A 56809-nucleotide genomic window follows, 5' to 3' on the forward strand; every position below is an offset into this window, starting at 1 on the left:
GGGCCCTGTGGGGGCCGGCTGGTTTATTGGCGCACTTGGCCGGGGGCCCCCGCTCCCCCTGCCGGCCCCGCTGGGGGGGCCCGGCTTTCGGGGGCCCCCCGCCCCGGGGTGCCCCCTTTTTTCCGCCCCACCACGGATCCGTCGTTCCGTCGGACGGCGTCAGCGGGTGCCGACCGCCGCGCGGACCGCCTTGCGAGCCATCTGACAGTCGTCGTGCAGCCGCCTCAGCAGCAGCCGCTGCTCCTCACCGGAGGGCGCGGCACCGGCGGGTGCCGGGGTCGCCGGGGCCGTGTCGTTCATCGAACGCTGCACGGCCGTCTCATAGGTCCTGATCTCACGTGTCAGCACCAGCATCAGATTCACCAGGAACGCGTCACGCGACGCAGGACCCGCGGACTGCGCCAGCTGACTGATCTGCCGCCGCGCCATCGGGGCGTCACCGAGCACGGCCCACAGCGTCGCCAGGTCGTATCCCGGCAGATACCAGCCCGCGTGCTCCCAGTCGACCAGGACGGGACCGGCGGGCGAGAGCAGCATGTTCGCGAGAAGCGCGTCGCCGTGACAGAACTGGAGCCGTACGCCCTGCCGGCCCGACGACTGCGCCACACTGTGCAGCAGCTTCTGAAGGTCGCCGAGGTCGCGGTCGGTGAGCAGCCCCAACTCGTGGTAGCGCGACATCCGGGACACATAGTCCAGCGGCCTGCCGAACGTGCCCTCGGGCGGCTGCCACTGGTTGAGCCGGCAGATCGCGGCGAGCGCCGTACGGACGTCGGCACGCGGCGGGGCCTCCACCGGATGCCGCTGCAACGCGGCGACACGGCCCGGCATCCGCTCGATCACCAGCGTGCAGTTGTCCGGATCCGCGGCGATCAGCCGCGGCACCCGCACCGGCGGGCGGTGCCGGACGAACGAGCGGTACGTGGCTATTTCGTGCCTGCTGTGCTCCGCCCACACAGGCGAGTGGTCCAGTAAACACTTCGCGACGGCGGTGCTGCGCCCGGTCGTTCCGACGAGCAGCACGGAGCGTCCGCTGCGTCGCAGCACCTGTACCGGGTTGAACTCCGGACAGATCCGGTGCACCGACGCGAGCGCCGTACGCAACTGCGCGCCCTGGGGGCCGGACAAGTCGATTCTCCCGCTGAGCGGTTGGGCGCCGGGCCCCGCCAGGCGGCGCGACCGCCCTGTGCCGAGCGCGGAACGCGCGGGGTCGAGATAGGGGCCGGTGCCGGGGGGCGGGGCCACCTCGCGCGTCCTGGCCGGGGTGCGCGGAACGGTGGTGTGCTGGGGCCGGGGAGGAGCGGACACGGAGGACGATGCTGCGTACATGGGCGAAACAGATCCCTTCGTGTGCCGGCAGATTGCAGTGCGCCTCCCCGCCCGGCCGCCTTCGGCGCACCCTGGGGAGTGTCCTACGGCCGCCGGGTCGGGGTGGCGCTTTCCTACCTGACACCCGATGCCGACTGGCCCACCATCTGGCGCACCCTGGCGAACCCTGGCGAATAGTCGCGCAGCAACTGCCGCCCCTGTTCACGGGTCTAGTGTCGAACCAGCCGAGAACCTGGGGGCTTGACGTGAGCGGACAACCCAACACCCGCCTTTCCGACCTGTTCGGTCTGACCGGATGGTCGAAGGGCGAACTCGCGAGAATGGTCAACCGGCAGGCGACGGCCATGGGCCACCCCCAGCTGGCGACGGACACCTCGCGGGTGCGGCGTTGGGTCGACACGGGAGAGATCCCGCGCGACCCGGTACCGCGGGTGCTGGCGGCGCTGTTCACCGAGCGACTCGGCCGTGTCGTGACCATCGAGGATCTCGGTCTGGTCCGGCACGGGCGTCCGGGAAAGCGGCGCGGCGGCGGGAGCGTGGAGCATCCCGACGGCGTGCCGTGGGCGCCCGAGCGGACTGCTGCGGTCCTCACCGAATTCACGGGAATGGACCTCATGCTCAACCGACGCGGCTTGGTGGGCGCGGGTGCGGCGCTTGCCGCCGGCTCCGCACTCAGCAGCGCCATGCACGACTGGCTGCACACCGATCCGGCCCTCATGGCCGACGCTCCCCGTACCGGGGATCCCCTGCACGCCGACCCCGCCGGGTTCGACCGCTACGAGGCCGCCCCCATCGGGTCGCAGGAGATCGAGGAACTGGAGCGCTCGGTCGAGGTGTTCCGGGCCTGGGACGCGGCCCGCGGCGGCGGACTGCAACGCAAGGCGGTGGTGGGCCAGCTCAATGAAGTGGGCGGCATGCTCGCCTACCGGCACCCCGACCATCTCCAGCGGCGCCTGTGGGGCGTCGCCGCCAATCTCGCCGTCCTCGCGGGCTGGATGTCCCACGACGTCGGCCTCGAACCCACGGCCCAGAAGTACTTCGTCATCGCCGCGCACGCGGCCCGCGAGGGCGGCGACCGGCCGCGCGCCGGGGAGGCCCTGTCCCGGGCCGCCCGCCAGATGGTGCATCTGGGCCGTCCTGACGACGCACTCGACCTGATGAAACTCGCCACGTCCGGCTCCGGCGAGGAGACGCTGCCGCGCACCCGGGCGATGCTCTACACCATCGAGGCGTGGGCGCAGGCGTCGATGGGCCGCGGCCAGGCCATGCGCCGCACCCTCGGGCACGCGGAGGACCTCTTCGTGTCCGACAAGGGCGATGTGCCGCCGCCGAGTTGGATGCAGATGTTCGACGAGGCGGATCTGCACGGGATGCAGGCCCTGGCCTACCGCACGCTCGCCGAGCACGAACCGGCGGCGGCGAACACCGCGCAGCACCATGCGAAGGAGGCCCTGGAACTGCGGGCGGGTGGCCGGCAGCGGTCACAGATCTTCGACTACATCTCGCTGGCCTCGGCCTGTTTCATCGCGGACGATCCCGAACAGGCCGATCGGTACGCGCGTCTGGCCCTGGTGTCGATGGGGGACAACTCCTCGCACCGCACCTGGGACCGGCTGCGCGAGATGTACCGGCTGACCGGCCAGTTCGCGGACTACCCGAAGATCGAGAACCTGCGCGAGGAGATCGAGTTCGCGCTGCCGAAGATCGTGGGCAAATCCAGGGGAGGCCGGGCACAGGCGTAACGGCGGCGGGTTTTTTCCGTCGGTTGACGGTTCGTTCGGGTGCCGCTCAGTCGGTGACCCGTGCGATCAGGACGCAGGCGTCGTCCTCCCGCTCGGTCTCGCCGAACTCCTCGACCACCGTGTCCACGCATTCCTGGACGGTGTCGGCCTCGGCGAACCGGGGTGCCAGGGCGAGGAGCCGGAGCTGTGCGGCGATGCCGGCGCGCCGGGGGACCAGTCCGTCGGTGTGGAGCAGCAGGAGATCGCCGGGTTCCAGGGTCTCTTCGGCCTGCGCGTAGACGGCGCCGGTGGTGGCTCCGAGGAGTACGCCGGGCGGCGGTGGCAGGGCGCACCCCGTTCCGTTGCGGAAGAGCAGCGGGGCGGGGTGTCCTGCCTGTGCCCAGACGAGGGTGCGGGTCTCGGGACGGTAGCGACAGCAGACGGCGCTGCCCAGGGACGGCTGGACCGACGCGTCGAGCAACTGGTTGAGCCAGCCCATGAGTTCATCGGGCCTGGCCCCGGCGACCGCCATGCCGCGCAGCGCGCCGAGCAGCATCGCCATGCCCGAGGTGACGGTCACTCCGTGCCCGGTGAGGTCACCGACGCTCAACAGGATCTCGCCGTCGGGGAGTTCCAGGGCGTCGTACCAGTCGCCGCCGATCAGGGCACTCGTCGACGAGGGCAGATAGCGGGCCGCGAGGTCGAGTGTGCCGGGGCCGCCGTGCGGGAAGCGGAGGGGTCCGCGCCAGGGCGGCAGCACGGCCTCCTGGAGTTCCACCGCGAGCCGGTGCTCGGTCTGCGCGATGTGCTGCTGACGCCGGAGCGAGTCATGGGTCTCGCTCACCGCGTGCCGGCTGCGGCGCAGTTCGCTGACGTCCCGCAGTACGGCCCACATCGAGGCGGTGCTGCCGTCGGCGTCGAGTACCGGTTCGCCCATCATGTGCACGGTCCGCAGACCGCTGTCGGCGCGCGCGACGCGGAACTCGCCGTCGATCGGCTTTCCGTCGATGAGGCAGTCCGTGACCATCGTGGTGAGCATGCGCTGGTCGTCGGCGTGGACGAGGGACGGCAGTTCGTCCAGGGTGAGCGGGGGAGCGGTGGGGTCCCGGCCGAGGATCTCGAACAGCTCACCGGACCACGTGGCCTCGTCCGTCAGGAGGTTCCACTCGGCGCTGCCGACCCGGCTGAGGAGGGAGCCGCGTGCGGGCTCGGGAACGGCGGCGCGCGGCGCCGGGAGGCCGGGCAGCGCGGGCCGCACGGGCGGTGGGCCGTCGCGGAGTTGGGCGAGGTGCTCGTCCAGGTCGTTGAGCTGATGCATCGCCAGGTCGCACAACGCGCGCTGCCAGCGGCCCTGTTCACCGTCCTGCGGGGACGTCTCGCGGCGCACCGCGTCGACATCTCCGCGCAGTCGGCGGGTCTGCGTGATCAGCGAGTCGACCGTGCCGCGCGGGGACGGCTGGTCCGCTGAGGGGTCCGCAGAGACATGGGACGGCATGACCTACTCCGGGGGAGGAACGGTACGACCACGAGCGGGGGGAGGACCGGTTACGACTGTCGCACAGCCCGGCACGTGCTGTAAGGGATTTGGCAACACACGATGCGGTGGTGCTTCTGGCATATGCCTGCGGCTTCCGGTGGGGGGTGCGTGAGCCATGTCGGCCGGTCGGCGCACGCGACAATCGCTGTGACGCAGGTCACAATAATTGATGGCAGACTTCGCGTAATACAAGGAACCCGCGGGGGTCGTACGGACGTAGGAAGTGAACCAGAAACGGAAGCAAGAAGTGATGTCCGTGTCCTTGCACCAGCCGACCAGAGCCCGCCTGATCACGCCCGAACGGCAGGAGCGTGACCTCATGGTGACGCTGCGCTATGACGCCGATGATCCGCTGGCCGTGCATGTGGTGTTCCCCGTTGAGGTGTCCCGGGACGGTACCGAGGTCGTCTGGACGTTCGGCCGTGAACTCCTGGAGACGGGTCTGCGTATCCCGACGGGCTGCGGCGATGTGCACATCTGGCCGTGCGGGCGGGCCCGGACCGTCCTGGAGGTGCACGCCCCCGACGGCATGGCCCTGGTGCAGTTCGACGAGGCCGCCCTGCGCCGCTTCCTGGTGCGCACGTACGCCCTCGTGCCCGCCGGCCAGGAGGATCTCGGCCCGGCCGTCGAGCGCGGCCTGTCCGCACTGTTCGCGTAGCGCGCCGGCCGCCGCGCGAATCCCACCCGGACCCGGCCCGCGCCTAGCTGGGAGTGGCCGCCCCCCGATGCCGTCCGATGGCCGCCCGATCTCACCCAATGCCGCCCGAATGCGGGCATGACGCGGCGGCGCCCCCTCTGAGATGATCGGCCGGGGGGTGCGTCCATGCGACCGTCGGGCCAGCCGCAACAGCCGCAACAGCCGCAACAACCAGTCGTCGTACCGGTGTTGGAGTCACGCATCGCGCTGGAGTGGGGCTGTGTCCTGCTCGTCGTCGGGGTGCTGATGGCCCCCGCGCTCGCGCTGCCGCTCGGACTCCTCGATGAACCGCTGCTGTTCTGTCTGACCCCCGTGGCCGTCGGCATCCTGCTCCACTTCGGGCTGCGGGGCCGTTTCGTCGTCCGCGTCGACGACTCCGGCGTCACCGTCGTCCGGCCGTGGAAGAGCCGCCATGTGCCCTGGAGCCAGATACGCGGCCTGTGCGTGCAGCGGCACCACACCGGATCCGTCACGGACAGTGACTGGTGGAAGATCCGCCTCGTCGCCGAGCGGCCGGGCGCGGGCGCCGTGCACGGACCCGTCATCGTCGCCCTCGACGCGCCGCAGAGCGCCCTCGACCGGCCCACTCCCGCCGAGCACGCCCGGCTGGCACGCCACGGTCGCGTCTTCGCCCAGTTCGCCGCCCGTGACCTGGGTCTGACCGGACATCCCGCGCCGTGCGACGACGAGGTGGCGTACATGGAACGGGCGCTCGCCCTGTGCGCGGGCCGCGGCGAGGGAGCGCTCGACCGCTGACCAGGGGCGCGTAACGCGTTCGGCGCGAGACTGGGCTGTCACGCGACAGGGCCGGCGCGAAACGGACCCGACCGGGCTCGGCCCGTGCGGCGCGTCTGCTCCGTTCAGGCGACCCCGTCGCCGTCGCGCGTCGCCGGTGCGGCCCACCGGGCAGACATGGCCTCGACCCCCGTACGCCCGCGCCGGCCCACCCGAGGCCGCGGCACCAGCCCCCGGGAGACGAGAACCGATGACATCCCGACCCAGGACCAGCGAGTCCGGCGGCCCCCAGCCCAGCGGCCCCCAGGCCGGTATGACTCCGCCCAGCAGCCCTCCGCACAGCAGCACCCCGCCCGACAGCGGCCCTCCCGCCGACGCACGGCCCGCCGTCCACGTCTGGCCGCTGGACGACCTGCCAGCCCTGGAGTTCGACCCGCTGCTGTACGAGGTACTGCACGGCGAGCGGATCGCCCGGATCAGGCTGCCGTACGCCGATCAGCACGAGGCATGGCTCGTCACCCGCTACCAGGACGTCAAGGACGTCACCTCCGACCCCCGGTTCAGCCGCACCGAGCTGGTCGAGCGGACCGTGACCGGCATGTCCGGGCACCGCGTCGCCTCGACGGTCGGGCTCAACTACGCCGATCCGCCGTACCACACCCACCTCCGCAAGATCGTGCAGAAGGCGTTCACGGGACAGCAGATGAAGCGGCTGCGGCCCCTGGCGCAGGAGACCTGCGACAGCTTCCTCGACACGATGGAACGGCAGGGCTCACCGGCGGACCTGATGGAGTATCTGCACGCGCCGATGCCGCTCGCCGTGGTCTGCGATCTGCTCGGAGTTCCGCGCGCCGAGCGGGACGGGCTGCTCGGCTGGGGCGACATCATCCTCTCCATGACCACGCCCGAGGCGGGGAACGCGGCCAAGGCGCACGTCCGCGAGTTCATCGTGACGCTGCTGCGCAGCCGCCGCGGAGCGGAGTCGGACGATCTCGGCGGGGTGCTCGCCGAGGCGATCGACGCCGGTGACATCAGCGAGGACGAGGCGGTGTCCCTGGCCACCGCGATCCTCGTCAGCGGCGCCCACGCGGTGCGCTACAACAGCGCCAACATGGTCTACATGCTGCTGACGCGGCCCGACCTCATGGCCCGCCTGCGCGCCCACCCCGACACGCTGCCGCAGGCCGTGGACGAACTCATCCGGCACATCCCGCACCGCAACGGCGTCGGACTGCCCCGTATCGCCACCGAGGACGTCGAGGTCGGCGGTGTGGTGATCCGCGCGGGTGAGGCCGTCTACGCCTCCTACCTCGCCGCCAACCGCGATCCCGAGGTCTTCGAGGACCCGGACAGCGTCGACTTCGGCCGACAGGGCGTCGCCCATCTGTCGTTCGGCCACGGACCCCACCACTGCATGGGGGCGATGCTGGCCCGGATGGAGTCCGAGGTGATGGTCGGCAGCCTCCTCGCGCGCTTCCCCGACCTGCGGCTCGCGGGACCGGTGGCCGACACACGGTTCCAGAGCAAGGGGTTCATCCGGGGGCCGCAGACCCTCGTCGTCGCCTGGTGAGTCAGTAGTCAGTAGTCACTACTCAGCAGTCAGTCAGGAGGTCAGGAGCCAGCGGGTCGGCTCAGGTGCCCTTCGTGCCGGGCGGCTCCGTCGTGCCCGGCGGCTCGGACGGGTCACGTGGATTTTCGGTCGGGTCGGTCGGATCGGAAGCGCTGAGGAGATCGAAGGCTTTACGCAGATCGGAGGCGCTGAGCGGACCGGAGGCGTCGGCCGGATCGGGCGGGCCGGCGGGATCGGGCGCGATCGGGGGAGCCGCCGGGATCGACGGGACCGACGGGGCCTGCCGGTCGGACGCCGGGCGCTGGTCGGGCTGCGCGTCCGACGCGGGCAGGGGCGTCGGTGCCGCCCGCTCAAGGAAGCGGAGCAGTTCGACCGGGAAGGGCAGCACCAGTGTCGAGTTCTTCTCGGCGGCGACCGCGACGACGGTCTGGAGGAGCCGGAGTTGGAGTGCCGCGGGCTGTTCGGACATCTGGGCGGCGGCCTCGGCGAGTTTCTTGGACGCCTGGAGTTCGGCGTCGGCGTTGATGACCCGGGCCCGGCGCTCACGGTCGGCCTCGGCCTGCCGGGCCATCGACCGCTTCATGGTCTCGGGCAGGGACACGTCCTTGATCTCGACGCGGTCGATCTGGACACCCCAGCCGATGGCCGGGCTGTCGATCATCAACTCCAGCCCCTGGTTGAGCTTTTCCCGGTTGGACAGCAGATCGTCGAGGTCGCTCTTGCCGATGATCGACCGCAAGGAGGTCTGCGCCATCTGCGAGACCGCGAAACGGTAGTCCTCGACCTCGACGAGGGCGTTCGTCGCGTCGACCACCTTGAAGTACACGACGGCGTCGACCCGTACCGTCACGTTGTCCCGGGTGATGCCCTCCTGCGCGGGCACGGGCATCGTCACGATCTGCATGTTGACCTTGTGCAGCCGGTCCACGATCGGAACCACCATCGTGAAGCCGGGGCCGCGTACCCCGCCGCCATGCAGCTGCCCGAGGCGGAAGACCACGCCCCGCTCGAACTGCTTGACCACGCGTGCGGCGCTCGCGGCATAGACACCCGCCACGGATACGAGCGCGATGCCCGTTGTGATCAGCTCCTGGACCATGAGGGCCCCCTGACGTCGAGCCGTCCTGCCTCCAGGATATGCCTCGAATGTCCGGTCGGAACGGGGTCGCGGTCCCTATTCGGCGGGTGGCGAGAGCGGGCGGCGGCCCTTACGCGCAGAGGGCCGCCGCGGTCGGCAGGAGCGCCATCATCGCGCGGGCGGCGGGGCTCGTCGCGTCCTCGTGCGGCAGCACCGCCACCGTTCGGTACCGGGCCCCCGCCGGGTCGTCCAAGGGGTGCGCGACCAGCCCCGCGGCCTCGGGTTTACGGGTGAAATGGCGCGGGACCACCGCGATGCCGAGCCCTTCACGGACCAGCTCCAGGAGGCTGTGCACGTCGTTGACCTCCAGTGTCACCGTCCGTCGCACCCCCGCCGCGTCGAACGCCGCGTCCGTGGTCCTGCGCGGGCCCCAGTCCTCGTGGAAGTCGACGAACGCCTCGTCGGCGAGGTCACCCGGAGCGACGACCCGGGCGAGCGGAGTGTCCAGGGCGACCGAGGTGTCCGGTACGTGGGACCCGTCCGGCGCGACCGACGCACCCGGCACCTGCGGTACGGAACGCCCCGGCACGGAACGCCCCGGGTGCCCCAGTCGGTGCGCGGGATGGCACAGCACCGCCATCGGTTCCTCGGTCAGCGGCACCATCCGCACCGGCCCCACCGTGCCACCCGCCGCGACGGCGAACGCGAGGTCGAGACGCCCTGCCGCGACCTCCTCGACCAGCAGCCCGGACCCCGCCTGCCGCAGCCGGATCTCCACCTCCGGATGGCGGGCCCGGAACGCGGCGAGGAGCTTCGCCACGGGCACCCCCGCGATGCACTGCTCGGTCCCCAGGGCGAGCCTGCCCCGCACTACCCCCTGCACCGCGGCCACGGCCGCCTCCGCGGCCCGTACCCCCGCGAGCACCCGTTCGGCCTCGCCCAGCAGGGCGCGCCCGGCCTCAGTGAGTGTCACCTGTCGCGTGGTGCGGACGAACAGCGGCGCGCGCAGCTCCCGTTCGAGCGCGCGGATCGACGCCGACAGACCCGACTGGGACACCATCAGCCGCTCGGCGGCGCGGGTGAAGTGCTGGTCCTCGGCGACGGCCACGAAGTGCTGGAGATGGCGCAGTTCCATGTGCGCAGCGTAGTCACGGCCCGCGCGGACTCAGAAGCCGGAGTGCTGAATGGGATCCGATTCTCCTGTTGGACCACTCACGGCCCGAAGGGAAGACTGGTCCCGACGATCACCCTTCACGTCCACCCTTCACGTCACCCGTCGCGTCCCACCCCTCGCGTCCCACGGGACCGTCCGAGCCACCCCGAATTCCCGGAGCACACCGTGTACATCGCCCAGCCCGACCGCTACGCAGACATGCCCTACCGGCGCACCGGCCGCAGCGGTCTCCAGCTGCCCGCCCTCTCCCTGGGCATGTGGCACAACTTCGGCCCGGACCGGCCCGCCGAGGCACAGCGGGCGATCCTGCGGCGCGCGTTCGACCTGGGGATCACGCATGTCGACCTCGCCAACAACTACGGGCCGCCGCCCGGCGCCGCCGAGTCGGCCTTCGGCGACGCCCTGCGCGCGGACCTGCGGCCGTACCGTGACGAGTTGATCGTGTCGACCAAGGCCGGCTACCTCATGTGGCCGGGCCCGTACGGCGAATGGGGCTCGCGGAAGTATCTGCTGTCCTCGCTCGACCAGAGCCTCGGCCGCCTCGGGCTCGATTACGTCGACATCTTCTACTCGCACCGCTTCGACCCCGAGACGCCCCTGGAAGAGACCATGGGCGCGCTGCACTCGGCGGTCCAGCAGGGCAAGGCGCTGTATGTGGGCGTCTCCAACTACTCGCCCGAGCAGACCCGCGAAGCGGCCCGTATCCTCGGCGAGTTGGGCACCCCGCTGCTCATCCACCAGCCCCGGTACTCGCTTCTCGACCGGAAGATCGAGGACGGCCTCCTCGACACGCTCGCCGACCTCCAGGTGGGCTCGATCGCCTACTCGCCGCTGGAGCAGGGCCTGCTCACGGGCCGCTACCTCAAGGGCATTCCGGCCGGTTCACGCGCGGCCGGGGGCAGCCCGTTCCTCACCGCGGACGAGGTCACCGACGACCTCGTCCGCAGGCTGCGCGCGCTGGACGTGCTGGCGAAGGACCGGGGCCAGACGCTGGCGCAGCTGGCGCTCGCCTGGGTGCTGCGCAACGTCACCTCGGCCGTCATCGGCGCGAGCAGCACCGAACAACTCCAGGACAGTGTCGCCGCCGTGCGGAACCTGGAGTTCGAGCCGGCCGAGCTGGAGCGGATCGACGCCCTGGTGAACGGACCGCTGCCGTCCTGACCGCGTGGTGACCCGCGTGCGGGCCGTGTCCTGACCGGGCCCCGCGGGTTCGCGGGCGGCCGGCGGGTTTGCGGAACAAGGGCGCGGGTGGACGATGGAAGGGCGCGCGAGGCTCGCGTGGCGCACCCGGCCCGTCCGCCCGCCCCGGCCCCGCCAGGAGGTTGCGCATGGACAGCGAGAACGCCCGAGGAGACGACGTCTACCAGCCCGACGGCTCCGAGGTGCAGGACGACGAGGGTCTTCTCGACGACGCGGACACCCTGCTGGGAGACGGCACGGGCGACCCGCTCGACGAGGGCTGGTCGCCGCCCGAGAGGCCGCGCGGTGTGGAGAGCGTCGGCGTCACCGCGTCCGAACAGGGCCGCGGTGAAACCCTCGACGAGCGTCTCGCCGAAGAACTCCCGGACGTGACCGTCCCCGAAGGCGACGGCATCGGGGACACCTGGGACACGGACGGCGAAGCGCGTGACGAGGAAGTGGGCGACCGCCGCGCGGGCCGTCTCGTCGCCCCGGACGAAGGGGCCCATGAGAACCCTGTGGGGGACCTGGTGGCGTACGACGTCGGAATCGACGGCGCGGCTGCGTCGGCGGAAGAGGCGGCCGTACATCTGGTGGACGCCGAAGGCGACATCCCGTGAGATCCCGCCCCGAACGTCCACAACGCCCCCAGCGCACGCCCGGCGTAAAGGGTCCGCCGTAGGTGAATACAAATTCACCCGCTATGGTGAATGGGAATTCACCTAGCGCCCTTGACGGGGGGATCTCATGGCGCCCGCGCCGATATCCGATGAACCGGTCGAATCGGCTGAATCCGCCGCGTCCCATGTGTCCACCGCGCCCCCTGCCTCCCCTGTCTCCCCCGCGCCCCCTGCGGCCTCTGTGTCCGCCGAAGTCACCGGATCCGTCGGACGGCGCGCCCTGCGGGACCGTCTGACCGTTCCCGTCCTCGCCTTCGGCGGCACCCTCATGGCCGTCATGCAGACCGTGGTCGTACCGCTGCTGCCCGATCTGCCTCGGCTCACGGGCGCTTCGGCCGGCGCCGTCTCCTGGTTGGTCACCGCGACCCTGCTCACGGGCGCCGTCCTGACACCGGTACTCGGACGCGCGGGTGACATGTACGGCAAGCGCCGGGTGCTGCTGGTCGCGCTCGCCCTGATGACGTTCGGTTCGGTGCTGTGCGCGCTGACCTCGGACATCCGGCTGCTGATCGCGGCGCGGGCCCTCCAGGGCGCGGCGGCGGCGGTCGTGCCGCTGTCCATCAGCATCCTGCGCGACGAACTGCCGCCCGAGCGGACCGGTTCGGCGGTCGCCCTGATGAGTTCCACGGTCGGTATCGGTGCCGCCCTCGGCCTGCCGCTCACCGCGCTGATCGTGCAGTACGCGAACTGGCACGCCATGTTCTGGGTCACCAGCGCGCTCGGCGCCCTCGGTCTGGCGCTCGCCTGGTGGGCGGTGCGCGAATCCCCCGTACGGGAACCGGGGCGCTTCGACACGCTCGGCGCCATCGGGCTCGCCGCCGGCCTGGTGACCTTGCTCCTCGCGGTGTCCCAGGGCGGCCAGTGGGGCTGGGGCAGCCCGCGGATCATCGGTCTGTTCGTCGCCTGCGTGCTTGTCCTGGCCCTGTGGTGGCGCCGGCAGCTCCGGACCGAACGGCCCCTGGTCGACGTGCGGCTCGCGGCCCGCCGTACCGTGGCGCTGCCGCATCTCGCCGCCCTGTTCGCCGGTTTCGCCTTCTACGCCAACTCGCTGGTGACCGCCCAACTCGTGCAGGCACCCCTCGCCACCGGTTACGGACTCGGTCTGTCGATCGTCGCGACCGGTCTGTGCCTGCTGCCCAACGGCGTCATCATGCTGGTTCTCTCGCCCGTCTCCGCGCGGATCTCGGCGGCGCGTGGCGCCCGGGTGACCCTCGCGATCGGCGCCCTGGCGATCGCCGCCGGATATGTCGTACGGATCGCCGACAGCCGCGACCTGTGGGTGATCGTGCTCGGCGGGGCGATCGTGTCCATCGGCACGACCTTCGCGTACTCGGCGCTGCCCACCCTGATCCTGCGGGCCGTTCCGGCCGGGCAGACCGCCTCCGCGAGCGGTGTCAACGTGCTGATGCGCACCATCGGCCAGGCCGTGTGCAGCGCCGCCGTCGCCGCCGTCCTCGTCCGGCACACGAGCCTGGTCGACGGCTCCCCGGTGCCCACCCTGCACGGATATCTGCTGGCGTTCGCGATCGCGGGTACGGTCGCACTGATCACATGTGCCGTGGCGCTCGCCATACCCGCGGACCCGAGGCAGGGCGGTACGGGAAGGGCGCGCGGGGGCGCCGTGCGGGAGAAGGCTCTGGAAGGAGCATGAACGTCATGACGACCTCGACCCCCGGCCCGGCGTCGCCCGCGCCCGCCCCGGGACCGGTGCGCCGTGACGCCGAGGCGACGAAGGCGGCCATCCTCCGGGCGGTCCGCTATCTGCTGGCGCGCCACGCCTACGCCGACATCACGCTCAAGGCCGTCGCCGAACGCGCCGGTGTCAGCGCGCCGTTGATCCTGAAGTACTTCGGCAACAAGGACGCCCTCTTCGAGCGGGTGCTGTCCTTCGAGGCCGACGCCGACGCGCTGCTCGACGCCCCCCTCGAATCGCTCGGCCGGCACATGGTCCGGCATGTCCTGGTGAGCCAGTCGCAGCAGCGCGGCGACCCACTGCTGCGCATCGTGTTCGCCCCGCTCCAGGGCGAGCGGGGCGACATCCTGCGCGACAACTTCCGTAGGCAGGTCACCGACCGGCTCGCCGACCGCCTTGAGGGACCCGACGCGGGACTGCGCGCGGAACTCGCCGTGAGCACCCTGCTCGGACTCGGTGCGATGAACGGCATCGTGCGCGGACCCCATCTGCGCGCCACCTCGGAGGCTGACATCGTCGACCGCTACGCACCCGCGGTACAGGCCCACCTCACCCCGTGAGCCGCCCGCCGCGAGGTCAGCCAGCGCCGCTTCGTCGCCGTCCCGGGGCGAGCACCCTTGCGATGACGGACACGCCCTCCGCGATCTCGTCCGGTGTGCGTGCCGCGTACCCGAGGACGAGTCCGGGCGGACCGGGGCGCTGTCGGTACCACGACAGCGGATGCACCTTGACGCCGTCGGCCAGGCAGGCGGCGGCGAGGTCGGTGTCCACGAGCCGCCCCCGCCCCGAGCCGGCGCCGTCGAAGGTGACCGTCACATGAAGCCCGGCCGCGGCGCCGTGCACCACGGCCCCGGGCAGTTCGCGCCCGATCGCGGCGACCATCGCGTCCCTGCGCCGTCGGTGGCGCACGCCCACCGCTCGGACATGACGTTCCAGGGCACCCGACTCCATGAGCCGCGCCAGGACGAGTTGGGGCAGGGCGGCATTGCCGAGATCGGCGAAACGCTTGGCGGCGACCAGGGCGTCCCGGTACCGGGCGGGCGCGAGGACCCAGCCCACGCGCAGGGCGGGCGCCAGGAGTTTGGACGCGCTGCCCGCGTACCAGACGTGATCGGTGAGCAGCGAACGCAGGGCGGGCACCGGCGGCCGGTCGTAGCGGTGCTCGGCGTCGTAGTCGTCCTCGATGATCAGGCCGCCCTCCCGCGCCCACGTGCCGAGTTGCCGTCTGCGTTCGCCGCTCAGCACGACACCCGTGGGGAACTGGTGCGCGGGCGTCAGGAACACCGCACGCGCCCCCTGAGCGCGCAGCGCGTCCACCCGGACGCCCTCGGCGTCGACCGGCACCGGTGGCGTCGACAGCGGTCCCTGGGCGAGATGCTGCCGGGCGCCCAGCGACCCCGGGTCCTCGATCGCGATCTGCCGGACACCGTCGGCGTGCAGCACGCGCGCGAGGAGGGTCAGCGCCTGGGCGGTACCCGCGACGATCAGTACCTCGCCGGGGTCCGTCCGGATGCCCCGGTTACGGGCCAGCCAATGGGCGACGGCGGCGCGCAGGGCAGGGGTTCCGCGCGGATCGCCGTACCCGAGTTCGGTGGCCGACAGGCCGGACAGCACGGCCCGTTCGGCACGGAGCCATGCCGCGCGCGGGAAGGCCGCCAGATCCGGCGGACCGGGGACGAAGTCGATACGGGCCGGGGCGTCCCGGAGCGCGTCGAAGACGTCGGCGCCCGGAGCCGCCGTGAAGGACGGCGGTGGCGGTGGCGGTCGCCGCGCCCGATGCGGCACGGTGACCCTGTCCGGCGCGGGCGCGGCGACGACCACCGTCCCGTTCCTGCCCCGCCCCTCGACCAGGCCGTCGTCCGTCAGCCGCCGGTACGCCTCCGTGACGACGCCCCGTGAGACCCCCAGCTCGGCCGCGAGGACCCGACCGGCGGGCAATCCGCTCCCGACCGGCAGCCTGCCGTCCGCGAGGGCGTCCCGCAGCCGGTCGGCCAGCCATCCGGCCATGCCACCGGTGGGAGCGTCCGCGACATCGAGGTGCAGAAAGTCCGTACCGGCGCCTTCGGACCTGTCGACCTGCTCGCCTTTGGACCTGTTCACCGGTCCATTGTCCGTACAGGCTCGTCCCATGACCACCACCGGATATGTCCACGGGTACTCGCGTCACGAGACCCGCCGCCTTGGGGACCAGGCGGACACGCTGGCCCGACTGCTGCACGCCGACACGGTGTTCGCGCCCGGCAGCCGGGTCCTGGAGGTCGGCTGCGGGGTGGGTGCGCAGACCGTCCACCTCGTCACGGGCAGCCCGGGCGCCCAGGTGGTCGCCGTCGACGTGTCCGCGAACTCCCTCGCGCGGGCGCGGGCACGCGTGGCCGCCCAGGCACCGTGGGCCCGGGTGGACTGGATACGGGCCGACCTGTTCGACCTGCCTTTCGCCGACGCCGAGTTCGACCACGTCTTCGTCTGCTTCGTGCTGGAACACCTCCAGGACCCCGAAGCGGCTCTCGCGGCGCTGACGCGCGTTCTGCGGCCCGGTGGAACCGTCACCGTCGTCGAGGGGGACCACGCCTCCGCGTTCTTCCATCCGGACAGCGCCCGCGCGCGTGCCGTCGTCGCCCATCAGATCCGGCTCCAGGCCGACGCCGGAGGAGACGCCCTCGTGGGCCGCCGGCTCCAGCCGCTGCTCACGGCCGCCGGTTACCGGGACGTCGTCGTGTCGCCCCGCACGGTCTACGCCGACAGGACCCGGCCCGAGCTGGTGGAGGGCTTCACCCGGGCCACGTTCATCGCCATGGTCGCGTCCGTCGGCGACGAGGCGGTGGCGGCCGGACTCACCACGCGCGCGGAGTGGGACCGCGGCATCGAGGACCTCAACCGGTCGGCGGAGGACGGCGGCACCTTCCACTACACGTTCTTCAAGGCCCGCGCGGTCCGACCGGCGGCCCCTCACACGCGGGGTGCCCGGTCCACGTAGTCCTTCGTCGCCGCGTCGAGTCCCACGTCGTGCCGCGCCTGCTCCGACATGTACCAGCGGTGCTCAAGGAGTTCGTGGAAGAGCTGCGCCGGGTCCAGGGTGCGCCGGATGCCCTCCGGTACCGCCCGGACGGTGGGCCGGAACACCTCGCGGACCCAGCGGTGCGCGAGGACCTCGGTGCGGGCGCCCAGTGGGTCGCCCGGGGCGTAGTCGTCCTGGGTCGCCATCCAGTGCTCCAGGTCGTTCAGGAGCCGCCTCGCCTGGTTCTCCTCGGTGTCGAGGCCGGTGAGCCGCAGCAGTTGCCGCTGATGGTGGCCCGCGTCCACGACCTTCGGCACGAAGGTCACCGTATCGCCGTGGTCGTTGTGCCGGATCTGCATTTCGGCCACGTCGAAACCGAGGTCGTTGAGCCGCCGGATCCGGCGGTCCATGTCGCGCCGCTGGTCGACCGGGTACACCGACTCGCGGGTCAGTTCCGTCCACAAATCGGTGTAGCGCTCGCAGATCGTCGTACCGAACAGGATCGGGTCGACGGACGGGTGCAGCGCGCCGGACGCTTCGAGGTCCATGAGTTCGCCCGCGATGTTCACCCGGGCCAGGTCCACGTCGTAGTCGCGCTGTCCATTGCTGAGCCGCTCGTGCAGCTCCCCGGTCTCGGCGTCCACGAGATACGCGGCGAAGGCGCCCGCGTCCCGGCGGAACAGGGTGTTCGACAGCGAGCAGTCGCCCCACGCGAACCCGGCCAGATGCAGCCGCACCAGAAGCACGGTCAGCGCGTCCATCAGCCGGTTCATCGTGCTGGGCCGCATCGTCGTCTCGAACATCGAGCGGTACGGCAGTGAGCCGCCGAGGTGCCGGGTGATCAGTACCGGTTCCAGCGGGGCGCCGGACGCGTCGACGCGTCCGGTGACCACGGCGAGCGGGTCGACGGCGGGTATCCCCATCCGGTCCAGGGTCCGCAGCAACTCGTACTCGCGGGTCGCGGGCCGTTCCGCGAGTTCCTTCACCGCCACGACCTCGGTGCCCGCGCGCGCGTAGCGCACGACGTGCCGGGAGATGCCGCGCGGCAGGGCGACCAGATACTCCTCCGGCCACTCCTCCAGCGGGGTGTGCCACGGCAGGTCGAGGAGGAGCGCCGGGTGCTCGGGGTTGGTCGCGCTGATCTGGAGTGCCATGGATCGCCTCACATCCGGTGTCGCGGACCGGGAGCGGTCCGTGGGGTGCCGACCTGTCCGGTATGCGCCGGAGGCCGGATACCGGCGGGTGGCCGAACTGATGCCTGCCTCCCGCCGGTGTTCGTAAGCTACTTGCCCCGCCGTGCACGGCGGGACGTGGGAGGAGGGGCGGTTGTGGAGTGGCAGTGGCTCAGCGCGGGAGCCAGGGCGGTTCCGGAGCCGGTGGCGACGCCGCTGGTGTGGGCGGGAGCGTTTCTCGGTTCGGCCGTGCTCGTGGCGGGGCTCAATCAGCTCGGTGATCTGGTCGAGCCCGTCTTCTATCTGGTCGCCCTGTCGGCCCTGGCCGCCGGGCTCGGGGCACGGGCCAGAGTCGTGGCGGCGCCCGGAACGGCGGGCCTGTGCTGGCTGTTCCTCAACGGATTCGGGGCGCCGCCGATCGGTGAGCTGACCTGGAGCGGACCGCCCGACGTACTGCGGATGTCCTGTCTGCTGGGGGCCGCCCTCATCGGCACGGTGATCTCACGGCTGATCGGTGCCAGATCCGCGTACCGCCGCGTCTCCCCGCCGTGACCCGGCCGCCCTTCCCTCCGCGCCCCGATCCGGAACCGCATTCATAAACCTTTCATGCCGATACCAGGCTTTTGTCTGCGTTTGGCGGCCTTTTTGCCCGCCGCGCCGCCCTGCGTGAGGCATTTGTGGGTTTATCGGAAATATGGTGCCCGTGTTGTCAGTGTTGCCAGGGGAACACGCAACGTGTCCTTCACGGGCGCGGGTTGGGATGCCGATGAGCGAGATCAGCCGCCGAAGCGCGGTCGGACTGGGGCTGGGAGTCGGTCTGGGAGCCGCGGCGGGACTCACCGGGTGCGGGACCGACGTCGAGGCCGGCTCCTCCGCGGGAGAGAGGCGGCAGCAGGCCAAGGAAGGGCAGAAGGCGCCGCCCCGGCTGATCGGCGACGGCTCGACCGCGTACACCGGGAAGCAGCCCGGACAACCCGGCCCGCCCGCCCGGCTCGAACGTGGCCAGACGCCACCCCAGTTCGTGGTGTTCTCCTGGGACGGCGCCGGTGAGGTCGGCAACGGCCTCTTCCCGCGCTTCCTCCAACTCGCCGAGCAGTACAACGCCCATATGACCTTCTTCCTGTCGGGCCTGTATCTGCTGCCCGAGTCGAAGAAGCGCCTCTACAGCCCGCCGAACAACCCCGTCGGCGCCTCCGACATCGGCTACCTCACCGACGGGCACGTCAGGGAGACCCTGAAGTACGTCCGTCAGGCATGGCTCGACGGCCACGAGATCGGGACACATTTCAACGGGCACTTCTGCGGCGGCAGCGGCTCGGTCGCGTACTGGACGCCCGCCCAGTGGGGCAAGGAGATCGAACAGGCACGGTCGTTCATCAAGACCTGGCGGACCAACACCGGCTGGCGCGGCCAGGAGCCGCTGCCCTTCGACTACGACACCGAACTCATCGGCGGACGCACCCCGTGCCTGCTCGGCCAGGACAACCTGCTGCCCGCGGCCCGCCAACTGGGCTGGCGCTACGACGCCTCGTCGCCCGGCGGTGTGCAGCGCTGGCCGGAGAAGCGGCAGGGGCTGTGGGACCTCCCCTTGCAGGGCATCCCGTTCCCCGGACACAGCTTCGAGGTCCTGTCGATGGACTACAACATCCTCGCCAACCAGTCCCAGAACTCCACGAAGGCGCCCTCGCACAACTACCCGGCCTGGCGCACCCAGGCCACCGAGTCGTATCTCGCCGGCTTCGAACGGGCCTACGAGTCGAACCGGGCGCCGTACTTCATCGGGAATCACTTCGAGGAATGGAACGGCGGGATCTACATGGACGCCGTCGAGACGACGCTGAAGCGGATCGCCGACCGCAAGGACGTACGCCTCGTCTCCTTCCGGCAGTTCGTGGACTGGCTCGACGCCCAGGACAAGGCCGTCCTCGCCAAACTGCGCACCCTGGAGGTCGGGACGCGACCGCCGGGCGGCTGGAAGACCTTTCTCGCCTGACGCGCCGCGCCGCTTACCTTGACGCGCCGCGCCGCTCACCTTGCGCGTCCGCGCGTGTGTCGTCCGCGCGCCGAACGCCGACGGAGAAGGCCGCGACCCGGCCATGTCCGGGTCGCGGCCCTACGCCGCCCGTGCGGGCGGCCGTCAGGTTGCTCCGCGTCAGTCGCGCACCGGCGCGGGTTCGGCGAGATCGGCGGGCCCGGCCTGCTCGGGGGCCCGTGCTGGATCACCGGGGTCGGCCGCTTCACCCCGTTCCGTACCCGCCGTCTTCTCGCGGCCCGCGCCCTGCGACCTGCGCGCCCGGACGCGGGCCGTCACGCGGGCGGCGATCGGCTCGGTGTAACGGGCCGTCAGCGGCCCGAGGATCACCAGGATCAGCACATAGGCGGTGGCCAGCGGGCCGAGCGACGGCTCGATACCGGCCGCGACCGCCAGGCCCGCGATCACGATGGAGAACTCGCCGCGCGCCACCAGCGTGCCGCCCGCACGCCAGCGGCCCTTGCCGCCGACCCCGGCGCGCCGCGCCGCCCAGTAGCCCGTAGCGATCTTCGTGAGGGCGGTGACCGCGGCCAGCGCGAGCGCGGGCAGCAGGACCGGCGGAATGCTCGCCGGATCGGTGTGCAGCCCGAAGAACACGAAGAACACCGCGGCGAACAGGTCCCGCAGCGGACTCAGCAGTGTGTGCGCGCCCTCGGCCACCTCACCCGACAGGGCGATACCGACGAGGAACGCGCCGACGGCCGCCGACACCTGGAGCTGCTGGGCCAGACCCGCCACCAGGATCGTCAGCCCGAGCACCACAAGGAGCAGCTTCTCCGGGTCGTCGCTGGACACGAACCGCGAGAGCACCCGGCCGTAGCGGACCGCGACGAACAGCACCAGGCCCGCCGCGCCGAGCGCGATGGCGAGGGTCACACTGCCCGCGGCGAGGGACACCCCGGCCACCAGCGCCGTGACGATGGGCAGATAGACCGCCATCGCCAGGTCTTCCAGGACCAGGACGCTCAGGATCACCGGCGTCTCACGGTTACCCACCCGGCCCAGGTCGTTCAGCACCTTGGCGATCACGCCCGAGGACGAGATCCAGGTGACACCCGCCAGAACGACCGCGGCCACCGGGCCCCAGCCGAGCAGCAGCGCGGCGATCGCGCCCGGCAGCGCGTTGAACGCGAAGTCGACCGCGCCCGCCGGATAGTGCGTCTTCAGATTGGAGACGAGATCGGTGGCCGTGTATTCGAGGCCCAGCATCAACAGGAGCAGGATCACCCCGATCTCGGCGCCCGTCGCCACGAACTCCTCGCTCGCGCCGAGCGGCAGCAGCCCGCCCTCGCCGAACGCCAGCCCGGCCAGCAGATACAGCGGGATGGGTGAGAACTGGAGCCGGCCGGCTATCCGCCCCAGCAGGCCCAGGGCCAGAATGATGGCACCGAATTCGATCAACAGAACGGCAGAGTGCACGCTCTCACTCCCGACCCAGAATCGCAGCGGCGGCCTCGACACCCTCACGGGTGCCGATGACGATGAGCGTGTCCCCACCGCCGAGGCGGAAGTCGGGGGTCGGCGAGGGCACGGCGCCCGAGCGCCGCAGCACCGCCACGATGGACGCGCCGGTGTCCGTACGGATCCTGGTCTCGCCGAGTACCCGGCCGTTCCAGTGCGAGGTGGCGGACAGTTCGATGCGTTCGGCGACCAGCCCCAGATCGGTGGTGTGCAGCAGGTTCGCACTGTGGTGCGACGGCATCAGCGCGTCGATCAGGGACGCGCTCTCGGCGCCCGTGAGCCGCAGCGACTGCGCGCACTCGTCCGGGTCGTCGGTCCGGTACACACTCACCGTCCGTGCCCCGTCACGGTGCGCGACCACCGACAGGTGCCGGTGTTCGCGTGTGGTCAGGTCGTATTTCACGCCGATCCCGGGCAGGGGCGTCGTACGCATCCGTGGAGCAGGCACAGCCTGTCCCCCCTCGAAGTTCTCGTCGTTCTCATCGTGGATGTTCCGCAAAGGCGACATGCTGCCACCTGCGCCCACACCGTCGACATGGGTGTCAGCACGGATGGACCTCACCGCGCGGGGCGGTGCAGACTGACCGGGGAGAGGTCTGCGCCGCAGGTCACGGGGGAGTGTAAGGAAGGGTATCGGGAGCGTGTCGCTGTTCTGGCGGATCTTCCTGCTGAACGCCGCCGTGCTGGTCGTCGCCGCGACACTGCTGCTGGGACCCGTCACCGTGTCGACGCCCGTGCTCCCCGGTGAGGCCCTCGCCGTCGTCGTGGGACTCGCCGCGATGCTCGTCGTCAGCGCCTTTGTGCTGCGGATCGGACTGGCACCCCTGCAACGCCTCAGCCGCGCCATGACCACCGCCGACCTGCTGCGCCCCGGCCGCCGCCCCGAGGTCACCGGACCCTCCGAGATGGCCGACCTCATCACGACGTACAACACCATGCTCGACCGGCTCGAACATGACCGGGCCAGCAGCACCTCTCGCGTCCTGTCCGCGCAGGAGGCCGAACGGCAGCGCATCGCGCAGGAACTCCACGACGAGGTCGGACAGACCCTCACCGCGGTCCTCCTCCAACTGCGCCGTGTCGCCGACCGGGCGCCCGGGGACCTGCGCGAGGAGGTCGCCCTCGCCCAGGAGGCCACCCGCGGCAGCCTCGACGAGATCCGCCGCATCGCCCGCCGGCTGCGGCCCGGCGTCCTCGACGAACTGGGCCTGGTCAGCGCGCTGCGGGCGCTGGCCGCCGAGTTCACCACGCACGGCGTCCAGGTGCGCCCGCACTTCGCGGGGGAACTGCCCGCCCTGGACGACGAGACGGAACTCGTCCTCTACCGGGTCGCGCAGGAGGCCCTCACCAACACGGCACGGCACGCGGCGGCGGACCGGGTCTCGCTCGCCCTGGACGAGATCGCGGGCGCCGTGGAACTGCGGGTACACGACGACGGCAAGGGCATCGGGGACGCGCCGGAGGGCGCCGGGATCCGGGGCATGCGGGAACGCGCCCTGCTGATCGGCGCGACCCTCACGGTCGGACCGGGCGAGCACGGCGGCACCGAAGTGGTGCTGCGGGCGGCGGTACGGGACGGAGCGGACCGATGAGCGAAGCCTCGCCGCAGCGGCCGGGGCCGGGGATCCCGCCGTACCGGGGGCGTCCGGCGACCCGGATCCTCCTCGCCGACGACCACGCCCTGGTACGCCGGGGGGTGCGGCTCATCCTCGACGGCGAACCGGACCTCGCGGTGGTCGCCGAGGCCGGCGACGGTGCCGAGGCGGTCGCGAAGGCCCGCACCGTCGAGGTCGACCTCGCGATCCTCGACATCGGCATGCCCCGAATGACCGGCCTCCAGGCAGCCCGTGAACTCACCCGCCGCTTCCCGGATCTACGGATCCTGTTCCTGACGATGTACGACAACGAGCAGTACTTCTTCGAGGCGCTGAAGGTGGGAGCGAGCGGCTATGTGATGAAGTCCGTCGCCGACCGTGACCTGGTGGAGGCGTGCCGGGCCGCCATGCGGGACGAGCCGTTCATCCACCCCGGCGCGGTCACGGCCCTCGTCCGCAGCTATCTCGACCGGGTCCGCCAGGGCGAACGGCTGCCCGCGCGGGCGATCACCGACCGCGAGGAGGAGATCCTCAAACTCGTCGCCGAGGGACACACCTCGAAGGAGATCGCCGACATCCTCGTGATCAGCGTGAAGACGGTCGAACGCCACCGGGCCAACCTCTTGCAGAAGCTGGGCCTGAAGGACCGCCTGGAACTGACCCGGTACGCCATCCGGGCGGGACTCATCGAGCCTTAGGGCCTGCCAGTTTCCGTGCTCGTGTCCCGCAGCACCAGGGAGAGGAAGCCGAAGGTGCCGCGGTAGACCCGCAGCCATTCGTCGCGGTGCGTCGCCGCCGCCTCCAGGGCCGGCCCGCTGCCGGGATCCTCGGGGTGGTCCAGGGCCCACGCCGACAGGGACCCGGTCCACGCCCACTCGTACGCGTCCAGCTCGCGCCGTGAACTCACATGCCCGTGCACCGGAGTCCAGCCGTCGGCGACGACCCGCTCCATGGTGGACGCGAGATCGGCGAAGTCGCCCAGCATCCCGATCGCCTCTGGCGTCGGCTCGGCCTCCCAGATGCCGTCGCCGACCAGGACGTGCCCGCCGGGCGCGAGATGGGGACGCGCCGCCGCCAGCGTCGGCAGCAGCCCGCCGAAGGCGTGCGCCGCGCCGACACTGAGGACCAGGTCGAATCTGTGCGGGGCACGGAACTCGGAGGCGTCCGCGTGGTGCAGCGTCAGCCGGTCGGCGACGCCGAGACCGGCCGCCGCCTTCCGGGCGTGCTCCAGGGCGGGCTCCGACAGGTCGACGCCCTCGGCCCGCGCCTCCGGATACGCCCGCAGCACCCTCAGCAGCCACTCACCGCCGCCGCACCCCAGATCGAGCACGCGCGCGTCCGCGCGCGCGAGACCCCGCTCCAGCAGGATCCGTACGGCGTCGTCGTCCACCGGCGCTGCGATCGGGTGGTCGGTGTGGGCGATACGGGAGATCAGTTGACGGTCCATCCGCGCAGCCTCGCATCGCGCGCAACGGACCCGCATCGCATTTTCGGACGCACCGCCCAGGCCGGTACGGGAACGGCACATCACAGGGGCAGCGCGCACACCGCGACCGGGGACGCGAACGGATCGCCGGAGAGTCGGAGTCCACCGCTGTCGGCGTCGACCTGGAAGACGCTCACGGTCCCCGACCGCTGGTTCGCCGCGAACAGCAGTCGCCCCGAGGGCGAGAACGCGATCTGGCGCGGGAAGTCACCGCCGACGGGCACCGTGTCGAGCAGCCGGAGCCGCGCCCCGTCGGCTTCGACGGCGTACCGGGTGAGGCTGTTGTGCCCCCGGTTCGCGAGATAGGCGAAGGTGCCGGCCGCCGTGACGAGGATCTGCGCCGGGTAGCTGGTGCCCGCGCCGGTACCGGTGGACTGGGGTTCGCCGGGGGTGAGCCGCCCGGTCGACGGGTCGTAGGCGCAGACGACGGCCGTGTTGTCGAGTTCGCACGCGACATAAGCGAAGCGGCCCGACGGATGGAAGGTGAGATGGCGCGGCCCCGCGCCCGCCCTGAACCGTGCCTGCGAAACGGCGGACAGCGTGCCCGCCTCGGTGTCCAGCCGGTACGTGTACACCGTGTCGGTGCCGAGGTCCACGGCGAGCACATGGCGGCCGTCGGGGCTGGTGACGATCTGGTGGGCGTGCGGCCCGCTCTGGCCGGGACCCGGCGGTGGACTGGAGTGCGTGACGAGGTCCGTGCGCTCACCGAGGGCGAGGGAGTCGTCGATGGGGTGGACGGCGACGCTGCCGGACGTGTAGTTCGCGCTGAGCAGCCAGCGGCCACCGGGATGCACCGACAGATGGCAGGGCGCGGCGCCGCCCGTCGACCGCGCGCCGGCGACCTTCGGCGGTCCGTCCTTCGGCAGCCGGACCGCGGTGACCGCGCCGTCGGCCCGCTCGTCCACGGCGTACAGCGCACCGCCCGAGGGATGCACCGCGAGATACGACGGGTCGGGCACGCCGGTCAGCGTTCCGGTGCCGGTGACGCGCCCTGTGGCGTCGTCGTAGGTCGCCAGGCCGATGCCTTTGCCGCCGCCGTCGACCGACGTGTACGTACCGATGAACAGCGGGCGGGCCGTGTCGGCGCGCTCCGCCGCGGGGGTGCGGGCGACCGCGCGTCCGGTGGCGGATACGGGGTCCGTGGCCGCCGCGCAGCCCGTGGCGGCCGACGGGACGACCACCGCCCCGGCCGCCGCGGCGAGGCCGCCCAGGAGACGGCGCCGGTTCGGACCCTGGCCCTGCCGTGCGGCCGGTGCCGTGCCTTCCGTGCGCCCCATGTCCTCAATGTCCCCGCTCATGCCTTCACGTCCGCGTTCGGTACGGGCGGCACCCGGTCGAGGTCCATCCCGAAGTGCTTGGCGTAGGTGGCGAGTACCTCGGCGTCGTCCGCCAGTTCCGTGGTGTGCTTCTCGCCGCCGACCGTCGTCGTGAGCTTGCGTCCGCTCAGTGTGATCCGGCCCTCGTCGGTCAGGATCGAGCACACCAGGGAGCGGGTGAAGTGCGAGGCGGGCGATGTGCGGTGGTACCAGGCCCCGGCCTCGAAGTCCCGCAGCGCGCGCGGACGTCGGTCCAGGAGGTACATGGCCCGCCCGTCCCTGAGGACGTCGACGTCACCGTCCGCCGCGTCGACCAGCCGGAACGTACCGCCGGGGTCGGTCTGGTCGCCCCGGTCGTCGAACGCCAGCGGAAAATGGCTCAGCCCGCCGAACCCGATGTCCGTCAGCCACGGATCCCCGTCCGCCGCCCGCACGAGCAGCGCCAGATGGTCGTACGGGATACCGGGCACGCCCTCGCCGTACACGCGGGCCTGGAGCAGCGTCACGTCGTAGCCGAGTGCGGTGAGGAGGGCTCCGAAGGCGCCGTTCAGTTCGTAGCAGAACCCGCCGCGCCGGGCGTCCACGACCTTGGCGACCAGGGCGTCCTCGGAGAGCACGACGTCCTCGCCGAAGTGGATCGAGAGGTTCTCGAACGGGACGGTCCGCAGATGCGCGAGCTGTAGGTCGCGCAGGGCCTTGGCGGTCGGGGCCGTGGGGCGTTCGGCGCCGATGCGCCGCAGATAGGCGTCGATCTGTGAGGACTGCATACGCCCAGTCTGACCGCACGGGACGACGGTGGCCATGCCCGCCGGACCGATTCCCCGCAGCCCTCGGAGCCCCCAGCACATCCCGTCTCCCGGCACATCCCGTCCCGCGACCTCACGGGCGTATCGCCTCCGGCGGACTCAACGGACGGGGGTCAGACCGGCGGCGCGCAGATGGCGCGCGACCTCGGTGACCGCGTCGGTGGCGAGTCCGATCTGTGGGAACGCCGTGTCGCCGCGGTCGATGACGCCGAGGAGGTGGAGCGCCGCCTTGAACGCGCCGAGCGCCGAGGAACTGCGGCCCATGTCCGTCTCCGGACCGACGTCGACCATGCCGAAGAGGGCCACGAGCCGCTCCTGTTCCTTGGCCGCCAGACTCCAGTCACGGGTGCGCGCGGCCTCGTACAGGCGGACATAGCCCGCGGGGTCCACATTGCCGAGGCCGGGCACCACGCCGTCGGCACCGGCCAACAGGGCCGCGTCGACGGTGAGTTCGGAGCCGGTCAGGACCGAGAAGTCCGGCGCGGGACCGTCGGCCCGCCCCTCGCGCCCGCCGAGTGCGACCAGGAGCCGCCGTAGCCCGCCCTCGTCCCCGCTGCTGTCCTTGAGCCCGGCGAGCGTCCCGTCCTCGGCCAACTCCCGTACCAGCGACGGCGGGAGCTTGGAGTGGACGGCCACCGGGATGTCGTAGGCGAACAGCGGAAGGCCGGCTTCGTGGCGCACCGCGCGGAAGTGCCGGGCGATCTCCGTGCCGTGCGTGCGGGTGTAGAACGGCGCGGTCGCCACCAGGGCGTCGGCGCCGCACGCGTCGGCCACGCGCGCGGGGCCGACGACACGGGCGGTCGTGGTGTCGATGACACCGGCCAGCACGGGCACGCGCCCGGCGGCCGTGGCGATCACCGTCTCCAGGGCGACGCGGCGCTGTGCGTCGGTGAGATACGCGACCTCGCCGGTGGAGCCGAGCGCGAACAGGCCGTGCACACCCCCGGCGAGGAGATGGTCGACAAGCCGGGCCAGAGAGACGGTGTCGACCTGCCCGGAGGCGTCGAGCGGGGTACAGACGGGCGGGACGACCCCGCGCAGGGGGCTGGTCAGGTCCATGCGGGACTCTCCTGAGCTGAGGGAACATGGGACGTAAGATGTCCTACGTCCAGATGTCACCCTAGCCAGCACGGAGCACGCAAGGTCAAGAGGTGCGGGGATCGGAACCGTGATTCGCCAGGTCGGATGGGGTGTCGGGAGTCGACGGGTGCTGGAGTGTCGGAGCGGGCCCGATGCGGTCAGGCGGGGTCCGGCCGGTGTGCCCTGGCCTCCGCGATCCGGCGCCGTACGGGTGCGTAGTGCTCGCCGAGCGCCCGGGTGAAGCCCTTGATGTCGCCCGCGCGTGCCGCGTCCACGATGCTCTGGTGCGCGGTGACGGTGGCGGCCCTGTCCGCGTCCGTGAAGCCGTCGAGACGCGGGGCGACGATCGCGTACACGTCCCAGAACGCCACGGAGAGCTGACCGATGAGCTGGTTGCCGAGCGGTGCCACGAGCAGCGCGTGGAAGGCGCGGTCGGCGGGGACGAGATCGGCCCCGCCGTCGTCCACGGCGGCGGCCTGGGCGCCGTGCTCCCGCATCCGGGCCACCAGGGCGTCCAGCCGGTCCAGTTGGGCGCCGTCGAGGGACGCCACGATCCGGTCGGCCATGCCCTGCTCGAACAGCTCCCGTACATCGACGAGGTCGGCGAGTACCTGGAAGTCGTCGTCCGGGCTGAGCAGCCCCCGGAAGGCGAGTGCCTCGACCAGGGACGACAGGCTCAGTCGCCCGACATACGTGCCGTGACCGTGCCGGACCTCCACGATGTCGAGCGCGTCGAGGACCTTCACGGCCTCCCGGACGCTGGAGCGGCTCGCGCCCAGTGCCTCGCACAGCTCGGTCTCGGTGGGCAGCGGGTCACCCGGCCGGAGCCGGTTGTCCAGGATGAACCGCTTGATGCCGTCGGCGACCTCCTGGCGGAGCAGCCGCCGTGCGGGCCGGGCCCTCGGTGCGGGACGGGCGTCGGTCATACGTGAACCCCCAGGCTCCTCGGCCGCCCCGGACGGCGCCTCGGCCCCTCGGTCCGACGGGCGGCGACCGCACCACGCTACCAAGGCATCGGACATCAGACTTCTCAGGCATCCGACATCAGACATCCTCCGTACGGGAAGCGCCCCGGGCCTGGACGATCAGGCCCGGGGCGCCCCCGTTCACCGCACCGCTACGGGCTCAGCCCGTGTACTGCGCGAACACCTTGGTGAAGTCCCAGGGCTGCTGGCTCACCCCCGAGCAGGTGTCGGCGCCGCCGCCCGTGCAGGGCCGGTCCCGGTTGACCGACCAGAAGGTCAGCCGCGCCAGGTGGTGCTGCTGGGCGTACGCCAGGATGGTCCGGAAGTCGGCGACCGTGACGGTCTCACTGTTGTCCGTGATGCCGTTCATCGACGAGATCCCGGAGTGCCGGTACGCCTCGTCGTCCGAGTACCCGTAGGCGTTCTTGACCGTGTTCTTCAGACCCTCGGCCGCCCGCACGGTGAGCGTGCCCATGTTCTGGCCCGCACCGCCGAAGTTGAACGGCATGATCGTCCAACTGTCCACGGTGAGCCCCGACGCGGCGGCCCGGTTGACGAGACTGTTGTCCGGACCGTTCTGTCCCGAGCCGAAGGTGACGTAGATCTTGATGCCCGGGTTCGCGGCCTTCACGGTCTTCAGGGCGTCCACGGTCCGCTGTTGGACCGTCGGGCTGTTGTACGCGTCGGCCTCGATGTCGATGTCGATGGCCTTCAGCCCGTAGGCGTTGATCACCTTCTGGTAGGCGGCGGCGAGTTCGCCGGCTGAACCGCAGGAACTCTCCAGCTTGTTGCCGCTCCAGCCGCCGAACGACGGGATGATGTCGCCGCCCGCGCCGCGCACGGTGTTCACGGTCTGCTGGTCGACGCCCCCGGTGAGCGGGCGGCTGCCGTCCCACTGCGGGTTGCAGTAGCCGTTGCTGAGGACGAACGCGAGCGTGAACCACTTGACGCCGGTCGCGTTCATCACCGTCGTCGGACTCGGCGGACTGCCCCAGCCGTTGTACAGGTACGGGGCCACCGCCATCGGCCCTGACGGTGCGGGACCGCCCGAACCGGGCGCGCTCCACTTCTGGTTGGCGGCGCCCGTGCAGCTCCAGATCTGGAGCCGGGTGCCGTTGGCGGAACTGTTGCCGGTGGCGTCCAGGCACTTGTTCGCCTGCGGGTTGACGATGTCGTTCGCGGCGGTGACCGTCCACTGCTGGGCGGCGGAGCCGTTGCAGTCCCAGAGTTGTACGAGACTGCCGTTCGCCGTGCCGCCGCTCGCCACGTCCAGACACTTGCCGAGGGCCCGGACGGTGCCGTCACCGACGACGTTCCACTGCTGCGCGGCGGTGCCGTTGCAGTCGTAGATCTGGACGGCGGTGCCGTTGGCGCTGTTGGCCGCCGCGACATCGACGCACTTGCCGCCGATGCCGGTGATCTGGCCGGTGGCCGCCGTGGCGGGCGCCGCCTGGAGCAGGCCGCCGGCCAACGCGGCAGTCGCGGCCATCAGAACGATCCGACGAACTCTCAACTGTTCACCGTCCACTTCTGGTTGGCGCCGCCGCCGCACGTCCAGATCTGCAGCGGTGTGCCGTTGGCGGAGTTGTTGCCCGTCACGTCCAGGCACTTGTTCGCCTGGGGATTGACGATGTCCTTGGCGCCGCTGACGGCCCACTTCTGGGCCGCCGAGCCATTGCAGTCCCAGAGCTGGACCTTGGTGCCGTCCGCGACCCCGCCCGACGCGACGTCGAGGCACTTGCCGAGGGCGCGGATGGTGCCGTCGGTGTTCACGCTCCACTGCTGGGCCGCGGTGCCGTTGCAGTCGTAGAGCTGTACGGGGGTGCCGTTGGCGGTGTTCGCCGCCGCCACGTCCACGCACTTGCCCGCGAGTCCGGTGATCGTGCCGCCGGTGGGGGGTGCCGTGCTGCCGGTGGTGACCTGGACGTGGTCCACGACGAGTTGCTGCGGGAAGGAGGTGCTGCCGTCGGGGTCACCCGGCCAGTAGCCGCCCACGGCGAGGTTGAGGATCATGAAGAAGGGCTTGTTGAACACCCAGGACCTGCCGCCCAGATCGGCGGGCGTGCGCCGCTGGTAGACATTGCCGTCCACGGACCAGGTGATCGAGTCGGGGGCCCAGTCGACGGCGAAGGTGTGGAAGGCGTCCGCGAACGCCTGGCCGCCCGGCAGGGTGTAGCCCGCGCCGATGCCGCCGGAGCCGGAGTAGCCCGGACCGTGGAGCGTGCCGTGCACGGTCGACGGCTCGAAGCCGACGTTCTCCATGATGTCGATCTCGCCCGAGTTGGGCCAGCCGACCTGTCCGATGTCGTTGCCGAGCATCCAGAACGCCGGCCACATGCCCTGACCGCGCGGCACCTTCAGCCGTGCCTCGACATGTCCGTACTGCGAGGTGAACTTGCCCGCCGTGTTCAGCCGGGCCGATGTGTACTCGCACCGGCCGTACCAGCACTGGTAGTTCTGCGGGTTCTCGCGGCGGGCGGTGATGACGAGATGGCCCTGTCCGTCGAGCGCCGCGTTGTTGTTGCCCGCGGTGTAGTACTGCCGCTCATGGTTGTTGACGTTGTCGCCGGTCTCGATCTGCCACTTGCCGGAGTCGACCGCCGAACCGGCCGGTCCGTCGAAGGTGTCCGAGAACGTCGTGGCGGTCGGCGCGACGGCCGTCGTCTTGGTGTCGTCGGAGGCCGCCGACGCGGGAACGGCCAGCGCGGGCGCGACGACCAGGGCGGACAGCGCGGCGATCAGCCAGCGCCGTGCGAGGCGTGGGGAGTGCATGACTCTCCCTTCCGGAACAGCAGGAGTACACATGTCAGATGCATGACACATGTACAGGACTGCGGTGGGGGGTGCCGGACGGCACCGGAGGAGGCGCCTGATTCACTTCGTGATTTAAGAAGTGAAGTAAGGGGGTGTCAAGAGCTTGGTGCAGACCAAAGTTCTGAACGCCGGACTTCTGAACGCCGGACCTCTGAACACCCGTGGGCCGCGCGGGAGTCGCGCGGCCCACGGGGGAACGAGGGGGCCGCTCAGGCGGCGCGCCGGGGACGGCGCCGGTGGCCGCGCACGATGTCGTGGTAGCGGTGCCCGCTGCCCTTGATCGTGCGCCGCTGGGTCGCGTAGTCGACGTGCACCAGACCGAACCGCTTGTCGTAGCCGTACGCCCACTCGAAGTTGTCGAGCAGCGACCAGGCGAAGTACCCGGCGAGCGGGGCGCCCTTGCGGGCGGCGCGGGCACAGGCGGCGACGTGCTGGAGCAGATACTCGGTGCGCTCCGGGTCGTCGACGGTTCCGTCCGGACGGACGATGTCCGGGTACGCGGAACCGTTCTCGGTGACATACAGCCGCCGGGGCGCGTACTCGTGTGTCAGGCGCAGCAGCAGCCGTTCGATGCCGTGCGCGTCGATCTCCCAGTCCATACCGGTGCGCGGGACGTGCAGCCGCCGCACCTGACGGGCGTGCGGCGCGGGACCGGCGGGGTCGTCGGCGACGACGGCCGGGAAGTAGTAGTTGAGCCCCAGCCAGTCGAGCGGCTGCGCGATGGTCTCCGCGTCGCCGGGCCGCTCCGGGAGGTCGACGCCGTACACCTCGCGCATGTCCGCGGGGAAGCCGCGGCCGTGCACCGGATCCAGCCACCAGCGGTTGGTGTGCCCGTCCATGCGCCGCGCGGCGAGCACATCGGCCTCGGACTTCGTGGCCGGCTCCACCGTGCTGAGGTTGTTGACGATGCCCACCTCGGCGTCGGGCACCGCCGCCCGCACCGCCTGCGCCGCCAGGCCGTGACCGAGCAGCAGATGGTACGAGGCCCGCACCGCGGCCGTGAGATCGGTGAGGCCCGGCGCCATCCGGCCCTCCAGATGACCGATCCACGCGGAGCACAGCGGCTCGTTGAGGGTGGTCCAGTGGGTGACCCGGTCACCGAGGCGCTCCGCCACGGCCGACGCGTACGAGGCGAAGTGCTCGGCGGTGTCCCGCTCGGTCCAGCCGCCCCGGTCCTGGAGCACCTGCGGCAGGTCCCAGTGGTAGAGCGTGACGGACGGGGTGATGCCCGCGGCGAGCAGGGCGTCCACCAACTCCTCGTAGAAATCGAGGCCCTTGCCGTTGACGGGACCGTCGCCGCCCGGCACCACACGCGGCCAGGCGATCGAGAACCGGTAGGCGTCGACGTCGAGTTGCTTCATCAGCTCGATGTCCTCGCGCCACCGGTGGTAGTGGTCGCAGGCGAGGTCACCGGTGTCATCGTTGTCGATCTTGCCGGGGGTGTGCGAGAAGGTGTCCCAGATGGAGGGCGACCGGCCGTCCTCGGCCACAGCGCCTTCGATCTGGTAGGCCGAGGTGGCCACCCCCCACGCGAAGTCGTCCGGCAGGGCGGCGAAGTCGATCGGGTCGGACACGGAAATCCTTTCGGGAGAGATCACTTGACGGCTCCGGCGGTGAGCCCGGCCACCAGATACCGCTGGAGCAGCAGGAATCCGGCGACCACGGGCACGCTCACCACGAGGGAGGCGGCCATGACCTGGTTCCAGTACACGTCGTTCTGGGTGGCATAGCCCTGGAGGCCGACGGCCAGGGTGCGGGTTGTGTCATTGGTCATGACGGACGCGAAGAGCACCTCGCCCCAGGCGGTCATGAACGCGTACACGGCGACCGCGACGATGCCCGGGATCGCCGCGGGCACCACGATCCGGAAGAGCGCCCCGAGCGGCCCGCAGCCGTCCACCAGGGCCGCCTCGTCGAGATCGCGGGGCACCGAGTCGAAGTACCCGATGAGCATCCAGATGGAGAACGGCAGCGAGAAGGTCAGATAGGTGAGGATGAGCCCGCCGCGCGAGCCGTAGAGCGCGATGCCCGTCGTGTTGCCGATGTTGACGAAGATCAGGAACAGCGGCAGCAGGAAGAGGATGCCCGGGAACATCTGCGTCGACAGGACCGTCACGGTGAAGACCCGCTTGCCGCGGAACCGGTAGCGGCTGACCGCGTACGCCGCGAACACCGCGATCGTCACCGAGCAGACCGTCGCCGCGCCCGCCACGATCAAGGAGTTGACGAAGTACCGCGCGAGCGGCACGGTGTCCCAGATGTCGATGTACGGGCGGATGGTCAGCCCACTGGGAATCCAGCGGAAGGTGCCCGAGACGTCCTTCAGCGGCTTGAGCGAGCTGGTCACCATCACGAAGATCGGCAGCAGCACGAACCCCGAGAGCAGCGTCAGGAACACCCGCCGCGCCCACACGAACGACGCCGGCGGCGCGCTCGGCGACCGGGGAAGGGCCGAGCGGCGCCCGGCCGGGGCGCCCGGCGACTTGGTGGCGCTAGACATCGGCATGCTTCCTTCCGCGCGACGTGACCAGCAGATACACGGCCGTCACCACGAGCAGGAACAGCAGCAGGAGCACCGACATCGCGGAGCCCGTACCGAAGTTCCAGGTGACGAACGACGACTGGTAGATATGGATCGAGATCAGGTCCGCGGGCTCCGGCGCCGACCGGCCGAACAGGACGTACGGCGTGTTGAAGTCGTTGAACGTCCACAGGAACAGCACCAGGACCAGGACCTGGTTGACCGGGCGCAGCGACGGCAGGGTGATCCGGCGTATCTGCTGCCAGATGCCCGCCCCGTCGATCGACGCCGCCTCGTACAGGTCCTTGGGGATGTTCTGGAGCGCGGCCATCACGATGAGGAACGCGAACGGCCAGGTCTTCCACACCGCGACCACGACCAGCGCGACGAAGCTGTTGTCGCCGATCAGCCAGAACGTCCGCTCGTCGGTCAGCCCCAACTGGTCGTGCAGGACATGGTTGATGAGGCCGTTGTCCCGCTGGAACATGAACGCCCAGGTGATGACGGCGGCATAGATCGGCAGCGCGTACGGCGTCAGGAACACCGCCCGCAGCAGACCACGGCCGCGGAAGTTCTCCTGCATGAAGATCGCCGCGGCGGTCCCGAGCAGCCAGCAGAAGCCCACCGTCAGCACACTGAACGCGACCGTCACGAAGAACGAGTGCAGCAGCGACTCGCCCACCGGGGCGTCGAAGTCGACGGACAGCCTGTAGTTGTCGAAACCCGCCCAGGGCGCGGCGCCCCAGTCGCGGATGTAGAACTGGGTCAGCTCCTTGAAGCTCATGAAGATGCCGATGACCATCGGCACCAGATGGATGAGGAGTTCCAGGAGCAGGGCGGGGAGCAGCAGCAGATACGGCAGCCCGACACGGCGGAGCCGGCCGGGCAGCCGCGGCCGGCGCCCGGCCGACCGCGGCTGCCCGCCGCCGGGCCGCGGTGAACGGCCCGGCGGTGCCTCCTGTTCGGCGGCGGTGGTAGTCATCGGCCGCCGCTCACTTCGGCATCTGCTGCTGCGCCTTGGTCAGCGCGCTCTTGACCGAGTCCGTGGTCACCGGACGCCCGGCGGCGGCGTCGGCGAACAGCTCCTTGATCGCGGTGCCGACGGTCGTCTCGAACTGCGACTCGTTGGCCACCTGGGGCAGCGGCGCCGCGCTCTTGGCGAGCGTGTCCCGCAGCACCGAGGTGTCGGGCGCGCTGAACGCGGCATCGCTCTGCGCCGCCTTCACGGGCGGAATCGAACCGTAGGTCTTGTTGAGCAGCTTCTGCTCGGCGTCGCTCGTCATGAACTTCACGAACTTCGTGGCGCCGTCCAGGTTCTTGGTGTTCTTGAAGACCGCGATGTTGATGCCCGCGACCATCGAGTTCACGTTCTGTCCGGTACCCGGGGCCCCGCTCGGCACCGGCACCGGCGCGACCCCCCACTCGTCGGGCTTCATGCCCTGTGCGGCGAAGGTGCTCGCCGCCGCCTGCCACAGCACCATCGCCGTCTTGCCCTGTGCGAAGTCGCGCAGCGACTGGTTCTGCGCGTACTCGGCGTTCCCCGGCGAGATGATCTTGTCCTTGGCCATGAAGTCGACGTACTGCTTGACCGCCGCGACCGCGCCGTCCGAGGTGAAGGTGGGCTTGCCCGAGGCGTCGAAGAAGTCGGCGCCGTGCTGCTTGCCCAGCGCGAACGCCTGGTGGATGTTGTTCGACAGGTTCGAACCCTCGGCGCCGAGCGCCCACTTGCCGTCCTTGGAGATCTTCTTGCCGTCCGCGACCAGCTCGTCCCAGGTGGCCGGCGGCTCGGTGATGCCCGCGTCCGCGAACATCGCCTTGTTGTAGTAGAGCGCGTACGCGAGCGAGTACAGCGGCACCGCCGACGGGTCCTTGCCCTCGGCCCCCGCCGAGCCGAGCGCGGACTCCACGAACCGGTCCTTGCCGCCGATCTTGTCGAAGTTCTTGGCGTCCCACGGCAGCAGCGCGCCGGTCGCCTGGAGCGAGGCGGACCAGGTGTTGCCGATGTTGAGTACGTCGGGTCCCTGGCCGGACGTCGTCGCCGCGAGGATGCGGTTGAGCAGATCGGACCAGGGGACGACCTCCAGTTTGACCTTGATTCCGGTCTGCTTCTCGAACTTCTTCAGCTCGGCGGTGAGGATCTTCTTGTCCGCCTCGATGCTCGGGCCCTGGTTGGAGGCCCAGTAGGTGAGCGTCTTGGGGGAGTCGTTGCTGCCTCCGCCGGTGTCGCTGCCGCCACCGCACCCGGTAGCGGCGACACAGAGGGCAGTGGTCGTGAGGACCGCGGCTGCGGCTCGGAATCTGCGCATGGTGGTCCGCCCCTTTCAGGGGTGTCCAATGGGTGGCCGCGTTCAGTCCCTGAACGGCCTCATGGCTTAATTTAGGACGTGAGTTAAAGCGCAAGAGAAGGTCGCGTCAAGAGGCCGCGCAACGGTATGTTGCGGGCAGGGAAGGAGACACATGGCCGAGCGCAACAGACGGACGGTGCGTGACCTGCGCCGGGGCAACCGATCAGAGGTATTGCAACGGTTGTATTTCGACGGGCCGATGAGCCGCCAGGCACTCGGTCCGGCGACCGGCCTGAGTTCAGGCTCCGTCAGCAACGTGGTCTCCGAACTCACCTCCGACGGACTCCTGGAAGAGGCCGGCGTGGTCGACTCCGACGGCGGCCGGCCGCGCACCCTGCTGCGGGTGGCGCCCGACAGCGGCCGGCTCATCGGCGTGGACGTCGGCGAGACCCGGGTACGCGTCGAGCTGTTCGACCTCGCCCTCACCGAACTCGCCCGCGCGGAACTGCCGTTGGGGCACCAGGACTACGACGTCGACCTCATCGTCCGGCACATCAGCGCGGGTATCGCCGCCGTCCTGGACGGGAACGCCGTCCAGGCCGACTCGCTGCTCGGTGTCGGTGTCGGCGTGCCCGGCATCGTCGACCGCAGCGCACCCGGCGGCGCGGTGGTGCACGGGCAGACCATCGGCTGGTCGGCGGTCCCGCTCGAAGCCCTGCTGCGGGACGCCGTCCAACTGCCGGAAGGTGTTGGGTTCTTCATCGGTAACGGCGCCGCGGCACTCGGCCAGGCCGAGATGTGGTTCGGCGGCGGGCGCGGCGCCCGGGACGCCGCCATCGTGCTGTTCGGCTCCGGCGTCGGCGCCTGCATCGTCACCGACGGCGCGATCCACGACAGCCCCGGCGAGTGGGGGCACCTCACCGTCAACGTCCGTGGCCGCAGGTGCCGTTGCGGTGCCCTCGGCTGTCTGGAGGCGTACACGGGCTCCGAGGCGCTCCTGGCCCGCTGGCTGGAGGCGGGCGGACGGCTGCCCGAGGACAGCGACGAGGAGAGCGGTGTGACGGCGCTGCTCGCCGCCGCGCACCCGGGGGACCCCGACACCGCGCCCGACCCGGTCGCCGTCGCCGTCCTCGACGAGACCGCCGAGTACCTGGGGGCGGGCATCTCGGACCTGATCAACCTGTTCGCACCCGAGCGGGTCCTCATCGGCGGCTGGGCCGGACTCCAACTCGGCCCGCACATCCTGGACTCCGTACGCCGCTACGCCGAGGGCTTCTCGCTGCACCACCCCGCCGCACGCGTCAGTATCGAGATGGGCCGACTCGGCCCCGACGCGGTGACGGTCGGCGCCGCGACCCTGCCCCTCGCGGACTTCTTCGCCAACGGCGGCCGACGCGCACGTCCCGGCGGCCGTGACCCGGAGGAGAGCGGTGAGCCGGGCTGGCAGACGGTACTGGAGGGACGCGCGCGGCGGTGACCTTACCCTTGGGTGCTCCTGGGCTTGGGGCGCGGCTCTTCGGGCCGCGCCTTCTTGGCCTTGGCGGGGTGGGCCTTCTTGAACGGTGACTTCTTGAACGGCACCTTCTTGAACGACGCCTTCAAGAAGGGTGTCTTCTTGGGCTGCGCCTTCGCGGGCTGCTTCTTCTTGGCCGAAGCCTTCCTGGGCTGCGCCTTCTTGGCCGGAGCCTTCTTGCGCTGCGTCTTCTTGGGCGGTGGAGTCGGTCGTGGGTCCGACAGGGCGTGGTAGCGGTGGGCGATGCGGCGGCCCAGGAGGACGTACGCGAGCAGCGCGCCGCCCGTGTTGAGGATGACGTCGTCCACGTCGAAGGCCCGGCCCTCGACGATCGCGCCCTGCGCCAGCTCCACGAGCACCATCACGAGCCCGGTGACCATCAGGACCCGAAGCCACCGCAGCCGCCGCGGTCCCAGCACCGGCAGCAGCAGTCCGAAGGGCGCCCCGAGGAGAAGGTTGCCGCCGATCTGCTTGCACGCGGCGAGGAACGTGTAGTCCTCGGCGTACTGGCGCAGCGAGTGACCGGGACGCAGATTCGACCCGGCCATCGGTACCGACACGGGCGACGGTGACAGGGTCAGCTTGGCCAGCACGGCGGAGAACGCCACCAGGCCGATGAACGCGAGGGTGGCCAGCAGGGCGCGCGTCACGACGCGACCCCACGCAGGCCGCGCGGAAGCACCAACTGCCGCCGCCGGGCCGGATGTTCGGCGTCCCGACGTTCTCTGCCCGGATGCTCTCCGTCCGGGTGTTCTCTTACGGGGTTCTCCGGTTGAGGTCACTACGGCCGTGTTCCCCGCGCCACTCGCCGTACACACGACGCACCCGGTCGGGGACGGGAAGCCGCTACTCGGGGCGCAGTACCTTCAGCGCGCGGTCCGCGTGCACACTCATCCGGATCTCGCTGCGCACCACTTCACGTACCGCACGATCCGTACCGATCACGAACGTGACCCGTTTCGTCGGGGCGAGCGAGAAGCCCCGCTTCACACCGAACAGTTCGCGTACCGTGCCGTCGGCGTCGGACAGCAGGGGGAAACCGAGGGAGTTGCGGCCCGCGAACTCCTGCTGGCGTTCCACCGCGTCCCCGCTGATGCCCACCGGCTGTGCGCCCACGGCCCGGAACTCCGCGGCCAGGTCCCGGAAGTGACATGCCTCCGCCGTGCAGCCGGCGGTCATGGCCGCCGGATAGAAGAACAGCACCACCGGGCCGCCCTTGAGCAGTTCCGAGAGTGTGCGCGAGGTTCCCGTCTCGTCCGGGAGCGTGAAGTCCTCGACGATGTCACCGACGTTCATGTGCCCACGTCCCTTCGTCGGGACCAGACACTACTCGACGGTAGAGACCGCCTTGCCCCCGGTGTGCCGCCGACCGGGCCGCGCCGCGCGCTGAACCGGTCGGCGGTCGTCCTCCGTTGGTTTCCCGGGGGGACTACCTCGGGTTCTTTGTGTCCAGGCGGTTCGCTGTTTCCAGACGTTGGGCCTGCTGCCTGCTCCTCATCGCCACGGCCGCGCAGGCCAGACTCAGCAGAATGGTCAGGGCGCCGATCACGACCTGGTTCACGATGACGCCGGTGTCCGGGCTGGTGCCGACCCGCCAGGGCGAGATGATCAGCCAGATGCCCATGGCGCACATGGCCCAGCTCAGGCCGTACATCCTGGCGGGCCGCACGGTGAAGCCGAGGGCCAGCAGCCCGATGGCGAACCCCATGATCAGGTTGTGCGTGACGAGTGCGGGTTGGCTGGTCGTGAAGTGGACCACCCACGGGGAGATGGCGCAGTACAGACCGACCAGGAACACCGGTCCGTCCACGAGCGCCACATCGCGACCACCGAGCACGCGCTCGTAGCGTGCCCGCATTTCCGAAGCGTCAGGGTGGGACGAGATGTCCGTCGCCCTGTGGTGCGAAACGTCGGCCATGAGACTCGACTCCTTCGTTGCGACAACTCCGACCGCACGGGATGCGGCACTTCGCCGCACATACCCATTCTGCTCTCATTTATCCTTTATGTGTAGATAAGGCAAGATCCTGTGCGTCTTTCTTCCCGGTATCTCCCGCCTCACACGTCCCACGACGTGGCCGGACATCCGTGAACCGCCGGCGGGCGCGGCCTGCACGTCGTACGGCGATGTGCCCACGCGGTGCGCGCAGTTGGAGGACCTGTCGTCAGGGAAGGGTGACGCGGATCGGGCCGCAGCCGACCCGGGTCGCCTCCGCCGCCACGAAGGGGGGAAGCAGGGCGGCGACATCGTCCGCCCGATCGGCGTCGTCCGCCTTGACCAGGAAGGTGACCTTGCCGGTCTGGCACTCGGCCTGGAAGATGCCGAGATCGGGGCGGAGCGCCCCGTAACCGCGCGGATTCCGCAGTTTGGTGCCCCCGTCACGGGCGAGGTTGTCGAAGATTTCGGCCAGGCGCGGATCGGAGACCGTCATCAGCCGCAGCCCGGGACGGCTCGACAGGCCCCGGTCACAGGTACGGACCGGACCCTCACCCCGGGTCACCATCGGGCGGTACTCGTCGTACTCCCGCTTGCCCGGCAGCCGCAGGCCCTTCACCCCGCACAGCGCGCCGGGTTCCTCGTCGATGTGGCTGGGCGGCGCGGGCAGGCCCCGCACGGGGTCGGGCACCGTGCCGCCGCAGCCCTGGTCGGCGAGGACGTGGTTGACCATCCGGACCACGGCCCGCGCCATCGCGGCACGCCGCCCGGTGTCGACGTCGTCACCGGGGTCGTGCCTGCCCTGGACGACGTCGACCACGGTGGGTCCCTCGAACTCGTCGGGTGCGCCGAGGCAGCCCTCCGGGAGGGCCAGCCAGGCCCGGGTGTCCGACGCCATGCCGAGCAGCCCGCCGCCGAGCGGGGTGAGCCGTGGGCCGAGGAATTCCTCGGCCCACCGTCCGGTCCCGGCATAGGTGGTGTCGAGGGTGTACAGCCGGGCCACGAGGTCGGAGCCGGCCGTGGTCAGACGGCAGGTTCCGGTGGGTCCGTCGAAGCCTCTCTTGTCCTGCCAGATGGGGAGTTCGGCGGCCGTCACGTCCTCGGAACCACCGAACAGCGCCTTGAGTTCCGGCTCCCCGAAGCCGTCCCAGCACTGGTTCCCGGCGGCGCTGAACGGGCCCGTTCCGCTCTGCCACGCGGTGACTCCCGCGCCGGCGAGCACCCCGGCGACAGCGGCGGCCACCACGGGGCGCAGCCGTCCGCGCAGCAGCCGTCGGGGGTGCCACCAGCGGCGGGGCGGGCGCGGCCCGGTGTCGGGGGCGGCCGACTCGGCGGCGGGGGCAAGGGCGTCGGCGTCGGGCATGGGAAGCGGTTCCCCCAAGGGAGTTGGAGAGGTCGGGAGGGCGAAGGCGGTACGGGGGCGTCAGGCGCGCGGTGCGACCGGCGGGCAGCCGAGGCGCTGCGTCACCGCGTCCGTGAACGCCACCGTGTCCCGGTCGGACATGCCGTGCGTCAGGAACGTCGCCGGACGCCCCGCACAGTCCGCCCGTACGACCTTGTACGTGTCGGTGAATATCCCCGTGCCGCGCCAGCCGGGCGCCGGTGCCGCCGTGCCGGTCGTGCCGTCGAACAGCGCGGCCAGGCGGGGTTCGGCCACCATCAGGGCCGTGTAGAAGTCGCCGGCGCCGCGCCAGGGTTGTACCGCGCAGGACTGGAGGTCGCGGGTGACCGCACCGACGCGGTACTCCAGATCCCGGGCAAGGTCCGGGTCGACCTTGAGGCCGGGGATGCGGCAGGCGTTCGTGAAGTACCGCTCCTCGTCCTCCGGCACCCGAAGCACCGGCGAGGACGTCCGCAAGGGCTCGCCGTCCGCGCAACCGGCCCGTTCCATGCCCTGGTTGGCGGCGGCGACCAGCAGAGCGGTCACCCAGCGCGTCCCGCCGAGTCCGGCGCTCGACGCCGTGGAACGGCCCTCATACGCCTGGGACGCCTTCGACGCGAGCGTCACGGTGGTCGGGCGCCCGTCGGCGGTGTCGCATCGCTTCGGAAGTACCAGCATGCCCTTGCCGCCGCTGACCGTGCCCGGCAACCGGTCGGGCATCGGCGCCGTGCCGTCCCCGAGGAGGTCCACGAGCCATGCCATGCGCTCCCGGGCGTCCTTGGGCGCGGGGCCGTAGGTGACGGTGACCTCGCTGGTCTTGTTGACCTCGTCGCCGTCCCTGGCGGTGTACCCGGTGTCGACGGCGACCGTGCAGGTACCCGTCGGCCGTGCCGGGGTCGGCGCGGTCGCGGTCGACGAGCGGCTGCCGTTGCCGTCGATGAAGGCGTCGTCGCCCAGGAAGCCGGGACCGCTGTTCTCCTGCCAGGAGCCCCAGCAGTACCGGTCGTCACCCGGGAAGGGCCAACTGCCGGTCGCCCAACTGGTGGTGGTGCCCGCGGCGAGCAGCACCAGCGCCGCGCCGCCCGCGAGCAGCAGCCGCCCGCGCCGGTCCCGGGTCAGCCGCCGCCATCGTCCACCGCGGCCGGCCGTGGCGCCGTCGTCCTGCCCGTCGCCGTCCCGTCCTTCGTCGGCCGGCGCGTTCCCGGTCAGTGCCTCGCCGGTACGCGCCGCGTCAGCGCGTGCGTCGTCCCCGACCCGGTCGTTCCCCTGGGTCACCCCGTGTCCCTCGTCCCCGTGTTCGTCGAGCCCCCGCACCGGACCGCTCCCCACCGGATGTCACACCCGGTACGGCCCGACCGCAGATCGTATCGGCACCGAGTTCGGCCAACTCGCCGGGGTGCGGACCCGGTTCGGCGCGAAACGGGTCGGCCGGAGACGTGTCGGCCGGAGACGTGTCGGCGCGAAACGGGTCAGAGCGAAACGGGTCAGCGCGAGGCGAGCAGGGCGTACAGATGCGGGATGCGCGGCGCCGTCTCCGGGAGCCGCCACCAGCCGGACGGTGTGGGGGTCATACCGGGCCAGCGCGGCCAGGGGAGTTCGTCGCACTCCCGCAGCCGCTCCACCCGCAGCCCCGCCCCGACGACCGCGGTGACCACCTCGTCGAGACCGTGCGCCCACTCGAAACTCTCGGTCGCCCCCTCGACGGCAGGCCCGTCCGTGTACGTGGACGACGACGCCTTGCGCAGGGCGCCGCGACCGCCCAAGTAGTCGTGCCGCAGCAGGAGTTCGGGCCCCTCGCCGTCGCCGGGCTTAGGGCCGAGCGCGTTGAGCAGCGGATGGAACTCGACCAGATAGAGCCGGCCGCCGGGGCGCAGCAGCCGCGCGATCGTATGCGCCCAGCGGTCCAGGTCGGGGAGGTAGCACAGGGCCCCCTTGCCGGTGTAGACGATGTCGAAGCGGCGGCCGTCCAGCGCTTCCACGGCGTCGTACACGTTCGCCCGGACATAGGAGATGTCCGCGCCGTCCCGCTCGGCGATACCGGTGGCCGCGGCGACCGAGGCACCGGACAGGTCGAGTCCGGTGGCGCGGGCCCCGCGCCGGGCGAAGGCGAGGGTCTCGGTGCCGAGATGGCACTGGAGGTGCAGCACGTCCTGCCCGGCGAGGTCGCCCAGGTCCTCCCATTCGAAGGGGGCGAACCAGCGGGCCGGGTCGGGCGAGGCGTCGAGCCCGTAGAACCGGCTGGCGAGATGGACCGGGGTGCGGGCGTCCCAGTTGGCCTCGTTGGCGAGCATCATGCCCTGGACGTCGGATCCCCACGGCTCGCTGTGTTCGGTCGCGTCGGTCATGGACCCATCGAAGCGCACGGCCGAGGGGTTCGGGTACGGCCGGGGCCGCCGATCGTTATGCTTCCGGTCAAGCGTTCAAACGAACATCCGAGGCGGTACGGCCAAGGGGGCGATCCCGAATGCGGGAGCCGATCGAACAGAGGCGCCGGCGGATCCTGTCCGTCGTGGAGTCGCGGGGGCCGGTCCGGGTGAGCGACCTCGCCGCCGAGCTGGAGGTCTCGGTGGTCACCGTCCGCCGTGATGTCGAGGACCTGGCGCGCGCGGGCAGACTGCGGCGCGGCCACGGCGTGGCGCGGCCCGTCATCACGGCCGAGACCGCTCCGGGGCCCGGCGAGCCCGGCCGTGGCATCGGCGCCGTGGCCCTCGTCGTCCCCGAGCGGCACTCGTACCTGTATGAGACGTTGCACGGCGCCCGCACGGTCCTGGAGGAAGCGGGGGTGCACATCGCCCTGCACATCGCGCCGAAGGCTCCGGGCACCGAACGCCTCATCGTGGAGAAGGCGCTGGCGGGTGGCGCGAGCGGTCTGCTGATCGCCCCGCGCTGGCGCAGCGCGGCCAGCGAGGAGGCCGACTACGCCTGGCTCGCCGCGATCGGCGTACCGACGGTGATCATGGAACGGCGCCCCCGGCCGGGCAGCGCGCTGCACGCCACCGACTCCGTCTGCTCCGACCACGGCTACGGCGTCCATCTCGCCGTCGAACACCTCGTCTCGCTCGGGCACCGCAGGATCGTCCTCACCGCCCGCGACGACAGCCCCACCGCGCGCGCCATCCGGGTCGCCTTCGCCCGGATCGCGGCCGAGCGGCCCGACGTCGAGGACGCGACCGTGCTCCTCAGTTCCCCGGACGCGGGCGCCGAGCCCGACCCGGGGACCGGCCGCACCGCCCCACCCCCGCTCGACCTCGCCGCCGTCCTGCGCGAACGGCGCGCCACCGCCGCCGTCCTGCACAACGACGAGGACGCGGTGCTGCTCGTCCAGCGCCTCGCTGACAGCGGGGTACGGGTGCCGCAGGACTGCTCGGTGGTCGCGTACGACGACACGGTCGCCGGATTCAGCAGCACCCCGCTGACCGCCGTCGCGCCGCCCAAGGCCGAGGTCGGCCGGGCCGCCGCCGAACTGCTCCTCCGCCGGATGGACGCCGGGGGAGCGGCCGAACCGGTGCGCAGGATCGAGCTGTTGCCCGAGCTGAAGGTCCGTGGCTCGTCCCAACCACCCACGGTGTCGCCCACCGTGCCATCGGTCCCGTATTCACAGTGAGCGTTTGACCGCTTTGATTTACTTCTGATCGATCTCTTGACCCAGTCCGGTCAGCCGATCAGGATTCCCGTGTCTCGAACAGGAGCCGCGGGAGGCACCATGTCCGGTCGACCGAGCCGTCGATCCCTGCTCGCCGCATGCGCCGCGCTTCCGCTGACCGGCGCCCTGAGCGCCTGCGGCGGCAGCGGCGGATCCGTGGGCACGGGGAGAACCACGCGCCTCACCTTCTGGTCCGCCCTGCGCGGCAGCCAGCAGGTGGTGGACGAGTTCAACCGCACCCACGACCGCGTCCAGGTCGACTTCAACCAGATCCCCGGCGGCGACCAGGGCGGTTACGCGAAGCTCAGCAACGCCGCCCGCGCGGGCAACGCACCCGATGTGGCCACCCTGGAGTACCCCCAGGTCCCCGGCTACGCCATCGACGGCGTCGCCCGCGACATCACCGCCCTCGTACCCGACCGGCTGAAGGCGAAACTGCTGCCGCAGGCGCTCGGCCTGACCACCTTCGAGGGCCGGGTCTTCAGTGGCCTGCACACGGTCCTGCCGTCCATCGTGAACATCGCCCTGTGGAGCAACCTCGGCTACAACATGGTCGTCTGTCTGGTCCTCGCCGCGGTGATGGTCCCGCAGACCGTGCTCGCGCTGCCCCTGTACCTGATGGCGTCCGGTACCGGCCTGGTGAACACCTTCTGGGCGGTGTTCGTGCCCGTCCTGTTCAACCCCTTCGGCGTCTATCTCGGACGCATCTTCAGCCAGGGATACGTGCCCGACGAGGTCCTCGAAGCCGCCCGCGTGGACGGCGCCGGTGAACTCACCACCTATGCGCGGGTCTCCCTGCGCATGCTCGGGCCCGGACTCGTCACTGTCTTCCTCTTCCAGCTCACCTCCATCTGGAACAACTTCTTCCTCCCGATGGTGATGCTCTCCGACCAGCACCTCTATCCCGTCAGTCTCGGCCTCTACAGCTGGAACAGTTCCGCCACCGTCTCACCCGAGTACTACCCCGTCGTCATCACGGGCTCGCTGCTCGCCGTGCTGCCGCTGATCCTCGCCTTTGTGCTGCTTCAGCGGTTCTGGCGCTCCGGACTCACCGCGGGCGCCGTCAAGTAAGGAGTTCTTGAAGCCACATGCACACCGCACCGAACGGCCGCCCCCGTGCGGCCGTCGCCATGTCATCGCAGGCCGCCGCGGCCATCCTCGACCCGGCGTCCCTCGCGGCACTCGCGCAGATCTGCGACCTGCCGCCCCTGCCCGCCCTCGACGACTTCAGCACGCCCAGGGCCCGCGAGATCCTCGCGGACACCGATCTGCTCGTGACGGGCTGGGGCTGCCCGCCCCTCGACGCCGCCGCACTCGCCGCCGCACCCCGTCTGCGGGCCGTCGCGCACACCGCGGGCTCGGTACGCCACCACATCACCGACGCCTGCTGGGACCGCGGCATCGAGGTGTCGTCGGCCGCCGCCGCCAACGCGCTGCCCGTCGCCGAGTACACCGTCGCCATGATCCTGCTGTCCGGCAAGCGGGCCCTCGAACAGGCCCGCGACTACCGCGCCGCGCGCCACCGCGCCGACCCCCTGGCCATCTCGAACGCCGTCGGCAACTACGGCCGCACCGTCGGCATCCTCTCCGCGTCCCTGATCGGCCGACGCGTGATCGACCTGCTCCGCCCGTACGACCTGGAGATCCTGCTCCACGACCCCTACGTCACCCCGGAGGAAGCCGCCGCGCTCGGTGTCCGCCCGGTCGGGCTCGCGGAACTCTTCACCGCGAGCGACATCGTCAGCGTCCACACCCCGCTGCTGCCCGAGACACAGGGTCTCGTCAGCCGCGACCTGCTGACCTCCATGCGCGACGACGCGGTCCTCCTCAACACCGCACGCGGCGCCGTCGTCGACCAGGACGCCCTCACCGACCTCGTCACGGCGCGCCGGATCCGGGCCGTCCTCGATGTCACGGACCCCGAGGTGCTGCCCCCCGAACACCCCCTGTGGGACTGCGACACCGTGCTCATCACCCCCCATCTCGCAGGCTCCCAGGGCAACGAGTGGCGCCGCCTGGCGGACCTCGCGATCGGCGAGGTCACCCGATGGGCCGCGGGCGACGGATTCGCCCACCCCGTACGACGCGAAAGGCTGGCCTTCACGGCATGAGCGCCATCAGCGGCATCAGCGGTACGAGCGGCATGAGCGTTCCCTTCGAACTCCCCGCCGAGAACCGGGAACTGAGCCCCCGTACCGGATACACCCGCGAGCACTGGGAAGCCGTCGCCGACGGGCTGCTGCGGGCGGCCTGGGCCTGGGCCACGCCGGGCGGCGCCCTCCTCGACCTGCCGGGCCGCCCCTCGCAGTCCGGTGTCCGCTCCGACGGCCTGGAGGGATACGCGCGCACCTTCCTCACCGCCGCCTTCCGCGTCGCCGGAGCCGACGGCAAGGACCCGCACGGCTGGCTCGACCGGTACGCCGAAGGGCTCACCGCGGGCACCCGCACCCCCGGCCGAGACGACACCGAGTCCTGGCCGCACATCCTCGGTCACGACAGCCACGGCCAGCCCATGGTGGAGTCCGCGTCCGTCGCGCTCGGACTGCGGCTCACCGCGCCCTGGCTGTGGGACCGGCTCCCCGCCGAGACACAGGACCGCGCCGAACAGTGGCTGCGCGGCGCGCTCCGGCACAGCCCCTCGCCCAACAACTGGTACCTGTTCCCCTTCACCGTCGCCGGCTTCCTGGAGTCCGTCGGCCGCGGCGACGACGAGACCGCCCGCGCCCGGGAACGCGCCCTCGACCTCATGGAAGGCTGGTACCTGGGCGATGGCTGGTACAGCGACGGCGACGGCCGGGCCTTCGACCACTACAACGGCTGGGCCCTGCACCTCTATCCGACGCTCGACGCCCACCTCGCCCAGGACACCGCTCTGGCCGACCGCTTCGGACCCCGCCTCCGTGCCCATCTGACGGACTTCGCGCCGCTCTTCGGCGCGGACGGCGCGCCGATCCACTTCGGCCGCTCCCTCACCTACCGTTTCGCCGCAGGCGCGGCCGTGGGCCTCGGCGCCGTGACCGGCCACACCCCGCTCACGCCCGGCACCTCACGGCGGCTCGTCAGCGGCACCCTCCGGCACTTCCTCGACCGTGGGTCCGTGGGCCCCGACGGGCTGCTGAGCCTTGGCTGGCACGGCCCGCACCCGCCGACGCTCCAGCGCTACTCCGGCCCGGCGTCCCCGTACTGGGCGTCCAAGGCGTTCGTGTCCCTGCTCGCCCCGGCCGGTCATCCGCTGTGGACGGCGACCGAGGAACCCGCGCCGAGCGAGGACGCGGACCGTGCCGCGGCGATGCCCGTGCCGGGGTTCCTCGCGCAGTCGACCCGGGCGGACGGGATCGTACGGCTGCACAACCACGGCAGTGACCATGTCCGGCCGCAGGAGGGGGAGTCGGCCTCGCAGGACGACCCGCACTACGGCCGACACGCCTACTCCACCCGGACCGGACCCACGTCCGGCGAGAACATCGCCGACAACCAGCTCTCCGTAGAGGTCGGCGGGGTGCGCAGTACGCGCCGCCGGATCCGTCCGCTGGGCGCGGGCCAGGGAGCGGGCTGGGCCTGGGCCGCGTCCTGGCACCGGCCCGTGTTCCCGTCCGGACCGCCGATGGTGCCGGGCCTGCGCGTCGAGAGCGTCACCGTGGTCCGGGGCCGCTACGAGGTACGGGCGCACCGCGTCGTCGGCGCACCGCCGGGGGCCCGGGTCCACCAGACCGGCTGGGCGACCGGGCCCGACGAGGATCTGGTGTCCGGGCTGCACGCGCTCATCGGCTGGACGGACACGACGACCACGCGGGCTCCGCAGGGAACGGCGTTCACCCGCTGGGCCCTCGTACCGGGTCTCACCGCCGACGCCGAGGGCACCACGGTGTTCGCGGCGCTGGCCGTGCTCACCGGTGAACCGGACGCGGCGCCCCTGGCCGACGCGGTGAGCGGGGCGAGTCTCGCGGCGGGCGAGGACGCCGTCGAGGTCCGGTGGGCCGACGACGGATCGACGACCCGGGTCACCTTCGACCCGATCACGGTGCAGCACCGCGGGGCGCCCTGAGCCGTCGGGTCATTTGGTGCGGGTGAGGGGACGGCACGTCGGCGTTCCCTCACCCGTGGTCCGGCACCCAGCTCCCGTGGAAACCGAGCGGCACCCGCCTTTTCGGTTCGTTCGCCGTCGTTCAGGACGCCAATTCACGGGCCCGGCGAGCCGCTTCCGCGACCGGGCCGTGGTGCACGGGGCCGTGGCCCGGCAGCAGCACGTCGGCGGAGAGTTTCTCCAGGACCGCCAGCGACGCCAGGGTGCGCGCGCGGTCGGTGTCGAACATCGGCGGCAGCAACTGCGGACCACGCAGCCGGGACGTCGGATGGCCACTGGTCAGGGCGTCCCCCGAGATCACCAGGCCGGACTCGGGCAGGTGGTACACGCAGTGGCCGCCGGTGTGGCCGGGCGTGTGCACCGGTACGGGCCGGCCCGGCAGGTCCAGCGCACCGGCGGTGGGGAAGGGGCGCGGATCGGCCACCGGGACGTGCGCGGTACCGCCGGAGCGCAGCGCGTGCACCGCCCACGGGAGCACACCCGGCCGCCAGGCGTTGGCCAGCACTTGGGCGGAGGACACCTGGTGAAGGAACTCACGGCGCGCGTGCGGCACTTCGGCCTCGTGCAGATGGACAGGCGTGCCGTATGTACCGCTCAGGTACTGCGCCGAGCCGATGTGGTCGTTGTGCGCGTGCGTGATCAGTACCGCCGTCACCGCCTCGGGGCGGTGGCCGAGCGCCGCCAGCGAGTCGAGCAGCCGCTGCCGGTCGGCGGGGTAGCCGGTGTCGACCAGGGTGACGGCGTCCCCCTCGGCGATGACGACCCAGTTCGTGTCCCCGCCGTGCACCAGATGCACTCCGGCCGCCGCCTGGACCATCGCACCCTTGACCATCGCGCCACCTCGTGAGAACTCTCGACCGATCCGACCCGCGTACCCTCTCACTTCCCGCCCCGCACAGCAGGTCAGGTTTCCGCCTGGATCCACGCCGGGGACGGGCCCGCCCGGTGGGGGGGTGGGCGGGCCCGCGCAGGAGGTCGGTCAGCCGCCGACGTTCACATCGACGCAGGCGTAGAAGGCGTTCACGGTGTCCGCGATGTTCCACACCGCGAGGACCTTCTGCGTGCCGAGCGGCCCGCCGAAGTCCACCTGATGGGTGACGGTCGCACCCGGTTGCGCGCCGTTGTCGTTGAACTCCGCGATCTTCTGGCCACCGGCGTAGTACTGCCAGGTACTGGTGGCATGACGGGCCGTCAACTTCCACTGGAACTGCGTCGAACGGCTCACCGGTGTGACGGCCCAGCCCTTGCCGTCGTCGTCCAGTTCGGCGAACCGGGAGTTGCCGCCGCTGCAACTCGTCAGCCCCTTGGGGCCTTCCACGCTCTGCGGCTCGTACTTGATGTCGCCACAGTTGACCGTGCCCGCGGCGCACTGCGCCTGCCGGCTGGGCGGTGTGGAGATGTACCCGTGGGCACTCGCGGAACCCGTCGGCAGGCCGATGGCGAGGACCGGGGCCAGTGCGGCGCCGATGATCGCGGCCGTCTTCTTCCTGGCGTGCATGAACTCTCCTTCACTCCTGGCTTCCCTGCGGGCGTACGGGAGTTGTGGGGACCCCGGTACGAACAGGTCGGCCACTCAAGGGTGGGGGCCGAGAGGCGCGCGGGTGCGCGGTGCGTCAGTGTGTGCAGACGCGATCAACCGCGTGCATCCGGAAGGGGATTGCTACTTGGACTAGACCATACAGGCGGACGCGAACACGTCAAGGGTCAAGCGGAAGAACGCAGTTGAGGGGCGTGCGAGGTGCGCCCGGGGCGCGCCAAGGCGAGGGGAGGCGGGGGTTCCGGTGTGCCGGACGGCGGGGGAGCGGAACATTCGCGATCGACATGGGTGGCCGACTCATCGATGTCATGGGTCCCACCTGGGACGACTGCGGCCCGCTGCCGCGACCTGCCCCCTGTCGCCCTCACATCCCCCTTGCCCCGGCCCCTCGACCTCGGCCGCTCTACCCCAGCCCTCCGCCCCCCTGCTCCTCCCGCTCCCCCTACGCTCCCGCGCCCCCTCACGCCCCGCGCTCATCCGCTCTTCAGCCGCAGCTGTACGTCCTTCTCCTGGTCGCCCGCCGCCATGCCCTCCTCGGCGACGGTGAACGCGGCGGAGAGGGCCGCGCGCAGCCGGTCGACGGCCTGGTAGCCGCCCTGGACCTCGGCCGTCACCGTGGCGGCCAGCGCCGTCGCGGCGGGAGCCCCCTGGATGGCGGTCGTGTCGAAGGTCGCCGCCCAGATCGACGGGCGTCCGCCGACCACGTCCCGGGGGGCGTCCTCGGCCGCGCGGTCGCAGACGAACACCGACCGCAATACCCGGAAGACCTGGCCCGCGTCGTCCTTGGAACAGTCACTCAGCTCCACCACGACCTCGGCCGCGGGATGTGCCGTCTTGTTCACGATGGATCATCCCTCTCTGAGCCTCCGGATCCGGGGCGGGGGCCTCACCTCCAGGCTGACGCGTGGGGCGCGCGGCGGCGACCCGAGGCGGCCGGAGGAGCGATCGCCACGGCACATCCGTGCTCAGGGACCCCTCCGGCCCCAGGGGTGTCGCACCCGGCGGGCGAGAAGGTGTGCTCACGGTATGAGCCCCCCTGTCCGCGTTGCGCGGGCCGCCCCGTCACGCCAGGGTCGAGGCAGGTGTGCGCCGCCGCACGCCGAGCAGGACTGCAAGCACGGAAACGAAGCACGGAAACCAAGCACGGAAACCAAGCACGGAAACCAAGCAGGGCACGAGCAAGCACGGCACGAAGCGAACAAGCACGGCACGAAGCAAGGACGACAGCCGACGCACCCAGGAGATGAGGCCCCATGCCGGACGTCCCCCCGGCTCCGACCACTCTCACCGACACCGAGGCGACAGCCCTGGACGCGCACTGGCGCGCGGCCAACTATCTCGCCGTCGGTCAGATCTATCTCATGGCCAACCCGCTGCTCACCGAACCACTGCGGCCCGAGCACATCAAACCCCGTCTGCTCGGCCACTGGGGCACCTCACCCGGCCTCAACCTCGTACACACGCATCTCAACCGCGCCATCCGTGACCGTGACCTCGACGCCCTCTGCGTCTGGGGCCCGGGGCACGGGGGACCGGCGGTCCTCGCCAACTCCTGGCTGGAAGGCACGTACACCGAGACCTATCCCGATGTCACCCGGGACGCGGAGGGCATGGGGCGGCTGTTCCAGCAGTTCTCGTTCCCCGGCGGCGTACCCAGCCATGTCGCCCCGGAGACCCCCGGCTCGATCCACGAGGGCGGCGAACTCGGCTACTCCCTGGCGCACGCCTACGGGGCCGCTCTCGACAACCCCGACCTCCTCGTGACCTGTGTGATCGGCGACGGCGAGGCGGAGACCGGACCGCTCGCCACGTCCTGGCACTCCAACAAGTTCCTGGACCCGGTGCGCGACGGAGCCGTCCTGCCGGTCCTCCATCTCAACGGCTACAAGATCGCCAACCCGACCGTCCTGGCCCGTATCGGCGACGCGGAACTCGACGACCTGCTGCGCGGCTACGGACACGAGCCGCTGCACGTCACGGGCGACGACCCGATGGCCGTGCACCACGCGATGGCCACCGCCCTGGACACGGCGCTCGACCGCATCGCCGTCATCCAGCGCCAGGCCAGGGGCGGCGGCGCCACCGAGCGCCCCCGCTGGCCCATGATCGTGCTGCGTACCCCGAAGGGCTGGACGGGTCCCGCCGAGGTCGACGGGCTGCCCGTCGAGAACACCTGGCGGGCCCATCAGGTTCCGCTGTCCGGGGTCCGGGACAACCCCGAGCATCTGCGGCAGCTGGCGGAGTGGCTGCGCTCGTACCGCCCCGAGGAACTCTTCGACTCGGTGGGACGGCCGCGCGGCCAGGTGCTCGCCTGTGTACCCGAGGGCGACCGCAGGCTCGGCGCGAGCCCGCACGCCAACGGCGGACTGCTCCTGCGCGATCTGCCGATCCCCTCGCTCGACCGGTACGCCGTCCCCGTCGACAAACGGGGCACGAGCCTGCACGAACCGACCCGGGTACTCGGCGGGCTGCTCACCGGGATCATGAAGGACACCGCGGAGCGCCGTGACTTCCGGCTCGTCGGCCCCGACGAGACGGCGTCCAACCGGCTGGACGCGGTGTACGAGGTCACCGCCAAGGCGTGGGAGGCCGACTTCCTGTCCACGGATGAGAACCTGGCCCGCGACGGGCGGGTCATGGAAGTGCTGTCGGAGCACCTCTGCCAGGGCTGGCTGGAGGGCTACCTCCTCACCGGCAGGCACGGGCTCTTCTCCAGCTACGAGGCGTTCGCGCACATCGTCGACTCGATGGTCAACCAGCACATCAAGTGGCTCAGGACCTCGCGGCGTCTGGCCTGGCGCCGTCCGATCGCCTCCCTGAACTATCTGCTGACCTCGCACGTCTGGCGTCAGGACCACAACGGCTTCTCGCACCAGGACCCGGGCTTCGTGGACCACGTCCTCAACAAGAGCCCGGAGGTCGTCCGCGTCTATCTGCCGCCGGACGCCAACACCCTCCTGTCGGTCGCCGACCACGCCCTGCGCAGCCGTGACTACGTCAATGTGATCGTGGCGGGCAAGCAGCCCTCCTTCGACTGGCTCACCATGGACGAGGCCCGCGCGCACTGCGCCCGGGGCGCCGGGGTCTGGGAGTGGGCGGGCACCGAGGACGGCAGCGCGGAACCCGACGTGGTGCTCGCCTGCGCGGGCGACGTCCCCACCCAGGAGATCCTCGCCGCCGCCGCTTTGCTCCGGCGCAACCTCCCCGAGCTGGCGGTACGGGTCGTCAACGTCGTCGACATGGCCCGGCTGATGCCTCACGAGGAACACCCGCACGGCATGACCGACTTCGAGTACGACGCCCTGTTCACCCGGGACAAGCCGGTGATCTTCGCGTACCACGGCTATCCGTGGCTGATCCACCGGCTCGCCTACCGGCGGGCGGGGCACGCGCATCTCCATGTGCGGGGCTACAAGGAGGAGGGCACGACGACCACGCCGTTCGACATGGTCGTCCGTAACGACCTCGACCGGTACCGCCTGGTCATGGACGTCATCGACCGGGTCCCCGGGCTCGGTGTGCGCGCGGTCGCCCTGCGCCAGGCGATGGCCGACGTGCATACCCGGCACCACGCCTGGATCCGCGAGCACGGCACGGATCTGCCGGAGGTCGAGGACTGGACCTGGACCGACTGACGACGCGCTCCGACGACGGACCGTTCCGGCCCCGGCACCCCCGTCAGGTGCTGGGCGCCGGGTCGGCCGCCGCCAGGAACTGGGTCGTCGCCAGCTCCGCGTACAGCTCGTCGCCGGCGACCAGTTCGCCGTGCGTGCCCACCGCCCGTACCCGGCCCGTGTCCATGACGACGATGCGGTCCGCGAGGGTGACCGTGGACAGGCGGTGGGCGACGACGAGGACCGTCGTGTCGCGCGCGACATCGGCGACGGTGTCGCGCAGCGCCGCCTCGTTGACGGCGTCGAGCTGGCTGGTGGCCTCGTCCAGGAGCAGCAGCCGGGGACGTCGCAGCAGCGCGCGGGCGATCGCGACGCGCTGCCGCTCACCGCCGGAGAGTTTGGTTCCGCGATGTCCGACGAGCGTTTCGAGACCGTCGGGGAGGCGTTCCACCAGCCCGTCGAGCCGGGTCGTCCGGAGCACGTGCCGCAGCTCCGTTTCGTCCGCCGACGGGTTGCCGAGCAGCAGGTTGTCGCGGAGCGTGCCCGAGAGTACGGGCGCGTCCTGCTCCACGTAGCCGATCGCCGCGCGCAGTCGGGAGACGTCCCAGTCCCGCAGATCCCTGCCGTCGACCACGATGCGTCCCGCCGTCGGCTCGTAGAACCGCTCGATGAGCGAGAACACGGTCGTCTTGCCCGCGCCCGAAGGGCCGACGAACGCTGTCATGCCGCGCGCGGGCACCGTGAACGTCACCCCGTGGTGCACCGGCGGCAGACCGTCCGCGTAGCCGAAGTGGACGGCGTCGAAGGCGAGCGACAAGGGTTCGGCGGCCTGCTCGGGCAGTGCGGCGGGCTCCGCCGGGGGCTCCACGGGCAGCCGCTGGGCCTCCTGGATACGGGCGATCGCCGCCGCCCCCGCCTGGTACTGCGTGACCGCGCCGACGACCTGCTGGATCGGTGACATCAGATAGAACACGTACAGCAGGAAGGCGACCAGGGTGCCGATGCCTATGGCGCCCGTCGCGACCCGGGCGCCGCCCACCGCGAGGACCGTGATGAACGCGACCTGCATGGACAGACCTGCGGTGTTCCCGGCCAGCGCCTCCCACTTGGCGGCCCGTACGCTCTGCCGCCAGGACTCCTCGGCCGCCGCGTGCACCGCCCGCTCCTCGCGGTGCTCGGCACCCGACGCCTTGACGGTGCGCAGGGCCCCGAGCACTCGCTCCAGGGACGTCCCCATCCGGCCGACCGACTCCTGGGCGCTGCGGGTCGCCTTGTTGATGTGGGGCACGATGACGCCGACGACCGCGCCGGCCGCGGCGATCACGGCGGCCGTGACCCCGAGCAGGACCAGGTCGGTCCAGCCCATCATGACCAGCGTCGCGACCAGCGTGAGCCCACCGGTGCCGAGGCCGACCAGGGTGTCGGTGGTGACCCCGCGCAGCAGGGTCGTGTCCGAGGTGACCCGGGCCATCAGATCGCCCGGTTCACTGCGGTCGACGGCGGTGATGCGCAGCCGCAGCAGATACGAGGTGAGCGTGCGGCGGGCGCCGAGCACCACCGACTCGGCGGTGCGGCGCAGGACATAGCCGCCGAGGGAGCCGATCGCCGCGTTCAGCACGACGAGGACCGACATCAATATCAGCGGGCCCGTGATCGCCTCGTCCTTGGACAGGTTCTCGATCAGGGACCGCGCCACCAGCGGCAGCGCGAGGCCGGTCGCCCCCGTGACCAGGGCCAGCAGGGCGCCCGCGAGCAGCGCCCAGCGGTGCGGCCGGGCATAGCCGAACAGCAGCCGCCACGCTGGTTGTTCGTCGGGGATCCGGTCGGGCCCCTCCCGGCTGTCGCCCTTGTCGCCGTCGCCGTCCCGGCCGTTGTGCCGGCCGCCGTTCCGGCCGTCGTGCTCGGCGTCCACGTGATCCCCCCGGTGCTGGAGTGGAGCGGCGGCCGGTCCCCCCGGGGCCGCGCTGGTCAGCCTGCCGCGAAGGCGACCGTCCCGTCCGGGAGTACGGCCTCGACCCTGGCGCCGTGCTCCACCGTCCGGCTGACGGTGCAGTACTTCTCATGGGTCAGGCGCACCCCGCGCTCGAAAACCTTCGCGGCCGTTTCGTCGCCCTCGGGCAGATCAAGTTCATAGGTTACGCGGAGCACCCCCACCCGGCCGTCGTCCTCAGGTCGTGACCTGGACTCGACGACGATCCGGAGCCCGTCGTGCTCGACGGCCCGCGCGGTGCGGTCCACGACGAGTCCGCCGCAACCGCCGAGCGCGGCGAGGAGCAGTTCCACGGGTGTGAACGAGGGCTGCGCGTCGGGGTCGTCGTCGGCGCCGATCCGCACCTCGGCGCCGCGGTCGTTGCGCGCGGTCCAGTTCCGGTAGCCGTTGCGGACGGTTTCGATGCGGTAATCGGCCATGGCGGACGTTCTCCCTCGCTGCTGTCGGACGGCGCCGGATCCCTCATCGGACCCGGCTCACCGAACCGTACTGACCGCTCGCCCCGGGGCCGCGCAGGCCGGACCTCAGATCGGACCTCAGCTCGAACGTCAGGCCGGACCTCAAGCCGGACCTCAGGGCGCCGACTGGATGTCGCCGTGCGTGGACGACGCGATGGGGTCCCGGTGCGCGAAGTCGCCCGGCGGGATACCGGGGTGATGGCCGAGCCGGGGCGCCGGCACCGCGGCCGGCGGGCCCAGCGTGAGCCGCGACACGATGCGGTAGCGGTCGCCGCGGTAGACCGAGTGCACGTACTCGACGGGCCGTCCCTCGGTGTCCGTGGTGAGCCGTTCGAAGAGCAGCGCGGGTGACAGCTCGGGGACGTCGAGGAGTTCGGCCTCCGCCTGGGTGACCACGGTCGGCTCGATCGCCTGCACGGCCTCCTGCACATGGACACCGTGCTGCTCACGCAGATGCTCGTACAGATCGCCGTTCTCCAGCTCCTGGGCGGACAGCTCGGGCACCAGGTCGGCCCTGATGTGCAGATGCTCGATCGCCATGGGGGAGCCGTCGACCAGTCGCAGCCGCGCCACGTAGACGATGTCGGCGGCCGGTGAGATCCGCAGTTTGCGGCCCACGCGGGCGCCGGCCTGGATGGTCGTGAACTCCAGGAGCCGGCTCGACCAGGCCCCCGACGCCTGGGGCACGCTCAGCGTCTGCTGTCCGGAGACCAGCTCCTGGGTGATCTTCTCCGG

50 protein-coding genes (1 of these 50 cut by a window edge) are annotated in these 56809 nt (G+C 71.3%); 19 read left to right on the plus strand and 31 right to left on the minus strand.

Features of this window, described 5'->3' with window-relative positions; genetic code table 11:
* Positions 1 to 159 precede the first annotated feature (159 nt).
* Entirely contained in the window at positions 160 to 1326 is a 1167-nt protein-coding gene (locus ACFVT5_RS38395; protein ID WP_389898044.1) for an aminoglycoside phosphotransferase family protein, read from the minus strand.
* Positions 1327 to 1571: 245 nt separating this feature from the next.
* Between ACFVT5_RS38395 and ACFVT5_RS38400 the strand changes: the two genes are divergently transcribed.
* Positions 1572 to 3068: a hypothetical protein gene (locus tag ACFVT5_RS38400; RefSeq protein WP_389898047.1), complete on the plus strand. Its 1497-nt coding sequence runs from the start codon at positions 1572 to 1574 to the stop codon at positions 3066 to 3068.
* Positions 3069 to 3114: 46 nt separating this feature from the next.
* Here ACFVT5_RS38400 and ACFVT5_RS38405 read toward each other — a convergent pair whose 3' ends face one another.
* Positions 3115 to 4542, minus strand: a complete 1428-nt coding sequence (locus ACFVT5_RS38405; RefSeq protein ID WP_389898049.1) for a PP2C family protein-serine/threonine phosphatase — start codon at positions 4540 to 4542, stop codon at positions 3115 to 3117.
* A 292-nt stretch (positions 4543 to 4834) separates the two neighbouring features.
* On the opposite strand from ACFVT5_RS38405, the gene ACFVT5_RS38410 reads away from it, so the two are divergent.
* The 3 genes from ACFVT5_RS38410 (at position 4835) to ACFVT5_RS38420 (ending at position 7586) form a co-directional block, all read left to right on the plus strand.
* Positions 4835 to 5242 (plus strand): SsgA family sporulation/cell division regulator, encoded by a 408-nt coding sequence (locus ACFVT5_RS38410; RefSeq protein WP_389898052.1) that lies wholly within the window; start codon positions 4835 to 4837, stop codon positions 5240 to 5242.
* 165 nt (positions 5243 to 5407) lie between these two features.
* Positions 5408 to 6037 carry a PH domain-containing protein gene (locus ACFVT5_RS38415; RefSeq protein WP_389898055.1) on the plus strand — a complete coding sequence of 210 codons (630 nt, stop codon included), beginning with the start codon at positions 5408 to 5410 and terminating at the stop codon, positions 6035 to 6037.
* Between the two features lie 292 nt (positions 6038 to 6329).
* On the plus strand, positions 6330 to 7586 hold the full coding sequence (locus tag ACFVT5_RS38420) for a cytochrome P450 (protein WP_389898373.1): 1257 nt from the start codon (positions 6330 to 6332) through the stop codon (positions 7584 to 7586).
* A 61-nt stretch (positions 7587 to 7647) separates the two neighbouring features.
* Here ACFVT5_RS38420 and ACFVT5_RS38425 read toward each other — a convergent pair whose 3' ends face one another.
* Positions 7648 to 8685, minus strand: a complete 1038-nt coding sequence (locus ACFVT5_RS38425) for a slipin family protein (RefSeq protein WP_389898057.1) — start codon at positions 8683 to 8685, stop codon at positions 7648 to 7650.
* Positions 8686 to 8794: 109 nt separating this feature from the next.
* On the minus strand, positions 8795 to 9799 hold the full coding sequence (locus tag ACFVT5_RS38430) for a LysR family transcriptional regulator (protein ID WP_389898060.1): 1005 nt from the start codon (positions 9797 to 9799) through the stop codon (positions 8795 to 8797).
* 204 nt (positions 9800 to 10003) lie between these two features.
* Between ACFVT5_RS38430 and ACFVT5_RS38435 the strand changes: the two genes are divergently transcribed.
* The 4 genes from ACFVT5_RS38435 to ACFVT5_RS38450 all read left to right on the plus strand — a co-directional run bounded on the left by ACFVT5_RS38435 (position 10004) and on the right by ACFVT5_RS38450 (position 13950).
* On the plus strand, positions 10004 to 10999 hold the full coding sequence (locus ACFVT5_RS38435; RefSeq protein WP_389898063.1) for an aldo/keto reductase: 996 nt from the start codon (positions 10004 to 10006) through the stop codon (positions 10997 to 10999).
* Positions 11000 to 11166: 167 nt separating this feature from the next.
* Positions 11167 to 11637 carry a DUF5709 domain-containing protein gene (locus ACFVT5_RS38440; RefSeq protein WP_389898066.1) on the plus strand — a complete coding sequence of 157 codons (471 nt, stop codon included), beginning with the start codon at positions 11167 to 11169 and terminating at the stop codon, positions 11635 to 11637.
* A 241-nt stretch (positions 11638 to 11878) separates the two neighbouring features.
* Positions 11879 to 13348, plus strand: a complete 1470-nt coding sequence (locus ACFVT5_RS38445; protein ID WP_389898069.1) for an MFS transporter — start codon at positions 11879 to 11881, stop codon at positions 13346 to 13348.
* A 5-nt stretch (positions 13349 to 13353) separates the two neighbouring features.
* On the plus strand, positions 13354 to 13950 hold the full coding sequence (locus tag ACFVT5_RS38450) for a TetR family transcriptional regulator (protein WP_389898072.1): 597 nt from the start codon (positions 13354 to 13356) through the stop codon (positions 13948 to 13950).
* A 16-nt stretch (positions 13951 to 13966) separates the two neighbouring features.
* On the opposite strand, the gene ACFVT5_RS38455 is transcribed toward ACFVT5_RS38450, so the two are convergent.
* Positions 13967 to 15490, minus strand: coding sequence for a PLP-dependent aminotransferase family protein (locus ACFVT5_RS38455; protein WP_389898075.1), 1524 nt, complete (start codon positions 15488 to 15490; stop codon positions 13967 to 13969).
* A gap of 28 nt (positions 15491 to 15518) precedes the next feature.
* On the opposite strand from ACFVT5_RS38455, the gene ACFVT5_RS38460 reads away from it, so the two are divergent.
* A complete protein-coding gene (locus ACFVT5_RS38460; RefSeq protein WP_389898078.1) occupies positions 15519 to 16364 on the plus strand; it encodes a methyltransferase domain-containing protein in 846 nt (281 codons plus the stop codon).
* On the opposite strand, the gene ACFVT5_RS38465 is transcribed toward ACFVT5_RS38460, so the two are convergent.
* Entirely contained in the window at positions 16337 to 17539 is a 1203-nt protein-coding gene (locus ACFVT5_RS38465) for a DUF4032 domain-containing protein (RefSeq protein WP_389898081.1), read from the minus strand. The two genes, ACFVT5_RS38460 and ACFVT5_RS38465, sit on opposite strands and share 28 nt — an antisense overlap.
* Positions 17540 to 17713: 174 nt before the next feature.
* Here ACFVT5_RS38465 and ACFVT5_RS38470 point away from each other — a divergent pair, with 174 nt between their 5' ends.
* Together ACFVT5_RS38470 and ACFVT5_RS38475 are read left to right on the plus strand one after the other, a co-directional pair.
* Positions 17714 to 18109: a hypothetical protein gene (locus ACFVT5_RS38470; protein ID WP_389898084.1), complete on the plus strand. Its 396-nt coding sequence runs from the start codon at positions 17714 to 17716 to the stop codon at positions 18107 to 18109.
* A gap of 214 nt (positions 18110 to 18323) precedes the next feature.
* The gene (locus ACFVT5_RS38475) at positions 18324 to 19550 is read left to right on the plus strand and encodes a hypothetical protein (RefSeq protein WP_389898087.1); all 1227 of its coding nucleotides are present in this window, start codon (positions 18324 to 18326) and stop codon (positions 19548 to 19550) included.
* Positions 19551 to 19709: 159 nt separating this feature from the next.
* Here ACFVT5_RS38475 and ACFVT5_RS38480 read toward each other — a convergent pair whose 3' ends face one another.
* Positions 19710 to 21008, minus strand: a complete 1299-nt coding sequence (locus ACFVT5_RS38480) for a cation:proton antiporter (protein WP_389898089.1) — start codon at positions 21006 to 21008, stop codon at positions 19710 to 19712.
* 4 nt (positions 21009 to 21012) lie between these two features.
* Positions 21013 to 21498: a cation:proton antiporter regulatory subunit gene (locus ACFVT5_RS38485; protein ID WP_389898375.1), complete on the minus strand. Its 486-nt coding sequence runs from the start codon at positions 21496 to 21498 to the stop codon at positions 21013 to 21015.
* Positions 21499 to 21691: 193 nt separating this feature from the next.
* Here ACFVT5_RS38485 and ACFVT5_RS38490 point away from each other — a divergent pair, with 193 nt between their 5' ends.
* Both ACFVT5_RS38490 and ACFVT5_RS38495 read left to right on the plus strand, forming a co-directional pair.
* The gene (locus ACFVT5_RS38490; RefSeq protein ID WP_389898092.1) at positions 21692 to 22642 is read left to right on the plus strand and encodes a HAMP domain-containing sensor histidine kinase; all 951 of its coding nucleotides are present in this window, start codon (positions 21692 to 21694) and stop codon (positions 22640 to 22642) included.
* Entirely contained in the window at positions 22639 to 23343 is a 705-nt protein-coding gene (locus ACFVT5_RS38495) for a response regulator (RefSeq protein WP_389898095.1), read from the plus strand. Before ACFVT5_RS38490 ends, ACFVT5_RS38495 begins: the two co-directional genes overlap by 4 nt.
* On the opposite strand, the gene ACFVT5_RS38500 is transcribed toward ACFVT5_RS38495, so the two are convergent.
* The 11 genes from ACFVT5_RS38500 to ACFVT5_RS38550 form a co-directional block, all read right to left on the minus strand.
* Positions 23340 to 24092 carry an SAM-dependent methyltransferase gene (locus tag ACFVT5_RS38500; protein ID WP_389898097.1) on the minus strand — a complete coding sequence of 251 codons (753 nt, stop codon included), beginning with the start codon at positions 24090 to 24092 and terminating at the stop codon, positions 23340 to 23342. The two genes, ACFVT5_RS38495 and ACFVT5_RS38500, sit on opposite strands and share 4 nt — an antisense overlap.
* Before the next feature lie 80 nt (positions 24093 to 24172).
* A complete protein-coding gene (locus ACFVT5_RS38505) occupies positions 24173 to 25408 on the minus strand; it encodes a lactonase family protein (protein WP_389898377.1) in 1236 nt (411 codons plus the stop codon).
* Positions 25409 to 25425: 17 nt separating this feature from the next.
* Positions 25426 to 26214 carry an arylamine N-acetyltransferase gene (locus ACFVT5_RS38510; protein ID WP_389898098.1) on the minus strand — a complete coding sequence of 263 codons (789 nt, stop codon included), beginning with the start codon at positions 26212 to 26214 and terminating at the stop codon, positions 25426 to 25428.
* A gap of 138 nt (positions 26215 to 26352) precedes the next feature.
* Positions 26353 to 27312 (minus strand): dihydrodipicolinate synthase family protein, encoded by a 960-nt coding sequence (locus tag ACFVT5_RS38515; protein WP_389898101.1) that lies wholly within the window; start codon positions 27310 to 27312, stop codon positions 26353 to 26355.
* A gap of 179 nt (positions 27313 to 27491) precedes the next feature.
* Positions 27492 to 28259 (minus strand): FadR/GntR family transcriptional regulator, encoded by a 768-nt coding sequence (locus ACFVT5_RS38520; protein WP_389898103.1) that lies wholly within the window; start codon positions 28257 to 28259, stop codon positions 27492 to 27494.
* 199 nt (positions 28260 to 28458) lie between these two features.
* The gene (locus ACFVT5_RS38525; RefSeq protein ID WP_389898105.1) at positions 28459 to 29787 is read right to left on the minus strand and encodes a ricin-type beta-trefoil lectin domain protein; all 1329 of its coding nucleotides are present in this window, start codon (positions 29785 to 29787) and stop codon (positions 28459 to 28461) included.
* A 20-nt stretch (positions 29788 to 29807) separates the two neighbouring features.
* Complete coding sequence (locus tag ACFVT5_RS38530) at positions 29808 to 31070, minus strand: lectin (RefSeq protein ID WP_389898108.1); 1263 nt, start codon at positions 31068 to 31070, stop codon at positions 29808 to 29810.
* A gap of 251 nt (positions 31071 to 31321) precedes the next feature.
* Positions 31322 to 32686, minus strand: a complete 1365-nt coding sequence (locus ACFVT5_RS38535; RefSeq protein ID WP_389898111.1) for a GH1 family beta-glucosidase — start codon at positions 32684 to 32686, stop codon at positions 31322 to 31324.
* A 20-nt stretch (positions 32687 to 32706) separates the two neighbouring features.
* Entirely contained in the window at positions 32707 to 33612 is a 906-nt protein-coding gene (locus tag ACFVT5_RS38540; RefSeq protein ID WP_389898114.1) for a carbohydrate ABC transporter permease, read from the minus strand.
* A complete protein-coding gene (locus ACFVT5_RS38545; RefSeq protein ID WP_389898117.1) occupies positions 33605 to 34615 on the minus strand; it encodes a carbohydrate ABC transporter permease in 1011 nt (336 codons plus the stop codon). The genes ACFVT5_RS38540 and ACFVT5_RS38545 overlap by 8 nt, the downstream gene beginning before the upstream one ends.
* Positions 34616 to 34625: 10 nt before the next feature.
* Positions 34626 to 35939 (minus strand): ABC transporter substrate-binding protein, encoded by a 1314-nt coding sequence (locus ACFVT5_RS38550; protein ID WP_389898119.1) that lies wholly within the window; start codon positions 35937 to 35939, stop codon positions 34626 to 34628.
* Between the two features lie 151 nt (positions 35940 to 36090).
* Here ACFVT5_RS38550 and ACFVT5_RS38555 point away from each other — a divergent pair, with 151 nt between their 5' ends.
* Positions 36091 to 37395 (plus strand): ROK family protein, encoded by a 1305-nt coding sequence (locus ACFVT5_RS38555; protein WP_389898121.1) that lies wholly within the window; start codon positions 36091 to 36093, stop codon positions 37393 to 37395.
* A gap of 2 nt (positions 37396 to 37397) precedes the next feature.
* Here ACFVT5_RS38555 and ACFVT5_RS38560 read toward each other — a convergent pair whose 3' ends face one another.
* The 6 genes from ACFVT5_RS38560 to ACFVT5_RS38585 form a co-directional block, all read right to left on the minus strand.
* On the minus strand, positions 37398 to 38081 hold the full coding sequence (locus ACFVT5_RS38560; RefSeq protein ID WP_389898123.1) for a VanZ family protein: 684 nt from the start codon (positions 38079 to 38081) through the stop codon (positions 37398 to 37400).
* A 196-nt stretch (positions 38082 to 38277) separates the two neighbouring features.
* Positions 38278 to 38727, minus strand: coding sequence for a peroxiredoxin (locus tag ACFVT5_RS38565; RefSeq protein WP_389898125.1), 450 nt, complete (start codon positions 38725 to 38727; stop codon positions 38278 to 38280).
* Between the two features lie 133 nt (positions 38728 to 38860).
* Positions 38861 to 39349: an SPW repeat protein gene (locus ACFVT5_RS38570; RefSeq protein WP_389898127.1), complete on the minus strand. Its 489-nt coding sequence runs from the start codon at positions 39347 to 39349 to the stop codon at positions 38861 to 38863.
* Between the two features lie 247 nt (positions 39350 to 39596).
* Positions 39597 to 40730: a hypothetical protein gene (locus ACFVT5_RS38575; RefSeq protein WP_389898128.1), complete on the minus strand. Its 1134-nt coding sequence runs from the start codon at positions 40728 to 40730 to the stop codon at positions 39597 to 39599.
* Positions 40731 to 40790: 60 nt separating this feature from the next.
* Positions 40791 to 42062: a hypothetical protein gene (locus ACFVT5_RS38580; protein ID WP_389898130.1), complete on the minus strand. Its 1272-nt coding sequence runs from the start codon at positions 42060 to 42062 to the stop codon at positions 40791 to 40793.
* A gap of 170 nt (positions 42063 to 42232) precedes the next feature.
* Positions 42233 to 43093: a class I SAM-dependent methyltransferase gene (locus tag ACFVT5_RS38585; protein ID WP_389898132.1), complete on the minus strand. Its 861-nt coding sequence runs from the start codon at positions 43091 to 43093 to the stop codon at positions 42233 to 42235.
* A gap of 119 nt (positions 43094 to 43212) precedes the next feature.
* On the opposite strand from ACFVT5_RS38585, the gene ACFVT5_RS38590 reads away from it, so the two are divergent.
* From ACFVT5_RS38590 to ACFVT5_RS38605, 4 genes are all read left to right on the plus strand, one after another.
* Positions 43213 to 44352, plus strand: coding sequence for a substrate-binding domain-containing protein (locus ACFVT5_RS38590; RefSeq protein WP_389898134.1), 1140 nt, complete (start codon positions 43213 to 43215; stop codon positions 44350 to 44352).
* A 99-nt stretch (positions 44353 to 44451) separates the two neighbouring features.
* A complete protein-coding gene (locus ACFVT5_RS38595) occupies positions 44452 to 45462 on the plus strand; it encodes an extracellular solute-binding protein (RefSeq protein WP_389898136.1) in 1011 nt (336 codons plus the stop codon).
* Positions 45463 to 45479: 17 nt separating this feature from the next.
* A complete protein-coding gene (locus ACFVT5_RS38600; RefSeq protein ID WP_389898139.1) occupies positions 45480 to 46502 on the plus strand; it encodes a hydroxyacid dehydrogenase in 1023 nt (340 codons plus the stop codon).
* 32 nt (positions 46503 to 46534) lie between these two features.
* Complete coding sequence (locus ACFVT5_RS38605) at positions 46535 to 48436, plus strand: DUF2264 domain-containing protein (protein ID WP_389898380.1); 1902 nt, start codon at positions 46535 to 46537, stop codon at positions 48434 to 48436.
* A 121-nt stretch (positions 48437 to 48557) separates the two neighbouring features.
* Here ACFVT5_RS38605 and ACFVT5_RS38610 read toward each other — a convergent pair whose 3' ends face one another.
* From ACFVT5_RS38610 to ACFVT5_RS38620, 3 genes are all read right to left on the minus strand, one after another.
* The gene (locus tag ACFVT5_RS38610; protein ID WP_389898142.1) at positions 48558 to 49307 is read right to left on the minus strand and encodes an MBL fold metallo-hydrolase; all 750 of its coding nucleotides are present in this window, start codon (positions 49305 to 49307) and stop codon (positions 48558 to 48560) included.
* Positions 49308 to 49454: 147 nt separating this feature from the next.
* Positions 49455 to 49973 (minus strand): lytic polysaccharide monooxygenase auxiliary activity family 9 protein, encoded by a 519-nt coding sequence (locus ACFVT5_RS38615; protein WP_389898144.1) that lies wholly within the window; start codon positions 49971 to 49973, stop codon positions 49455 to 49457.
* A gap of 512 nt (positions 49974 to 50485) precedes the next feature.
* A complete protein-coding gene (locus ACFVT5_RS38620; RefSeq protein WP_389898147.1) occupies positions 50486 to 50854 on the minus strand; it encodes a hypothetical protein in 369 nt (122 codons plus the stop codon).
* Between the two features lie 411 nt (positions 50855 to 51265).
* Here ACFVT5_RS38620 and ACFVT5_RS38625 point away from each other — a divergent pair, with 411 nt between their 5' ends.
* Positions 51266 to 53647 (plus strand): phosphoketolase, encoded by a 2382-nt coding sequence (locus tag ACFVT5_RS38625; RefSeq protein WP_389898150.1) that lies wholly within the window; start codon positions 51266 to 51268, stop codon positions 53645 to 53647.
* 43 nt (positions 53648 to 53690) lie between these two features.
* On the opposite strand, the gene ACFVT5_RS38630 is transcribed toward ACFVT5_RS38625, so the two are convergent.
* From ACFVT5_RS38630 to ACFVT5_RS38640, 3 genes are all read right to left on the minus strand, one after another.
* On the minus strand, positions 53691 to 55445 hold the full coding sequence (locus ACFVT5_RS38630; RefSeq protein ID WP_389898382.1) for an ABC transporter ATP-binding protein: 1755 nt from the start codon (positions 55443 to 55445) through the stop codon (positions 53691 to 53693).
* A 149-nt stretch (positions 55446 to 55594) separates the two neighbouring features.
* A complete protein-coding gene (locus ACFVT5_RS38635; protein ID WP_389898152.1) occupies positions 55595 to 56035 on the minus strand; it encodes an OsmC family protein in 441 nt (146 codons plus the stop codon).
* A 153-nt stretch (positions 56036 to 56188) separates the two neighbouring features.
* A protein-coding gene (locus ACFVT5_RS38640; RefSeq protein ID WP_389898154.1) for a GntR family transcriptional regulator crosses the window boundary here: on the minus strand, positions 56189 to 56809 show its 3' portion. 219 nt of this gene lie beyond the right edge of the window; only the last 621 of its 840 coding nucleotides appear in the window; its start codon lies off the right edge, out of view; it ends in the stop codon at positions 56189 to 56191.

Source organism: Streptomyces sp. NPDC058001, from assembly GCF_042886315.1.
In the GTDB taxonomy this organism is placed as follows: Bacteria; Actinomycetota; Actinomycetes; order Streptomycetales; family Streptomycetaceae; genus Streptomyces.

What these genes read in the sequence shown, in the direction of transcription:
- ACFVT5_RS38395 (WP_389898044.1), bottom strand. Translation starts at nt 1,326, where the DNA reads ATGTACGCAGCATCGTCCTCCGTGTCCGCTCCTCCCCGGCCCCAGCAC.
- ACFVT5_RS38405 (WP_389898049.1), bottom strand. Translation starts at nt 4,542, where the DNA reads ATGCCGTCCCATGTCTCTGCGGACCCCTCAGCGGACCAGCCGTCCCCG.
- ACFVT5_RS38410 (WP_389898052.1), top strand. Translation starts at nt 4,835, where the DNA reads ATGTCCGTGTCCTTGCACCAGCCGACCAGAGCCCGCCTGATCACGCCC.
- ACFVT5_RS38415 (WP_389898055.1), top strand. Translation starts at nt 5,408, where the DNA reads ATGCGACCGTCGGGCCAGCCGCAACAGCCGCAACAGCCGCAACAACCA.
- ACFVT5_RS38420 (WP_389898373.1), top strand. Translation starts at nt 6,330, where the DNA reads ATGACTCCGCCCAGCAGCCCTCCGCACAGCAGCACCCCGCCCGACAGC.
- ACFVT5_RS38425 (WP_389898057.1), bottom strand. Translation starts at nt 8,685, where the DNA reads ATGGTCCAGGAGCTGATCACAACGGGCATCGCGCTCGTATCCGTGGCG.
- ACFVT5_RS38430 (WP_389898060.1), bottom strand. Translation starts at nt 9,799, where the DNA reads ATGGAACTGCGCCATCTCCAGCACTTCGTGGCCGTCGCCGAGGACCAG.
- ACFVT5_RS38440 (WP_389898066.1), top strand. Translation starts at nt 11,167, where the DNA reads ATGGACAGCGAGAACGCCCGAGGAGACGACGTCTACCAGCCCGACGGC.
- ACFVT5_RS38450 (WP_389898072.1), top strand. Translation starts at nt 13,354, where the DNA reads ATGACGACCTCGACCCCCGGCCCGGCGTCGCCCGCGCCCGCCCCGGGA.
- ACFVT5_RS38460 (WP_389898078.1), top strand. Translation starts at nt 15,519, where the DNA reads ATGACCACCACCGGATATGTCCACGGGTACTCGCGTCACGAGACCCGC.
- ACFVT5_RS38465 (WP_389898081.1), bottom strand. Translation starts at nt 17,539, where the DNA reads ATGGCACTCCAGATCAGCGCGACCAACCCCGAGCACCCGGCGCTCCTC.
- ACFVT5_RS38475 (WP_389898087.1), top strand. Translation starts at nt 18,324, where the DNA reads ATGAGCGAGATCAGCCGCCGAAGCGCGGTCGGACTGGGGCTGGGAGTC.
- ACFVT5_RS38495 (WP_389898095.1), top strand. Translation starts at nt 22,639, where the DNA reads ATGAGCGAAGCCTCGCCGCAGCGGCCGGGGCCGGGGATCCCGCCGTAC.
- ACFVT5_RS38500 (WP_389898097.1), bottom strand. Translation starts at nt 24,092, where the DNA reads ATGGACCGTCAACTGATCTCCCGTATCGCCCACACCGACCACCCGATC.
- ACFVT5_RS38505 (WP_389898377.1), bottom strand. Translation starts at nt 25,408, where the DNA reads ATGGGGCGCACGGAAGGCACGGCACCGGCCGCACGGCAGGGCCAGGGT.
- ACFVT5_RS38510 (WP_389898098.1), bottom strand. Translation starts at nt 26,214, where the DNA reads ATGCAGTCCTCACAGATCGACGCCTATCTGCGGCGCATCGGCGCCGAA.
- ACFVT5_RS38515 (WP_389898101.1), bottom strand. Translation starts at nt 27,312, where the DNA reads ATGGACCTGACCAGCCCCCTGCGCGGGGTCGTCCCGCCCGTCTGTACC.
- ACFVT5_RS38520 (WP_389898103.1), bottom strand. Translation starts at nt 28,259, where the DNA reads ATGACCGACGCCCGTCCCGCACCGAGGGCCCGGCCCGCACGGCGGCTG.
- ACFVT5_RS38525 (WP_389898105.1), bottom strand. Translation starts at nt 29,787, where the DNA reads ATGGCCGCGACTGCCGCGTTGGCCGGCGGCCTGCTCCAGGCGGCGCCC.
- ACFVT5_RS38530 (WP_389898108.1), bottom strand. Translation starts at nt 31,070, where the DNA reads ATGCACTCCCCACGCCTCGCACGGCGCTGGCTGATCGCCGCGCTGTCC.
- ACFVT5_RS38540 (WP_389898114.1), bottom strand. Translation starts at nt 33,612, where the DNA reads ATGTCTAGCGCCACCAAGTCGCCGGGCGCCCCGGCCGGGCGCCGCTCG.
- ACFVT5_RS38545 (WP_389898117.1), bottom strand. Translation starts at nt 34,615, where the DNA reads ATGACTACCACCGCCGCCGAACAGGAGGCACCGCCGGGCCGTTCACCG.
- ACFVT5_RS38550 (WP_389898119.1), bottom strand. Translation starts at nt 35,939, where the DNA reads ATGCGCAGATTCCGAGCCGCAGCCGCGGTCCTCACGACCACTGCCCTC.
- ACFVT5_RS38555 (WP_389898121.1), top strand. Translation starts at nt 36,091, where the DNA reads ATGGCCGAGCGCAACAGACGGACGGTGCGTGACCTGCGCCGGGGCAAC.
- ACFVT5_RS38565 (WP_389898125.1), bottom strand. Translation starts at nt 38,727, where the DNA reads ATGAACGTCGGTGACATCGTCGAGGACTTCACGCTCCCGGACGAGACG.
- ACFVT5_RS38570 (WP_389898127.1), bottom strand. Translation starts at nt 39,349, where the DNA reads ATGGCCGACGTTTCGCACCACAGGGCGACGGACATCTCGTCCCACCCT.
- ACFVT5_RS38575 (WP_389898128.1), bottom strand. Translation starts at nt 40,730, where the DNA reads ATGCCCGACGCCGACGCCCTTGCCCCCGCCGCCGAGTCGGCCGCCCCC.
- ACFVT5_RS38585 (WP_389898132.1), bottom strand. Translation starts at nt 43,093, where the DNA reads ATGACCGACGCGACCGAACACAGCGAGCCGTGGGGATCCGACGTCCAG.
- ACFVT5_RS38590 (WP_389898134.1), top strand. Translation starts at nt 43,213, where the DNA reads ATGCGGGAGCCGATCGAACAGAGGCGCCGGCGGATCCTGTCCGTCGTG.
- ACFVT5_RS38595 (WP_389898136.1), top strand. Translation starts at nt 44,452, where the DNA reads ATGTCCGGTCGACCGAGCCGTCGATCCCTGCTCGCCGCATGCGCCGCG.
- ACFVT5_RS38600 (WP_389898139.1), top strand. Translation starts at nt 45,480, where the DNA reads ATGCACACCGCACCGAACGGCCGCCCCCGTGCGGCCGTCGCCATGTCA.
- ACFVT5_RS38605 (WP_389898380.1), top strand. Translation starts at nt 46,535, where the DNA reads ATGAGCGTTCCCTTCGAACTCCCCGCCGAGAACCGGGAACTGAGCCCC.
- ACFVT5_RS38610 (WP_389898142.1), bottom strand. Translation starts at nt 49,307, where the DNA reads ATGGTCAAGGGTGCGATGGTCCAGGCGGCGGCCGGAGTGCATCTGGTG.
- ACFVT5_RS38615 (WP_389898144.1), bottom strand. Translation starts at nt 49,973, where the DNA reads ATGCACGCCAGGAAGAAGACGGCCGCGATCATCGGCGCCGCACTGGCC.
- ACFVT5_RS38625 (WP_389898150.1), top strand. Translation starts at nt 51,266, where the DNA reads ATGCCGGACGTCCCCCCGGCTCCGACCACTCTCACCGACACCGAGGCG.
- ACFVT5_RS38635 (WP_389898152.1), bottom strand. Translation starts at nt 56,035, where the DNA reads ATGGCCGATTACCGCATCGAAACCGTCCGCAACGGCTACCGGAACTGG.